53 protein-coding genes and 1 tRNA gene (2 of these 54 only partly in view) are annotated in these 56741 nt (G+C 67.8%); 16 read left to right on the plus strand and 38 right to left on the minus strand.

Translation table 11 applies throughout. The features are described from left to right. The 3 genes from ACIRRA_RS01660 to ACIRRA_RS01670 form a co-directional block, all read left to right on the plus strand. Positions 1-560 carry the 3' portion of an MOSC domain-containing protein gene (locus tag ACIRRA_RS01660; RefSeq protein WP_402761640.1) on the plus strand. 112 nt of this gene lie to the left of the window's left edge, so the window shows 560 of its 672 coding nt (coding positions 113-672); the start codon falls outside the window, past its left edge; it ends in the stop codon at positions 558-560. A 26-nt stretch (positions 561-586) separates the two neighbouring features. After that, positions 587-1549, plus strand: coding sequence for an asparaginase (locus ACIRRA_RS01665; protein WP_402761643.1), 963 nt, complete (start codon positions 587-589; stop codon positions 1547-1549). Between the two features lie 186 nt (positions 1550-1735). Then, a complete protein-coding gene (locus ACIRRA_RS01670; RefSeq protein ID WP_083868555.1) occupies positions 1736-1948 on the plus strand; it encodes a DUF3073 domain-containing protein in 213 nt (70 codons plus the stop codon). Positions 1949-2294: 346 nt separating this feature from the next. Here ACIRRA_RS01670 and purM read toward each other — a convergent pair whose 3' ends face one another. The 6 genes from purM to purF all read right to left on the minus strand — a co-directional run bounded on the left by purM (position 2295) and on the right by purF (position 10881). Beyond that, entirely contained in the window at positions 2295-3374 is a 1080-nt protein-coding gene (purM, locus tag ACIRRA_RS01675) for a phosphoribosylformylglycinamidine cyclo-ligase (RefSeq protein WP_402761646.1), read from the minus strand. A 211-nt stretch (positions 3375-3585) separates the two neighbouring features. Then, a complete protein-coding gene (locus ACIRRA_RS01680) occupies positions 3586-5322 on the minus strand; it encodes an ABC transporter ATP-binding protein (protein ID WP_402761649.1) in 1737 nt (578 codons plus the stop codon). Continuing rightward, positions 5315-6316, minus strand: a complete 1002-nt coding sequence (locus ACIRRA_RS01685; protein WP_402761652.1) for an ABC transporter permease — start codon at positions 6314-6316, stop codon at positions 5315-5317. Before ACIRRA_RS01685 ends, ACIRRA_RS01680 begins: the two co-directional genes overlap by 8 nt. After that, positions 6316-7326, minus strand: a complete 1011-nt coding sequence (locus ACIRRA_RS01690) for an ABC transporter permease (protein ID WP_402762239.1) — start codon at positions 7324-7326, stop codon at positions 6316-6318. Before ACIRRA_RS01690 ends, ACIRRA_RS01685 begins: the two co-directional genes overlap by 1 nt. A gap of 118 nt (positions 7327-7444) precedes the next feature. Continuing rightward, complete coding sequence (locus ACIRRA_RS01695; protein WP_402761655.1) at positions 7445-9034, minus strand: ABC transporter substrate-binding protein; 1590 nt, start codon at positions 9032-9034, stop codon at positions 7445-7447. A 281-nt stretch (positions 9035-9315) separates the two neighbouring features. Continuing rightward, the gene (gene purF / locus ACIRRA_RS01700) at positions 9316-10881 is read right to left on the minus strand and encodes an amidophosphoribosyltransferase (protein ID WP_402761658.1); all 1566 of its coding nucleotides are present in this window, start codon (positions 10879-10881) and stop codon (positions 9316-9318) included. A gap of 167 nt (positions 10882-11048) precedes the next feature. Here purF and ACIRRA_RS01705 point away from each other — a divergent pair, with 167 nt between their 5' ends. After that, positions 11049-12347 carry a YhgE/Pip domain-containing protein gene (locus ACIRRA_RS01705; protein ID WP_402762242.1) on the plus strand — a complete coding sequence of 433 codons (1299 nt, stop codon included), beginning with the start codon at positions 11049-11051 and terminating at the stop codon, positions 12345-12347. Here ACIRRA_RS01705 and ACIRRA_RS01710 read toward each other — a convergent pair. Genes ACIRRA_RS01710 through ACIRRA_RS01720 form a run of 3 tightly spaced genes read right to left on the minus strand, consistent with a single transcriptional unit; the run spans position 12344 to position 15189 of the window. Continuing rightward, a complete protein-coding gene (locus ACIRRA_RS01710; RefSeq protein WP_402761660.1) occupies positions 12344-12730 on the minus strand; it encodes a sterol carrier family protein in 387 nt (128 codons plus the stop codon). The genes ACIRRA_RS01705 and ACIRRA_RS01710 overlap by 4 nt on opposite strands. A gap of 9 nt (positions 12731-12739) precedes the next feature. Continuing rightward, positions 12740-13384 (minus strand): lysostaphin resistance A-like protein, encoded by a 645-nt coding sequence (locus ACIRRA_RS01715; protein ID WP_402761663.1) that lies wholly within the window; start codon positions 13382-13384, stop codon positions 12740-12742. A gap of 2 nt (positions 13385-13386) precedes the next feature. Further along, on the minus strand, positions 13387-15189 hold the full coding sequence (locus ACIRRA_RS01720; RefSeq protein ID WP_402761666.1) for an alpha/beta hydrolase: 1803 nt from the start codon (positions 15187-15189) through the stop codon (positions 13387-13389). 152 nt (positions 15190-15341) lie between these two features. On the opposite strand from ACIRRA_RS01720, the gene ACIRRA_RS01725 reads away from it, so the two are divergent. After that, on the plus strand, positions 15342-15629 hold the full coding sequence (locus tag ACIRRA_RS01725; protein WP_402761668.1) for a YiaA/YiaB family inner membrane protein: 288 nt from the start codon (positions 15342-15344) through the stop codon (positions 15627-15629). A 91-nt stretch (positions 15630-15720) separates the two neighbouring features. On the opposite strand, the gene purL is transcribed toward ACIRRA_RS01725, so the two are convergent. Further along, positions 15721-18015 carry a phosphoribosylformylglycinamidine synthase subunit PurL gene (gene purL / locus ACIRRA_RS01730; RefSeq protein ID WP_356998859.1) on the minus strand — a complete coding sequence of 765 codons (2295 nt, stop codon included), beginning with the start codon at positions 18013-18015 and terminating at the stop codon, positions 15721-15723. A gap of 190 nt (positions 18016-18205) precedes the next feature. Between purL and ACIRRA_RS01735 the strand changes: the two genes are divergently transcribed. Then, a complete protein-coding gene (locus ACIRRA_RS01735; RefSeq protein WP_402761672.1) occupies positions 18206-19465 on the plus strand; it encodes a glycosyltransferase 87 family protein in 1260 nt (419 codons plus the stop codon). A 134-nt stretch (positions 19466-19599) separates the two neighbouring features. Here the strand turns inward: ACIRRA_RS01735 and ACIRRA_RS01740 are convergent, their stop codons facing one another. Together ACIRRA_RS01740 and ACIRRA_RS01745 are read right to left on the minus strand one after the other, a co-directional pair. Then, positions 19600-20919, minus strand: coding sequence for a M18 family aminopeptidase (locus ACIRRA_RS01740; RefSeq protein ID WP_402761675.1), 1320 nt, complete (start codon positions 20917-20919; stop codon positions 19600-19602). A gap of 35 nt (positions 20920-20954) precedes the next feature. Continuing rightward, positions 20955-21392 carry a MarR family transcriptional regulator gene (locus ACIRRA_RS01745; protein ID WP_356998850.1) on the minus strand — a complete coding sequence of 146 codons (438 nt, stop codon included), beginning with the start codon at positions 21390-21392 and terminating at the stop codon, positions 20955-20957. Between the two features lie 47 nt (positions 21393-21439). Between ACIRRA_RS01745 and ACIRRA_RS01750 the strand changes: the two genes are divergently transcribed. Beyond that, positions 21440-22507 (plus strand): substrate-binding domain-containing protein, encoded by a 1068-nt coding sequence (locus ACIRRA_RS01750; RefSeq protein WP_402761678.1) that lies wholly within the window; start codon positions 21440-21442, stop codon positions 22505-22507. A gap of 25 nt (positions 22508-22532) precedes the next feature. Here the strand turns inward: ACIRRA_RS01750 and purQ are convergent, their stop codons facing one another. Further along, positions 22533-23210: a phosphoribosylformylglycinamidine synthase subunit PurQ gene (gene purQ, locus ACIRRA_RS01755; protein ID WP_364606110.1), complete on the minus strand. Its 678-nt coding sequence runs from the start codon at positions 23208-23210 to the stop codon at positions 22533-22535. After that, the gene (gene purS / locus ACIRRA_RS01760; RefSeq protein ID WP_040803258.1) at positions 23207-23440 is read right to left on the minus strand and encodes a phosphoribosylformylglycinamidine synthase subunit PurS; all 234 of its coding nucleotides are present in this window, start codon (positions 23438-23440) and stop codon (positions 23207-23209) included. Before purS ends, purQ begins: the two co-directional genes overlap by 4 nt. 152 nt (positions 23441-23592) lie before the next feature. Between purS and ACIRRA_RS01765 the strand changes: the two genes are divergently transcribed. Further along, the gene (locus ACIRRA_RS01765) at positions 23593-24237 is read left to right on the plus strand and encodes an MBL fold metallo-hydrolase (RefSeq protein ID WP_402761682.1); all 645 of its coding nucleotides are present in this window, start codon (positions 23593-23595) and stop codon (positions 24235-24237) included. Positions 24238-24335: 98 nt separating this feature from the next. Here the strand turns inward: ACIRRA_RS01765 and ACIRRA_RS01770 are convergent, their stop codons facing one another. Continuing rightward, entirely contained in the window at positions 24336-25718 is a 1383-nt protein-coding gene (locus ACIRRA_RS01770) for a dipeptidase (RefSeq protein WP_402762244.1), read from the minus strand. Between the two features lie 37 nt (positions 25719-25755). Further along, a complete protein-coding gene (locus ACIRRA_RS01775; RefSeq protein ID WP_402761685.1) occupies positions 25756-26112 on the minus strand; it encodes a hypothetical protein in 357 nt (118 codons plus the stop codon). 131 nt (positions 26113-26243) lie between these two features. Here ACIRRA_RS01775 and ACIRRA_RS01780 point away from each other — a divergent pair, with 131 nt between their 5' ends. After that, on the plus strand, positions 26244-27728 hold the full coding sequence (locus ACIRRA_RS01780; protein ID WP_402761688.1) for a glutamate decarboxylase: 1485 nt from the start codon (positions 26244-26246) through the stop codon (positions 27726-27728). A gap of 224 nt (positions 27729-27952) precedes the next feature. Here the strand turns inward: ACIRRA_RS01780 and ACIRRA_RS01785 are convergent, their stop codons facing one another. Continuing rightward, complete coding sequence (locus ACIRRA_RS01785; RefSeq protein ID WP_402761691.1) at positions 27953-30130, minus strand: S9 family peptidase; 2178 nt, start codon at positions 30128-30130, stop codon at positions 27953-27955. Positions 30131-30514: 384 nt separating this feature from the next. Here ACIRRA_RS01785 and ACIRRA_RS01790 point away from each other — a divergent pair, with 384 nt between their 5' ends. Next, entirely contained in the window at positions 30515-30787 is a 273-nt protein-coding gene (locus tag ACIRRA_RS01790) for a DUF397 domain-containing protein (RefSeq protein ID WP_083868551.1), read from the plus strand. 42 nt (positions 30788-30829) lie between these two features. On the opposite strand, the gene ACIRRA_RS01795 is transcribed toward ACIRRA_RS01790, so the two are convergent. The 5 genes from ACIRRA_RS01795 to ACIRRA_RS01815 all read right to left on the minus strand — a co-directional run bounded on the left by ACIRRA_RS01795 (position 30830) and on the right by ACIRRA_RS01815 (position 35803). Continuing rightward, entirely contained in the window at positions 30830-31789 is a 960-nt protein-coding gene (locus tag ACIRRA_RS01795) for an alpha/beta hydrolase (RefSeq protein ID WP_402761694.1), read from the minus strand. A 131-nt stretch (positions 31790-31920) separates the two neighbouring features. Continuing rightward, the gene (locus tag ACIRRA_RS01800; RefSeq protein ID WP_402761697.1) at positions 31921-32355 is read right to left on the minus strand and encodes an HIT family protein; all 435 of its coding nucleotides are present in this window, start codon (positions 32353-32355) and stop codon (positions 31921-31923) included. A gap of 87 nt (positions 32356-32442) precedes the next feature. Continuing rightward, a complete protein-coding gene (purB, locus tag ACIRRA_RS01805; protein WP_402761700.1) occupies positions 32443-33864 on the minus strand; it encodes an adenylosuccinate lyase in 1422 nt (473 codons plus the stop codon). A gap of 106 nt (positions 33865-33970) precedes the next feature. Next, a complete protein-coding gene (locus tag ACIRRA_RS01810) occupies positions 33971-34576 on the minus strand; it encodes a TetR family transcriptional regulator (protein WP_356998822.1) in 606 nt (201 codons plus the stop codon). A gap of 69 nt (positions 34577-34645) precedes the next feature. After that, a complete protein-coding gene (locus ACIRRA_RS01815; protein ID WP_402761703.1) occupies positions 34646-35803 on the minus strand; it encodes a pyridoxal phosphate-dependent aminotransferase in 1158 nt (385 codons plus the stop codon). A gap of 215 nt (positions 35804-36018) precedes the next feature. Between ACIRRA_RS01815 and tnpB the strand changes: the two genes are divergently transcribed. Continuing rightward, on the plus strand, positions 36019-37449 hold the full coding sequence (gene tnpB / locus ACIRRA_RS01820; protein ID WP_402761706.1) for an IS607 family element RNA-guided endonuclease TnpB: 1431 nt from the start codon (positions 36019-36021) through the stop codon (positions 37447-37449). Next, entirely contained in the window at positions 37446-38510 is a 1065-nt protein-coding gene (locus ACIRRA_RS01825) for a M23 family metallopeptidase (RefSeq protein ID WP_402761709.1), read from the plus strand. The genes tnpB and ACIRRA_RS01825 overlap by 4 nt, the downstream gene beginning before the upstream one ends. A 60-nt stretch (positions 38511-38570) precedes the next feature. Here ACIRRA_RS01825 and ACIRRA_RS01830 read toward each other — a convergent pair whose 3' ends face one another. From ACIRRA_RS01830 to purD, 5 genes are all read right to left on the minus strand, one after another. Next, positions 38571-39059 (minus strand): hypothetical protein, encoded by a 489-nt coding sequence (locus tag ACIRRA_RS01830; RefSeq protein WP_402761712.1) that lies wholly within the window; start codon positions 39057-39059, stop codon positions 38571-38573. Then, complete coding sequence (locus tag ACIRRA_RS01835; protein ID WP_402761715.1) at positions 39047-39316, minus strand: hypothetical protein; 270 nt, start codon at positions 39314-39316, stop codon at positions 39047-39049. The genes ACIRRA_RS01830 and ACIRRA_RS01835 overlap by 13 nt, the downstream gene beginning before the upstream one ends. Before the next feature lie 60 nt (positions 39317-39376). Then, positions 39377-40303, minus strand: a complete 927-nt coding sequence (locus ACIRRA_RS01840) for a hypothetical protein (protein WP_402761717.1) — start codon at positions 40301-40303, stop codon at positions 39377-39379. Between the two features lie 690 nt (positions 40304-40993). After that, on the minus strand, positions 40994-41623 hold the full coding sequence (locus ACIRRA_RS01845; RefSeq protein WP_402761720.1) for a hypothetical protein: 630 nt from the start codon (positions 41621-41623) through the stop codon (positions 40994-40996). 526 nt (positions 41624-42149) lie between these two features. Further along, positions 42150-43433, minus strand: coding sequence for a phosphoribosylamine--glycine ligase (gene purD, locus ACIRRA_RS01850; RefSeq protein WP_402761723.1), 1284 nt, complete (start codon positions 43431-43433; stop codon positions 42150-42152). Positions 43434-43525: 92 nt separating this feature from the next. On the opposite strand from purD, the gene ACIRRA_RS01855 reads away from it, so the two are divergent. Beyond that, a complete protein-coding gene (locus tag ACIRRA_RS01855; protein WP_402761726.1) occupies positions 43526-43951 on the plus strand; it encodes an HIT family protein in 426 nt (141 codons plus the stop codon). Between the two features lie 170 nt (positions 43952-44121). On the opposite strand, the gene ACIRRA_RS01860 is transcribed toward ACIRRA_RS01855, so the two are convergent. The 5 genes from ACIRRA_RS01860 to ACIRRA_RS01880 form a co-directional block, all read right to left on the minus strand. Continuing rightward, positions 44122-45603 carry a sensor histidine kinase gene (locus ACIRRA_RS01860; RefSeq protein WP_402761729.1) on the minus strand — a complete coding sequence of 494 codons (1482 nt, stop codon included), beginning with the start codon at positions 45601-45603 and terminating at the stop codon, positions 44122-44124. Further along, a complete protein-coding gene (locus tag ACIRRA_RS01865) occupies positions 45600-46337 on the minus strand; it encodes a response regulator transcription factor (RefSeq protein ID WP_354831085.1) in 738 nt (245 codons plus the stop codon). Before ACIRRA_RS01865 ends, ACIRRA_RS01860 begins: the two co-directional genes overlap by 4 nt. Before the next feature lie 160 nt (positions 46338-46497). Then, positions 46498-46569, minus strand: a tRNA-Thr gene (locus tag ACIRRA_RS01870). A 165-nt stretch (positions 46570-46734) separates the two neighbouring features. Next, positions 46735-46977: an MbtH family protein gene (locus ACIRRA_RS01875; protein WP_019931522.1), complete on the minus strand. Its 243-nt coding sequence runs from the start codon at positions 46975-46977 to the stop codon at positions 46735-46737. Between the two features lie 138 nt (positions 46978-47115). Then, the gene (locus ACIRRA_RS01880; protein ID WP_402761732.1) at positions 47116-47949 is read right to left on the minus strand and encodes an alpha/beta fold hydrolase; all 834 of its coding nucleotides are present in this window, start codon (positions 47947-47949) and stop codon (positions 47116-47118) included. 240 nt (positions 47950-48189) lie between these two features. Here ACIRRA_RS01880 and ACIRRA_RS01885 point away from each other — a divergent pair, with 240 nt between their 5' ends. Together ACIRRA_RS01885 and ACIRRA_RS01890 are read left to right on the plus strand one after the other, a co-directional pair. Next, positions 48190-48357, plus strand: a complete 168-nt coding sequence (locus ACIRRA_RS01885) for a hypothetical protein (protein WP_162958162.1) — start codon at positions 48190-48192, stop codon at positions 48355-48357. Between the two features lie 3 nt (positions 48358-48360). After that, on the plus strand, positions 48361-49842 hold the full coding sequence (locus ACIRRA_RS01890) for a trehalose-6-phosphate synthase (RefSeq protein ID WP_402761735.1): 1482 nt from the start codon (positions 48361-48363) through the stop codon (positions 49840-49842). A 57-nt stretch (positions 49843-49899) separates the two neighbouring features. Here ACIRRA_RS01890 and ACIRRA_RS01895 read toward each other — a convergent pair whose 3' ends face one another. The 6 genes from ACIRRA_RS01895 to ACIRRA_RS01920 all read right to left on the minus strand — a co-directional run bounded on the left by ACIRRA_RS01895 (position 49900) and on the right by ACIRRA_RS01920 (position 54694). Next, positions 49900-50340, minus strand: a complete 441-nt coding sequence (locus tag ACIRRA_RS01895; RefSeq protein WP_402761738.1) for a hypothetical protein — start codon at positions 50338-50340, stop codon at positions 49900-49902. A gap of 180 nt (positions 50341-50520) precedes the next feature. Next, complete coding sequence (locus tag ACIRRA_RS01900; protein WP_402761741.1) at positions 50521-51333, minus strand: class I SAM-dependent methyltransferase; 813 nt, start codon at positions 51331-51333, stop codon at positions 50521-50523. Continuing rightward, complete coding sequence (locus ACIRRA_RS01905) at positions 51330-51800, minus strand: nitroreductase/quinone reductase family protein (protein ID WP_402761744.1); 471 nt, start codon at positions 51798-51800, stop codon at positions 51330-51332. The genes ACIRRA_RS01900 and ACIRRA_RS01905 overlap by 4 nt, the downstream gene beginning before the upstream one ends. Beyond that, positions 51791-52528 (minus strand): SDR family NAD(P)-dependent oxidoreductase, encoded by a 738-nt coding sequence (locus ACIRRA_RS01910; RefSeq protein WP_402761747.1) that lies wholly within the window; start codon positions 52526-52528, stop codon positions 51791-51793. Before ACIRRA_RS01910 ends, ACIRRA_RS01905 begins: the two co-directional genes overlap by 10 nt. A gap of 25 nt (positions 52529-52553) precedes the next feature. After that, positions 52554-53495, minus strand: a complete 942-nt coding sequence (locus ACIRRA_RS01915; protein WP_402761750.1) for a 3-oxoacyl-ACP synthase III family protein — start codon at positions 53493-53495, stop codon at positions 52554-52556. Further along, positions 53495-54694, minus strand: coding sequence for a cytochrome P450 (locus tag ACIRRA_RS01920; protein ID WP_402761753.1), 1200 nt, complete (start codon positions 54692-54694; stop codon positions 53495-53497). Before ACIRRA_RS01920 ends, ACIRRA_RS01915 begins: the two co-directional genes overlap by 1 nt. Before the next feature lie 270 nt (positions 54695-54964). On the opposite strand from ACIRRA_RS01920, the gene ACIRRA_RS01925 reads away from it, so the two are divergent. After that, a protein-coding gene (locus ACIRRA_RS01925; protein WP_402761756.1) for an alpha/beta fold hydrolase crosses the window boundary here: on the plus strand, positions 54965-56741 show its 5' portion. It continues 125 nt past the right edge of the window; only the first 1777 of its 1902 coding nucleotides appear in the window; it begins with the start codon at positions 54965-54967; the stop codon falls past the right edge of the window.

The raw sequence follows: 56741 nt of genomic DNA on the forward strand, positions 1-56741 counted from the left end.
CGCTGCCGCACCGGGTTCCGGTCCGGGCGCTCGGGCTGGACGGCGATCACGTCTGCGACACCAAACATCACGGCGGCGTGGACCAGGCCGTCTACGCCTACGCGGAGGAGGACGCGCGGCGCTGGGCCACCGAGCTCGGCCGGGACCTGGACGCGGGCTGGTTCGGTGAGAACCTGCGCCTGACCGGCCTGCCCGTGAGCGACGCGGTCATCGGCGAACGCTGGGCCATCGGCGACACTCTGCTCGAGGTGTCCGCCCCGCGCGTCCCGTGCTCCACCTTCCAGTGGCACTCCGGCGAACCGCAGTGGGTGAAACGCTTCACCGCACAGGCGAATACGGGCGCCTATCTGCGCGTGCTCACCGAGGGCGCGATCGGTGCGGGCGACGAGGTGCGGGTGGTGTACGTGCCCGAGCACGGGATCACCGTCCGCGACCTGTTCACCGGTGCCGACCCGGCCCGTCTGGAGCTGCTGGCCGAAGCCGAACCCACCATCTCCGACGACGTCCGCATGCAGATCGATCGCCACCGCCGCCGTCACGCCGGAGCGGCCGCCCGATGACAAAGACTTCCGAGGGGAGCCCCACCATGAGCGTCGATCTGGTCGAGGTGGTGCGGTCCGGGTTCCGGGAGTGCGTGCACCGCGGATCGGCGGTGGTGCTGCGCCCGGACGGCGAGCCGTTGGTCGCGGTGGGCTCGGTGCACGGCCCGATCTTCCCGCGCTCCACCAACAAGCCGATGCAGGCACTCACCCTGCTGCGCAACGGTTTCGAGCCGGTGGACGATGCCGAGCTGGCCATCGCCACCGCCTCGCATTTCGGCGAGGCCGATCACGTGAAGCTGGTGCAGCGTTTGCTGGAGCGCTTCGGATTCACCGAGGACGATCTCGAGTGCCCGCCCGATCTGCCGTTCGAGGAGCACGCCCGGGCGCAGGCACTGGCCGGGCGTGACCGTGCGAAGGCGTCCCGCCGCGTCTACATGAACTGCTCCGGCAAGCATGCCGCCATGCTCGCGACCTGCCGGATCAACGACTGGCCCACCCGCGGCTATCTCGAGGTCGGGCACCCGCTGCAGCGGGCCGTGCTGGAAACGGTCGGCGAGGTGACCGGTGAACCGGAGAGCGATCTGGGCATCGACGGCTGCGGCCTGCCGATCGTGCCGGTGTCGCTGGTGAATCTGGCGCGCGCCTACGCGACCTTCGCCACCGCGCCCGAGGGCAGCCCGGAACGCCGTCTCGCGGACGCGATTCGCGCGCATCCGCGAGTGATTTCCGGCACGGATGGTCCCGATTTCCGGGTGATGACCGCGACCCCCGGCCTGGTGTGCAAGATCGGCGCGGACGGGGTGCACGCCGGCGCGCTACCGGACGGTTCGGCCTTCGCCTACAAGATCGATGACGGCGCCGATCGCGCGCGACTTCCCCTGACGCTGGCCATTCTCCAGCGTATGGGGGTGCCGTGGACCGACGAGCACGCCGAGCTGGCGGCCCCCGCCGTGCTCGGCGGCGGAGCCCGGGTGGGCATCGTCCGAGCGATTCCCGGGGTGCTGTAGCCCCCGGTCGGCAACCTTTCGCGCGGGCCCGGATACCACCGGGCCCGGCCCCGGGACGTTTATCCCCCACTCCTGGAAGCGCGACCGCCGGACACACGCTAAAGTGTTCGTCAGGAAGAGTATTAATTCGAACGGGGCCGCCAAACCCACCCCAGGCCGCCCCGCAGTGACGCGAGGGGGTCAGCCATGGGCCGTGGCCGGGCTAAGGCAAAGCAGACCAAGGTTGCACGGGAGCTCAAGTACAGCTCGCCGTCGACCGACTTCACGAGCCTTCAGCGCGAGCTGTCGGGGAGTGCCTCCGACACACAGCGGAGTGGTGTGCTTTCCGAAGAGCATGACGCGAGCGAATCGCGGTCGAGCTGGGAAGAAGAAGACAGCTACGACGACTGGCGTCGCTGACTCGGATATTTCGACGTACTGCAGGGGGAGGCCGATGGGCTTCCCCCTTTAGCACGTCGTTTTGAGCCGAGAAGCACGCAGCGCTGACGATTTGCCAGCAGCACCAGCGGCTCCCCCGCCTCTCCGCGCCTTTGGCGCACGGCTGGGGAGCCGTAGCTGATTCGGCACGTGTGCCGCCGGTTGAGTGCCGATCCGACTCTGGACGTACCCGACGAGTTGCCCTCGCCGGAACCGAAATCAGTTGTCGTGTTGGGAGACGGGCGATTTGGCTAGCCGCCGGATATAGCGAAGGCCCTGGCCACTCTCCCGAGTGGCCGGGGCCTTCGTTTGTGTTGCAGTCCGGCGCTCAGAAGCGCGGGTGGTCTCCCACCAGGACGGCGCGGGCGGCGTCGGCGTCCTTGGCCTTCTTCACCGTGCCGAGGGTCCAGCAGTCGATGTGGCGGGCGGTGAGGACAGCGAGGGCGCGGTCGGCGTCCTCGGGGGCGACGACGGCGACCATGCCCACGCCCATGTTGAAGGTCTTCTCCATCTCGGCCCGCTCGACGCGGCCGCGCTGGGCGATCATCTTGAAGACCGGGGCCGGGTTCCAGGTGCCGCGATCCAGCTCGGCGACCAGGCCGGCGGGGAGCACGCGGGCCAGGTTGGCAGCCAGGCCGCCACCCGTCACGTGGCAGAAGGTGCGGACGTCGGTCTCGGCGATCAGGGCCAGGCAGTCCTTGGCGTAGATCTTGGTCGGCTCGAGCAGTTCCTCGCCGAGGGTGCGGCCGAATTCCTCTACGTGCCCGGTGAGGGACATACGGTCGATGTCGAGCAGCACCTTGCGGGCCAGCGAGTAGCCGTTGGAGTGCAGCCCGGAGGCGCCCATGCCGATCACCACGTCGCCGGGGCGGACGCGGTCCGGACCGAGCACGGCGTCGGCCTCGACCACGCCGACGCCGGTGGCGGACAGGTCGTAGTCGTCGACGCCCATCAGGCCCGGGTGCTCGGCGGTCTCGCCGCCCAGCAGGGCGCAGCCGGCGATGATGCAGCCCTCGGCGATGCCGGAGACGATCTGCGCGACGCGCTCCGGGACCACCTTGCCGACGGCGATGTAGTCCTGCAGGAACAGCGGTTCGGCGCCGCAGACCACCAGGTCGTCGACGACCATGGCGACCAGGTCGAGGCCGACGGTGTCGTGCTTGTCGAGGGCCTGGGCGACCGCGATCTTGGTGCCGACGCCGTCGGTGGAGGCGGCGAGCAGGGGCTCCTTGTAGCCGCTCTTCAGTGCGAACAGTCCTGCGAAGCCGCCGAGTCCGCCCTGTACTTCGGGGCGGCTGGCCTTCTTGGCCAGGGGAGCGAACAGCTCGACTGCACGGTCACCGGCTTCGATATCGACGCCGGCCGCCGCGTACGAGGCACCGGCACCGCTGGGGATCTGTTCAGTCATTGTCGGAGAGAGCTCCAAGCCGAATCGATGGAATGATGCCTGCTCACGCTAGCTCACCCGCCTCCCCGAGAACTCAGCGGGATCACCCGCCTCCCCGAGAATTCACGGGAGGCAAAGAGCCGTCGGACTCCAGCACCCGTGCCTGCGGCTGGGTGCCAAATCTATTTTGGACGTACCCGGTGAGTTACCCATAGCGCTACGAGATCCGTTGTCACGTTTCGTAACGATGCCGACGCCGTTGCTCCACCGGGTCGGGAACCGGGACGGCAGCGACCAGTCGGCGGGTGTAGTCCTCGCGCGGGTTGCGGAGGATGTCGTCGTTGGTGCCCTGTTCGATAACGGTTCCGTTGCGCAGCACCATGATCCGATCGGCCAGCTGATCCACCACGGCGAGGTCGTGGCTGATGAACAGGCAGGCCCAGCCGAACTCGCGCTGGAGACCGGCGAACAGCTCGAGCACCCGGGCCTGCACCGAGACGTCCAGGGCGCTGGTGGGTTCGTCGGCGACCAGCAGGTCGGGATTGAGCACCAGGGCCCGGGCCAGGCTGACGCGCTGGCGCTGGCCTCCGGAAAGCTCGTGCGGGTAGCGCTTTTCCACCCCGGCCGGGAGCTGCACGTCGTCGAGGAGGCGGCGGACGCGGTCGCGGGCGGCCGCGCCCTTGGCCTGTTTGTGCACCAGCAGCGGTTCGGCCACACAGTCGCCGATGGTGAGGCGCGGGTTGAGGGAGGTGGCCGGGTCCTGGAAGACGAAGCCGAAGCGGCGGCGGATGGGCCGCAGCCGACGTTCGGAGAGGCCCGCGATATCGGTGCCGAGCACCCGGACACTGCCCGCGGTGGGCCGCTGCAGACCGGCCACGCAGCGGCCGATGGTGGACTTGCCGGAGCCGGATTCGCCCACCAGGCCGAGGGTTTCGCCGCGGCGCAGGGTGAGGCCGACCTCGTTCACGGCCCGGAAGGGCGGGCGGCCGAGCGGGGCCGGGAACTCCACCACCAGGCCGGAGACCTCGAGCACGGTGGCGGCGTCGGCCGGGATGGGTTCGCGGACAATCGTTCTCGCCAGCGCCGCCCCGGCTACGGGTGTGGAGTCGGCTCGGGCCTCGACCCCAGCGGCCGATGCGCTGCCATCGGGATACTCCGCGGCTTCCCAGTTGTCCGGCAGCACATGCAGTTTCGGTACCGCCGCCAGCAGGGCACGGGTGTATTCGTGTTCGGGTTCGGCGAACAGCTTTTCCACCGGGGCCTCTTCGACGATGCGCCCCTCGCGCATCACCACCACGCGGTCGGCGAGGTCGGCGACGACGCCCATATTGTGGGTGATGAGCACGATGGCCGCGCCGATGCGGTCGCGCAGATCCCGGAGTAGTTCCAGGATTTCGGCTTGGACGGTGACGTCGAGGGCGGTGGTGGGTTCATCGGCGATGATCACCCGGGGCTCGCAGGCGATGGCGATGGCGATCACCACACGCTGTTTCTGGCCGCCGGAGAGCTGGTGCGGATAGTAGTCCACCCGCGCCTCGGGGTCGGGCAGCCCGACGGCGCGCAGCAGTTCGATCGCCTTGGCGCGGGCGGGTTTCCGCTTCATGCCGGAGTGCGCCCGCAGCGCCTCGCCGATCTGGAAGCCGACGGTGAACAGCGGGTCCAGTGCCGCGCCGGGCTCCTGGAAGATCATGGAGACGGCTCCGCCGCGCACCGCGGTGAGTTCCTTCTCGCTCATCCTGGTGATCGCTTTGGCGCCCAGCAGGACGTGCCCGCGGACGTCGGCGGTGGGCGGCAGCAATCCCATGGCGGTGCGCGAGCTGACCGATTTGCCGGAGCCGGATTCGCCGACCACGGCCAGTACCTCACCCGGATACACCTGGTAGGACACGTTTTTCACGGCAGTGACGGCACCCGCGTCGGTGGTGAAGGTGACGGTGAGGGAGTCGAAGGACAGGACGGGTTCAGGCATCGGCCGCCTCCTGTGCGGGCTCGGTCTCGGTGGCGGCCACGGTGGCGGCGCGGCGGGTGCGCAGCAGCGGGTTGAGCACCTCGTTGAGGCTCTCGCCGACCAGGGTCATGCCGAGCACCACGATCACGATGGCGGCGCCGGGGAACACGCCGGTCCACCAGATGCCGTTGGAGACATCGGCCAGCGCCTTGTTGAGGTCGTAACCCCATTCGGCGGCCTGGGTGGGTTCGATGCCGAAGCCGAGGAAGCCCAGCCCGGCCAGCGTGAGGATGGCCTCCGCGCCATTGAGGGTGATGAGCACCGGCAGCGACTGGGTGACATTGGCGAGGATGTGCCGGAACAGGATTCGCAGCGTGGACGCACCGGTGACGCGCGCGGCGTCCACGTACGGTTCCTGTTTCACCGAGATGGTGGCGTTGCGCACCACCCGGAAGTACTGCGGCACGAAGATGACGGTGATGGCGATGGCCGCCGACAGGATGCCGCCGAAGCTGCTGGACTGCCCGCCGGACACCACGATCGACACCACGATGGCCAGCAGCAGCGACGGGAACGCGTACATGGCGTCCATGAACAGCACCAGCACGCGGTCCACCCAGCGCCCGAGGTAGCCGGACACCAGGCCCAGCGGCACGCCGACGATGAGCGACAGCACCAGCGACACCGCGATCACCGACAGCGCGGTGCGCGCCCCGAAGATGACCCGGGAGAGCACGTCCTCGCCGCGTACCGAGGTGCCGAACCAGTGCGCGGCCGACGGCGCCTGCTGCCGCGCGAAATCGACGCCGCCGGAGGCGTTCTGCGCGAATCCGTAGGGCGCCAGCAGGGGCGCGAAGACGGCCACCAGGATGAACCCCGCGACCAGAGCCAGCCCCAGCAACAGCGTGGCCCGCTGCAGCCCGGAGGTCATGCGGACCAGGGCCGTTCCGGGGATCCGCAGCCGGGAGCGGGTCGGCGGGACCGGCGCCCGCACGCCGGTTTCGATGACGGTCATCAGAACCTCACCCTCGGGTCGATCAGCGCCACGATCAGGTCCACCAGGAAGCTCATGACGGCCACCACGATGGCGATGAACGCGACGATGCCCTGTACCGCCACGAAGTCGCGCGCCTGCAGGTAGGTGGCGAGCTGGTAGCCCAATCCCTTCCATTCGAAGGTGGTTTCGGTGAGCACCGCACCGCCCAGCATCATGGCGATCTGCATGCCCATGACGGTGACCACCGGGATGAGGGCATTGCGGAAGGCGTGCCGTCCGGTGACGACGCGGTCGGACAGGCCGCGGGCACGCGCGGCCTCCACGTAGCCCGAGCGCAGGGTCTGGATCAGGTTGATCCGCACCAGCCGCAGGAACACTCCCGCGGTGAGCAGGCCCAGCGCGATCGCCGGCAGCACAGCGTGTTTCAGCACGTCGACGATGTTTCCGGTGTCGCCGTAGAGGATCGCGTCGACGATCATGATGTTGGTCCTGGGCGACACGTGCTGCAGCTGCAGCTCAACGGTCGTACTCGCCCGCCCGGCCACGGGCAACCAGCCCAGCTTGACCGCGAAGATCAGCTTCAACAGCAGGCCCACGAAGAACACCGGGGCCGCGTATACCAGGATCGCGAACAACCGCAGACTCACGTCGGCGGCCGAATCCCGTTTGGTGGCAGCGTATCTGCCCAGCGGCACACCCACCGCGAAGGCCACCAGGAGCGCCCAGAACACCAGTTCCAGCGTGGCCGCACCATAGGTGACGATGACGTCGCTGATCGCCCGATTGTCCTGGGAGCGGCCGAAATCCCCGCGCAGCAGGCCGGACAGGTAGTCCCGGTACTGGGTGAGGATGGGCCGGGTGAGTCCGGCGGCCTCCTTGCGCCGCTGCAATTCCTCGGGCGTGAGCCGCCCGCCCTGCGCGGCGGTGATGGGATCGCCGATCACCCGCATCAGGAAGAAGACCAGGGTCACCAGGATCCAGGTGGTGGGGATGATGAGCAGGGCTCGCACCCCGAGGTACCGCGCCAGCGCGCCGTAGCGGGTGTCGCCGCGGCGGGCCGGGAAGAACCTGCGGTGCGTTCGTGTACCCGCCGGGCGGGCCGGGATCGCCGGCCCGCCCTCGGGTTCGGTGGTCGTCACCATCCGGCTACTTGCTCAGCACGCCGAAGCGGAACTTGGAGGAGGGGTCCAGGGTGTTGTCCACGCCCTGGATGTTCTTGCCCGCCACCGCGATCTGGTTGCCGGTGAGCAGCGGCACGATGGGCAGGAAGTCGGCCATCAGGTCGTGCTGCACGGTGGCGAGCGCGGCGGTCCGCTTGGCCGGATCCGGTTCGGTCAGTTCGGCGTTCAGCTCGGCGGTGATCTTCGGATCGCCGAAGTGGTTGCGCAGGAAGTTGTCCTCGGTGAAGAAGGGGCGCAGGTAGTCGTCGGCGTCCGGGTAGTCCGGGAACCAGCCGAACTGGAACACCGGGTAGCCGTCGGTGGAGCGGGCCTTCTGGTAGGCGACCCATTCGGTGGACTGCAGATTCACCTTGAACAGCCCGGTGGCCTCGAGCTGGCTCTTGACGGCGGCGTACTCCTCGGAACTGACGGTCCCGTAGTGCTCGGTGGTGTACTGCAGGTTCAGTTCGACCGGCGTGGCCACGCCGGCGTCGGCGAGGAACTTGGCGGCCGCGTCCTTGTTCGGCAACGCGCCGTAGATGTCCTTCAGGGCCTCGGTGCCGCCCGGAACGCCCTTGGGCACCGGCGAATACAGCGGGGCCCAGGTGCCCTTGAACACACTGGTGGCCAGCGCCTCGCGGTCGACGGAGACGGCGACGGCCTTGCGCACGGCCAGCTTCTGAGCCGGAGTGCCGCCGGGCTGGGTATTGAGGTTGAACACGATGTAGCGGGTGTCACCGCCGGGCGACTGGTGCACGGTCACCTTGTCGCTGGTCTTCAGCGAGTCCAGGTCGGTCGGGGTGAGGGTGTGCCAGGCGACGTCGATATTGCCCTGCTGCACATCGAGTTTCAGGTTCGCGGCCTCGGCGTAGTACTTCACCGTGACCGCGTCGGTCTTGGGTTTGCCGAACAGCCCGTTGTAGTCCGGGTTGGACTTGAACTCGACCAGCTTGTTCTTGTCGTAGCTGGTGATGGTGTACGGACCGGAGAACGGCTTCGCCTTCACGATGTCCTCGTCGGCGAGCACCTTGTCGGCGGGGAAGACCTTCTCGTCCACGATGGCCGCCGCCTGGGTGGGCAGGATGGCCGGGAAGGTCTGGTCGTTGCCCTTCTTGAGGGTGAAGGCGACGGTCTTGTCGTCGGGGGCGTCGGTGTGATCGAGGTTGTCCAGCAGCGCCTTCGGGCCCTGCGGGTCGTCGATCTTCACCATGCGGTCGAAGGAGAACTTCACGCTCTGCGCGGTGAGCGGATCACCGTTGGCGAATTTCAATCCGGGTTTGAGCGTGCAGGTGTAGACGGTCGGCGAGGTGAACTCGCACTTGTCGGCGGCATCGGGTTTCGGCACCGCCTCGCCCGCCGGGAAGTTCATCAGGAATTGGTAGACCTGGGTTTCCGCCAGCAGTGAGCCGTTGTCGTAGGCCCGGGCCGGATCCAGTGAGGTGACCTTGTCGGTGGTGCCGACCAGGATTCCCGCTCCCCCACCGCTATCCGATGTCTTTCCCGAACCGCAGCCGGCGACCGCCAGCACCGCTAGCCCCGCAAACCCTACTGCCGCAACTCTTCTTCTCGCGCGCATACTGCCCTGCTCTCGAAGCGCAGCGCAGCGGCCGGGTCACGGTCCCGCCGCGCCGCGGTGGACATCCTTTGGCTGGGCACAGTATCGACCGGTTATAACCGGCATGTTGCGTTTCGGAACAATCAGTACGCAAATCGAGCCATCCGCCCCGAGACGCCCATGTCGCAACTGCGCCACCGGATTTCCCGGTTCGGAGCGGGAAAAAAAATACGGTGCCCGTTCGCGATTACGCGAACGGGCACCGTGAAGGCTTGCGCTTATGGGCGACTCAGCGCTTGTGCTTATGGGCGACTCAGCGCCGAGGCATTGACATTGTCCGCCAGCAGCTCGGTCTCGGTCGCGCCGGACAGCATGCCCTCGAGCACGTTCTTTCCGATGGCGTTCTCCGCCGGCAGCGCGATCGGATAGTCGCCGTCGAAGCAGGCGCAGCACAGCCGCGAGCGCGGCTGCTCGGTGGCGGCGACCATGCCCTCGAGCGAGATGTAGCCGAGGCTGTCCGCGCCGATGGAGCGGCGCACGCCCTCCACCATGTCGTCGAGGCTCTCGCCCTCGATGCCCTCGGGGCCCGCGCCATTGGCGATCAGCTCCGCGCGCGAGGCGAAGTCGATGCCGTAGAAGCAGGGCCACTTGACCGGCGGGGAGGCGATGCGCACGTGGATCTCCAACGCGCCCGCCTCGCGGAGCATGCGGATCAGGGCCCGCTGGGTGTTGCCGCGCACGATGGAGTCGTCCACCACGACGAGCCGCTTACCGCGGATCACCTCGCGTAGTGGATTGAGCTTCAACCGGATGCCGAGCTGGCGGATGGTCTGGCTGGGCTGGATGAAGGTGCGGCCCACGTAGGCGTTCTTCATCAGTCCCTGGCCGTAGGGCACGCCGGAGCCCTGCGCGTAGCCGACGGCGGCCGGGGTGCCGGACTCCGGCACCGGGATGACCAGGTCGGCCTCGATCGGATGCTCGGCGGCCAGGCGGCGGCCGATGTCCACGCGGGTGGCGTGCACCGAACGGCCGGAGATGGTGGAGTCGGGCCGGGCCAGGTACACGAATTCGAAGACGCAGCCCTTGGGCGTCGGATTGGCGAAGCGCAGCGAGCGGACTCCGTCGGCGTCGATGGCGAGCAGCTCGCCCGGTTCGATCTCGCGCACGAAGGACGCGCCGACGATGTCGAGGGCGGCGGTCTCACTGGCAACGACCCAGCCACGGTCCAGCCGGCCCAGGCACAGCGGGCGCACCCCGTGCGGGTCACGGGCGGCATAGAGGGTGTGCTCGTCCATGAAGGTGAGGCAGAAGGCACCCTGCAGCGTCGGCAGCAACTCCATGGCGGCCTGCTCGATGCTCTTGTCGGCGGCCGCGTGCGCCAGTAGCGCGGTCATCACATCGGAGTCGGAGGTGGCGGCCACATTGCCCGCCAGGCGGCCGGTGACCAGTCCGAGTTCCCGTGCCCGCCTACTCAATTCGGCGGTATTGACCAGATTTCCATTGTGGCCCAGCGCGATTCCGGTACCGACCGCGGTGGTGCGGAAGATGGGCTGCGCGTTCTCCCAGGTGGTGGAACCCGTAGTGGAGTAACGACAGTGACCGACGGCCACGTGGCCGGGCATGGCGGCCAGGGTCTGTTCGTCGAAGACCTGGCTGACCAGGCCGAGATCCTTGAAAACCAGCACCTGCGAGCCGTCGGCGACGGCGATTCCCGCCGCCTCCTGACCGCGGTGCTGCAATGCATAGAGTCCGTAATAAGTGAGCTTTGCCACATCTTCGCCCGGTGCCCAGACACCGAAGACACCGCACTCTTCGCGCGGTTCGTTCTCGTCCTGGTCGGAGGTGGTGGCGGCGGAGGGGAGATTCACCGTTTGCTCCCTGTTCGGCGGGCGGGGGGCGTTCGCCATTCTACGGGTAACCGCAAGGCAACCCACCGTTGGGATAACAGGGATGGCAGGCGGATTGCTGTTAGCGTTCGACCGTGGCGAGCACCGAGAACACCGGCAGTACGGAAACCGCTCCACGACGCAGGCATCTGAGCCCGTTCAGGTGGGTGTTTCCCATTGTGGTGGTCACCCTGCTCGCCTCGCTGCTGGGCGTCATGTACCTCGATTACGTGGTCGATCCGGAGAAGAATCTGCACGACTTTCCGATCGCCCTGGTGAATCAGGATGTCGGCGACGATATCGGCGGCAAGCACGTCAACTTCGGCGATCAGGTCTCCGACGGTCTGCAGAAGGCGGTGCCGTCGGACCAGATCGATCTGCGGGTGCTCGGCATCAACGAGGCGCAGCTGCAGATGCAGTCCGCTCGGGTGTACGGCACGATCATCATTCCGTCCGACTTCTCCAAGCGGCTCGGCATTCTGGGTGTCGGCAGCGTGGTGCCCGGCGACATCACCAAGCCGGTGATCACGCTGCAGACCAATCCGCGCACGGGCGCGTTCGCCACCGCGGTGGTGCAGAAATTCGGTGAGCGAGCTCTCACCCAGGTGAACGCTCTGGTCGGGCAGCAGCTGACCGACCAGGTGAAGGCGCAGCTGGCGCCGCCCCCGGGCGCGCCCCCGACCGAGCTCACCGCGGCCACCCGGCTGGTGCTGGCGCAGCCCCTGAACATCGTCGTCGACCAATTCCGGCCGCTGCCCGGCGGTTCCGGCGAAGGCCTGACCGCGTTCTTCTACAGCCTGCTGCTCCTGCTGGTCGGCATGGTCGGGGCGATGATCATCCACCAGCTCATCGATTCGGCCCTCGGATTCCTGCCGACCGAGTGGGGTCCGTGGTACGTGCACTATCCACGCGCATCGATCTCCCGGGTGAAGACGCTGCTCATCAAATGGTCGGCGGTGGTGGTGATGGCGCTGGCGGTCTCGGGTGCGCTGATGGGCATCGCGGCCGCGCTCGGCATGCCCATCGACAGACCGCTGCTGCTGTTCATCTTCGGCACGCTGGTGATCGTCGCGGTCGGCTTCACCTGCACCTCGATGCTGGCCGCGGTCGGCACGGCGGGCCTGATCATCAATCTGATCATCTTCATCATCCTGGGCCTGCCCTCCTCCGGCGGCACCATTCCGATCGAGGCGACACCCAGATACTTCGGCTGGCTGGCCAAGTTCGAGCCCATGCACCAGGTCTTCCTGGGCACCCGGTCGATCCTGTACTTCTACGGCAACGGCCAGGCCGGGCTCACCCGCGGTGTGTGGATGGCGGTGCTCGGCCTGACCATCGGCGTCGTCGGCGGCCTGTTCATCACCCGCTTCTACGACCGGAAGGGCTTGGAGCGCAGGCCGGTGGAGACCGCCGGCAACGGCAAGCACGCCAGGCCCGCGAACGCCTAGACGCCGGTCACCGGTAGCCACCGCGCGACCTCGGCCGCCCGGTTGCCGGAGGCGGACAGCGCACCGGACTCGCGCGCGGCCTCGAACCCCAGCAGCCCCGTGGCCAGCAGAAGCCAAGTGCGCGCGTCGGTTTCGACCACATTCGGCGGCGTCCCCCGGGTGTGCCGCGGCCCCTCGATGCACTGCACGGCTACGAACGGCGGCACCCGCACCTCGACCGAATGCCCCGGCGCATCCGCCGCCAGCGCCCGCGCCGTCCCCCGCACCGCCGCCGCGAGCTCGGCTCGGGCCGGGGCCGCGGTGGATTCATCGCGCAGCCACTCGCCCACCGCCGCTACCGCCGCCCGCACCTCCGCCGGATCCACCGCACCTCGTCGCGCCATGCCGCGAGGCTACCGCCGCCCGAGACGCCGGGCGGCTACCGGGGCGAGGGCTCCTCCGGCGTTGAGCGCCAGGTGCAGCAGGGCCGGGGCGCTGGCACTGCCGGTGCGGCGGCGGAGTCGATCGAAGAGCAGACCGGCGGCGGTGGTGAGGGCAACGGTGGCGGGGACGGGATCGGCTGCGGCACGGGCGGGCTGGATGTGGGAGAGGCCGAAAGTCAATGCGCCGAGGGCGATTCCCGGACGCCCGGACGCCCGCTCCAGGAGCGGTGTGAGGGTGGCCCGGTAGACGAGCTCCTCGGTGAGAACGGTGCCGCCAGGGATGTGCAGGGCGGTCCATTCGACGGTGGAGACCCCCGGGCCGCGGTCGGCGAGTTCGGCGAGGTGGCGGCGGGTCGCGGGCATGGCCAGGGCCGCCGCGTATCCGGAGAGGACCAGCCCGGCCGCGAGGGCGCCGGTGCGCAGGCCGCGCGGGGACAGCCAGTTCGGATCGCCCCGGAAGGCGAGGGCGTACGCGGCGGCGAAGACGGTGTTGGCGACGGTGCGGCCGCGAATGTCCAGGTCGAGCGCGGGCAGTGCACGATTGCTCCACAGCAGCGGGAGCGCCGCCGCGGCAAGGGGTTTCGGGCGCAGCAAGGCGCGGGCCGTGGCGAGCACGGCTATTTCACCGCCCGCTCGTACGCCTCCGCGAGTTCGATCTGGGTGCGGATACGTTCGCCGAGATCCTGGTCCCAGCCGGGTGGGGCGGCGATGGCGGCCCAGCCGTCCAGTACCAGGGAGCCGTAGTTGTGGCCGTGACCGTCGCTGACGCCCTGGGCATTGGTGAGGTCGGCGACGACCTGCCAGAAGGTGACGAAGGGCCACCAGCGCATCTGGGGCGAGACGTCCGCGCCACGCGGCTCCGAGAGCCAATCCGGTTGGGAGAAGATGAGATCCGAGGACCACCAGATGATGGGGTCGGACGGGTGCTGGAGGTAGGCGATGCGCGGTTTGCGCCAGTCGGCCGATGGCTTGCCCAGATCGGCGGCGGTGGCGGCGAATCGGACCACCAGGCCGTCGGCGTAGATGGGATCCACCTCGCGGGTACCCGGATCTCGGCGCTGAACGAACTGCTGCCACAGGCGATTCGAGTTGGGCGGGCCCACCCACAGTGCGCCGTCCACCTTGGAGCGCAGGTCCGCCAGGCCGTCGAAGGCGGATTCGGAGCCCTGCGAGCCGAGGCTCTCCCCGTACACCAGCAGCTTTGGCCGATGCTCGGGCGGCCGCTGCGACCAGCGCTGGTACACCGCGTCGAACATCTTCCGGCCGTTGATCGCGACCTTCTGCCGGTCCGCCAGGAACGACAGCACGCTCGGCAGATACGAGTACTGCGAGGCCACGATGGCGGTGTCCCCGCCCCACATGTATTCGATGGCGGACGCCGCCTCCCCGTTCACCCAGCCGGTGCCGGTGGTGGTGGCCAGCACCAGCACCTTGCGGTCGAAGGCCCCGGTGCGCTCGAGTTCGGCGACCGCCAGCTCTTCCTCGGTGGTGTCCTTGCCCGCCGACTGCAACCCGACGTACACCCGGATCGGTTCGCGCGCGGGCTTTCCCGTGACGGCGCTGATCAGCATGGGATCGGGTCCGTGCGAGACGAACCAACGGCCCTCCGACCCCAGCGTCTCCCACTTGGCCAGCGAGGCCGGACTGCCCGAACGCTCGGGTTCGGCCGGCTGCACCGCGTATTCGGTCACCTTGTCATTGCGAACGCTGAACGCCGAGTTGGCGACCGCGAAGAAGGCGCGGGTGGCGACCCCGTTGAACAGCGTCACGATGAGCACGGTGAGCAGCAGCGCGCCGGTGGCGGGTGCGAGCGTGGGCGGCACCCGCACCCAGCGGCTGAGCAGCCGCGCCAGGAATCGCACGATCTCACGCAGCGTGCGGTAGACCGCCACCACCAGCGCGCCGACCGCGAAACTCAGCCCGCCCGTACGCAGATACGCGGCCCGGGTGGTGCCCTCCATACCCATGAGGGTGGTGATCTCGCGCTGCCAGTCGGCGGACAGCACGAGCATGTAGCCCGCGACCAGAATGCAGACGACCACGACTGCGACCTTGATCACGTAGCGCGCCCACTCGGGTGGGGCGGCGATCTTGATGCGTGGCCGAATCCACTTGCGGAACAACCACTGCAGCACACAGCCCACGCCGTAACCGATGGCGGCATTGAGGCCGGAGATCAAACCCTGGAACAGCCAGTCGCGCGGCACCAGCGACGGCGTCACCGACCACGCGAAGAAGAGGGTCGCCACCACCAGCCCGGTGTGGTTGAGATCGATGATGTCCTCGACCCGGCGCGCGAAGACCGCGACCTTGCGACCCCAGCCGCGCCGGAACAGTTTCCGGTACGCCACCACCCCACGCGCATACAGCACGGTGCCGCGCGTGCGCAACCGCGTGAAGGCGTCGACGGAGTCCGGCACCCGTCAAGTATGGACGCAACCGGCCGGAATCCGGGGACCCCCGGGTGTGAGAGGGACCATCGCACCGGCGTGTCGGGGCACGGCATCTACCCAGCCCCCTCGAGTAGTAGTACTCGGTCGATCCGCCGCGAACCCGGACAGACTCACACACCATGAGCACCCCGAGCGCACACACCAAGAGCACCACCGCGTTTCTGGCTCAGGCCATGATCGCCTTCGGAATCAGCTTCTGCGCCTTGGTCATCGGCATCGCCTACCTTCCCCTCGACATCTGGCAGCGCGGATTCCTGTTGATGGCAACCCTGTTCCTGGTGAGCAGCTGCTTCACCCTCGCAAAGGTGATCCGCGACCAACACGAATCCTCGAAGGTCCACCACCGCATCGACGAGGCCCGGATGGAGAAACTGATGGCCGAGCACGACCCGTTCAAGATCAATTGAGCTGTCCCGCACAGCAGGAACGACGAGAGCCCGCCGGATCGAGGGGAACCGGCGGGCTCTCGGAATGTCCACGGCCCGCGGACCGATCGGCTCAGTGGTCGGAGGTGCCGAACAGGGCCGGGAGGGTGCCCTCGTGGGCGGCGCGCAGATCGTCGAGCTTCACGCTGAACTGGCCCTGGACCTCCACCGAGTCCGAGCCGTCGTCGACCACGCCGATGCGGGCCCACGGCAGGCCGCGGGCGTCGCACATCTTGGTGAAGCGGGTCTCCTCCGAGCGCGGCACGGCCACCAGGACGCGGCCCGCGGACTCGGAGAAGAGGGTGACGAACGGGTCGGCGCCCTCGGGAATAATGATGCGGCAGGCGGTTTCACCGGCCAGCGCGGCCTCCACGACGGTCTGGATCAGGCCGCCCTCGGAGACGTCGTGGGCGGCGGAGACCATGCCATCGCGGGAACCCGAGACGAGGATCTCGGAGATCAGCTGCTCGCGGGCCAGGTCGACCTGGGGCGGCAGACCGCCGAGGTGGTCGTGCTCGACCTGCGCCCAAATGGAGCCGTCCAGCTCGTCGCGGGTCTCGCCGAGCAGGATGAGGGTCTCGCCCGGCTCGGTGCCCAGGCCGGTCGGGATGCGGCGGTGCACGTCGTCGATGACGCCGAGCACACCCACCACCGGGGTCGGCAGGATGGCGGTCTGGCCGGTCTGGTTGTAGAAGGACACATTGCCGCCGGTGACCGGAATACCCAGGGCCGCACAGCCGTCCGCGAGGCCGCGCACGGCCTGCTGGAACTGCCACATGACACCCGGGTCCTCCGGGGAGCCGAAGTTGAGGCAGTTGGTGACGGCCTTCGGGGTGGCGCCGGTGACGGCGACATTGCGGAAGGCCTCGGCCAGTGCCAGCTGTGCGCCGGTGTACGGGTCCAGCTTGGTGTAGCGGCCCGAGGCGTCGGTGGCCAGCGCGATGCCGCGACCGGTCTCCTCGTCGATGCGGATGACACCGGCGTCGGCGTGCTCGGCGAGCACGGTATTGCCGCGCACGTAGCGGTCGTACTGCTCGGTGATCCACTTGCGCGAGCACAGCTGCGGGCTGGCCAGCATCTTCAGCAGGGTGTCACGCAGCTCGTCGCCGGTCTTGGGCCGGTTCAGGCGCGCGGCCGAATCCGCGTTCAGCGCATCCTGATCCGCGGGACGCTCGACCGGGCGCTCGTAGACCGGGCCCTGGTGGGCGACGGTGCGCGGCGGCACGTCCACCACGGTCTCGCCGTGCCAGGTGATGATCAGTCGCTCGCCGTCGGTGACCTCACCGATGACGGTGGCGGTGACGTCCCACTTCTTGCAGACGGCCATGAAGGCGTCCACGTTCTCGGGGGTGACGACCGCGCACATGCGCTCCTGCGACTCGCTCGAAAGGATCTCGGCGGGAGTCATATTGGCGGCGCGCAGCGGCACCTGGTCCAGTTCGATGTGCATGCCGCCGTCGCCGGCCGCCGCGAGTTCCGAGGTGGCACAGGACAGTCCGGCGCCGCCGAGGTCCTGGATGCCGACCACCAGTCCGGCGTGGTACAGCTCGAGACAGCACTCGATGAGGACCTTCTCGGCGAACGGGTCGCCGACCTGGACGCTCGGGAGCTTCTTACGGCCGGAACCGGATTCGTCGCCGGAGAAGGTGTCCGAGGCCAGCACGGACACGCCGCCGATGCCGTCGAGACCGGTCCGCGCGCCGAACAGGATGATCTTGTTGCCCTGGCCGGAGGCGAAGGCCAGGTGCAGGTCCTCGACCCGCATGACGCCCGCGCACAGCGCGTTCACCAGCGGATTGCCCTGGTAGGACGAGTCGAACACGGTCTCGCCGCCCACATTCGGCAGGCCCAGCGAGTTGCCGTAACCGCCTACGCCGCGCACCACACCGTCGACCACGCGCCGGGTGTCCGGGTGATCGGCCGCACCGAAGCGCAGCTGGTCCATCACCGCGATCGGGCGGGCGCCCATGGCCATGATGTCGCGCACGATGCCGCCGACTCCGGTGGCCGCGCCCTGGTAGGGCTCCACATACGAGGGGTGGTTGTGCGACTCGACCTTGAAGGTCACCGCCCAGCCGCCGCCGATGTCCACCACACCCGCGTTCTCGCCGATGCCCGCGAGCATCGACTTCTTCATCTCCTCGGTGGTGGTCTCACCGAAGTAGCGCAGGTGCACCTTGGAAGACTTGTAGGAGCAGTGCTCCGACCACATCACCGAGTACATGGCGAGCTCGGCGTCGGTGGGACGTCGGCCCAGGATCTCCTTGATCCGGGCATACTCGTCGTCCTTGAGGCCGAGTTCCTTGTAGGGCTGCGGGTGGTCCGAGGTGGCCGCGGCGTTGCTGACGGTATCGACGTGGCTGGTCACGGGAATACCAGAGTCCTTTCGGCCGGGCAGGTCGGAAGCGAAAGCCGGCGTTGCTGGATGTCGGCGAGATACAGGCCGAGTCTAATTGCCTGGAAATCTCACACTTGCGCCGCCTGTCGCTGTGTTCGGGAGCACACCCCGGCACGAGCCGAGAACCGAAGTCGCGACCGCTGCCCGCTACTCTGTCCGGGTGAACGATCGATCCGGGGTCGCGGATCCGACCGAGAAGCCCGTGACCGCGCCTGGAGGGCTGACGCGGCGGCAGCGGCAACTGCTGGCGATCGCGGTCGCGCTGTTCGCGATATCCGCGGTGATCAGTTTCGAGATCCGGCTCTGGCACGGGTACATCGACCTACAGGTATATCGGAACGGCGCGCGGGCCTGGCTCGACGGCAAGGATCTGTACGGGCCGATGCCGGCGGTGTACGGGATCGGGTTGCCGTTCACATATCCCCCGCTGGCCGCGCTGTTCTTCGCGCCGCTGGCCATCATGCCGCTGGCCGTCGCGGAGTGGGCGGTGCTCGCGGTCTCCATCGCCTCGCTGGGCGCGACACTGTGGGTGGTGCTGGACCGGATCCGGCCGAGCCTGGCGCGGCAGACCCGGCTGGCCGTCGTCATCGGCGCGGTCGGATTGCTGCAGCTGCTGGAGCCGATCCGCGAGACCTACGGGTTCGGGCAGATCAACCTGGTGCTGATGGCCGCGGTGGCGCTGGATTGCCTGGTGCGCAAGCCCTTCTGGCCGCGCGGCATGCTGATCGGCATCGCCGTGTCGGTGAAGTTGACCCCGGGCGGCTACCTCCTCTACTTCCTGCTGCGCAAGGATTGGAAGGGCGCGATCACGCTGGTGCTGTCCGCGATCGGCGCGGTGGCGGTGGGATTCGTGCTGTTCCCGAAGGATTCGCCGCAGTACTGGTTCCACACCCTGTCCGATACCGGCCGCATCGGCCCGCCCTGGTATGCGGGCAACCAGTCGATCAAGGGCTTCGTGTTCCGGCTCGGCTACTCGACCTCGATCTCGACGCTGATCTGGCTGGTGCTGTCGGTGGCCGCGGTGGCGCTGGCCGCCCTGTGGATGAAGCGCCTGCTCGATGCCGGTGCGGCGGTCGCGGCCCTGATGGTGAATGCCGCTGCGGTGCTGCTGGTTTCCCCGGTCTCCTGGTCGCACCACTGGGTGTGGATCGCGCCCGCGCTGCTCGCGGCCGCCGACGCCGTCGCCCGCGGCCGCCGCAACCCGTGGTTCCTCGGCGCGGTCGGCCTGGCGGTGGTCATGTTCGCCATCGGGCCGATGTGGCTGCTCCCCCACAACCACGACCGCGAACTCACCTGGAACTGGTGGCAGCAGATCATCGGCAACAGCTACGTCATCGTCACCTTCGCCATCTTCATCGTGGCCGCGCTGAGTTACCACGCGAAGCCCCACCCGGCCAGAGCCGAAGCGCTGAACGCATAGATCCCGTACAGGGATCCCCAAAGCGACAACTGATCTCGCAAGGATCGGGGTAACTCCCCGGGTACGCCCGAAATCGGTTCGGCACCCGACCGCCGGCACGCGTGCGAAAGCAGCGACGGCTCCCAGGCCGCGCGCTAAAGGCCCGGAGAGGCGGTGAGGAACGCCGCGAGAGCAGCGGCGTATGCGGGAACGTCTGCGGCGCCCATCATTTCGCGCGCCGAGTGCATGGCGAGCTGGGCCGCGCCGACATCCACGGTGGACATGCCGGTGCGGGCCGCGGTCATCGGTCCGATGGTGGAGCCACAGGGCAGATCGGCCCGGTGCACGTAGCGCTGCAGCGGGACGTTCGCCTGCGCGCAGGCGAGGGCGAAGGCGCCCGCGCCGGCGGCATCGGTGGCGTAGCGCAGGTTCTGGTTGACCTTGAGCACCGGCCCGCCGTTCACCTCGATGCGGTGCGAGGGCTCGTGCCGGTCCGGGTAGTTGGGGTGTGTCGCGTGCGCCATGTCGCCGGAGGCGCACACCGAATCCGCCAGGGCCGCCAGGTATTCCGCGCGTCCGCCGCCACGGGCCAGCACGATGCGCTCCAGCACCGTGGGCAGCAGCCCGGATTGGGCACCGCGGTCGGACTGGCTGCCGACCTCCTCGTGGTCGAACATGGCCAGCACCGGCGTCGCCGCGCCGGGTGCGGCGACGGCGGCCAGGAAGGCGTGCAGCCCGGCGTAGCAGGTGCCCTGATTGTCCAGCCGGGGCGCGCTGATCAGGTCCAGGTCGCGCCCGATCAGGCTGGAGGGCACCAGATCATGGGTCATCAGCTCCCAGCCCAGCACCGCGCCCGGATCGATGTCGGAGCGTTCGGCGACGAACGCCAGGAACGAGCGCGGCTCGCCGCCGATCCCCCACACCGCATTCACGTGTCGTTGCGGATCCAGCTGCACGCCGCGCCGGTCGTCGGAGAGGTGGATGGCCAGCTGCGGCACCCGCAGAATCGGTTCGTCGATGCGAATCAGTTGCTCCCGCACCGTATTTCCGTCGCGCACCGAAAGTCGCCCGGAGATGCCGAGATCGCGGTCCAGCCACGAGTTCAGCCAGGCGCCGCCGTAAGGCTCCAGCCCGACCATCTGCCAGCCCGCCACGGCGGTGTCCGGATGCTGCTTGACCCGCAGATTGGGGCTGTCGGTGTGGGCGCCGACCACCCGGAAGGGGGCGGCCTGCCCGCCGCCGGAGCCGGTGGGCGCGTCCGCGCCGCCGTCGGCCCAGGCCACCAGGGAACCGGCGCGCACCACGTAGTGGCGGCCCGCGCCGCCCGCGGGCCAGGGCGCCGATTCGGACAGCCGGGTGAAGCCGTGCGCGTCGAGTTCGGCTGCCACAGTTCGGCAGACGTGGAACGGCGAGGGGGATGCATCGATGAATGCGCACAGGCCTGCGGCGGTCGCGGTGGTCTCGGCAACGGGCATGGGCTCGATCCTAGGCAACCATGATCAGCGCCGTGCTAGTCCGGTAGCGGTGCCTCGGCGACGCGGCCCAGCAGCCGCACCAGCTCCAGATAGTCGTCACTTCCGAGACTGCGGCGCATTTCGGCCTCGGCTCGCGCCTCCTCGGCGCGCACCTCCTCGACCAATTCCTCACCGCGGCGGCTCAATCCGATCAGGATGCGCCGGCGATCGTCGGCCGCCGCGACCCGGAAGATGAGCCCGCGCTCGGCGAGATGGTCGGCGTGCCGGGTCGCCGAGGACGGGGGCAGCTGCGCCCGCGACGCCAGCTCACTCATGGTGATGCCGATGTCAGCGGACAGATTGGTGAGCATGCACCACTGGTCAGCGGTGAGCCGCCTGGCACACAATGCGGCGTCCAGGTGACGAAGCCAACTCCGCTCGGCCGCTCGGAGGGCTCCATGCAAGGTGGAAAATCCACCTAGAATTGTCGCCATATTTCCCGCCCGTCAGAAAACCGCTTGAACGAGGGGAAGGGTAGCCCATGTCCCCGTTCGGCGGGAATCCCGAGAACATCATCGAGATCATCAACATAGTTCCGCAGCAGGGGCCCGGCGGTATCTTCGCGCCATCCTGTGAGGCCGCCATTTCTCTGGCATTGGAAGAAATCAACTCCGGTTCCGGAATTCTGGGAAGGGAATTGCGCGTCACCCACATTGACGGCGGGCGCGAACCCCACCTGGTGGCCGGAGAGGTGGCGGCGCTGCTGGCCACCGGCATGGTGCACGCGGTCACCGGCTGGCACACCTCGGCGGTGCGCCGCGCGGTGGAGCGGGTGACGGGCGGGCGGGTGCCGTATCTGTTCGCCACCGACCACGAGGGCGTGGAGTCGGTCCCGGACGGGCTGTTCATGATCGGTGCGGATCCCGAACACCAGATCCTGCCCGCGCTGGACTGGCTGCGGCGGTCCTTCGAGGCCCGGCGCTGGGCGATCATCGGCAACGACTACGTGTGGCCGCGGCGCACCGCGCAGGCCGTGCGCGCGACGCTGCAGGATCCGGAGCTGATTCCGCTGGAGATGTTCGTGCCCATGGGCACCCGGGATTTCGGCCGGTTCCTCGACGATCCGCGGCTCGACCGGGCCGACGGGATCATCGTGCTGCTGGTGGGCGCCGATGTCGCCCGCTTCAACCTGCAGTTCTCCCGGACCGGGCGGTCCGACCAGCAGGTGCGGGTGAGCCCGGCCGTGGACGAGAACGTGCTGCTGGCCGCGGGCGGCGGCGCGAACCACAATCTGTTCGTGCCGTCGGGCTTCTTCGTGAACGGGCCGCACGATCGGGAGCGGCTGGACCGCTATCACCGGCTGCACGGCTGGTTCGCACCCACGCTCACCAATTTCAGCAATACCAGCTACGAGGCCATCCACACCCTGCGCGGCATGGCCGAGCTGGCCGGATCGCTCGAGGTGCGGCGCATCCAGGCCGCGGTGGCGGACCGGCGGGCGGTCGAGACCCCGTGGGGTGAGGTCGGTTTCGAGGGAGTACAAGCAATCCGCCCGACCTGGCTGGCCAGGGCGGGCGGAGTCGACTTCGAAATTCTGGACGGGATCTAGTCCCGCCTGGCGTGGAGCTGTTCGGCTACGCCTTGACGAGGCTGTCCAGCACCGAGAGGAACAGGCCCAGGCCGTCGTCGCTGGGGCCGGTGAGCGGCTCGGTGGCGTGCTCGGGGTGCGGCATCAGGCCGACGACCCGGCGATTGGCCGAGGTGATGCCGGCGATGTCGCGCTGCGAGCCGTTGGGGTTGCCGCCCGCGTAGCGGAACACCACGCGGCCCTCGCCCTCCAGCTGGTCGAGCACGGCGGTGGACGCCTGGTAGCGGCCCTCGGCGTTCTTGACGGGGATGAGGATCTGAGCGCCCGGCTCGTAGCGGGTGGTCCAGGCGGTGTCGGTCTGCTCGACGGTCAGCCACTGGTCGCGACAGACGAAGTGCAGGCCCTCGTTGCGGGTCAGCGCGCCCGGCAGCAGGCCCGCCTCGCAGAGGATCTGGAAACCGTTGCAGATGCCCAGGATCGGCATGCCCTGCTCGGCGGCCTTGATGACCTCGCCCATGACCGGGGCCATGGACGCGATGGCGCCGGCGCGCAGGTAGTCGCCGTAGGAGAAGCCGCCGGGGACGACGACCGCGTCGACCTGCTTGAGGTCGGCATCGGCATGCCACAGCGAAACGGGCTCGGAACCGGCCAGTTTCACCGCCCGGGCGGCGTCGACGTCGTCGAGCGTGCCCGGGAAGGTGATGACACCGATGCGGGCGCTCACAGCCGGACGACCTTCCAGTCCTCGATCACGACATTGGCCAGCAGCGATTCGGCGATCTGCTCCAGGTCGGCGTCGGTGACATTGTCATCGACGTCGAGCTCGAATCGCTTGCCCTGCCGCACATCCGAGATGCCGGGGTGCCCGAGACGCCCCAGCGCGCCGACAATGGCTTGTCCCTGCGGATCCAGGATCTCGGCCTTCGGCATCACCTCGACCACGACACGTGCCACGCGTTGCTCCTCAGCTGGTGGGGCGGCGCCCGGCATACATGCCTGCCGGGCGGGGGTATCGCTGATCAGCGTAGTTGGCGGGGGCGGCGGACATACCGCCGGGTCGTGCCGTCCGTGGTCTACACCACAGCCTCGCGGGCTACCGTTGATTCATGCGCATAGCCCATTTCGGACATTCCTGCATTCTCGTGGAGCTCAACGGCAGCAAGATCCTGTTCGATCCGGGCAATTTCTCGCACGGATTCGAAGGCCTCACCGGCCTGGACGCCATTGCGGTGACGCATCAGCATCCCGATCACATCTGCCCGAATCGGATCGACGCGCTGATCGAGGCAAATCCGCAGGCCAGGCTGCTTTCCGATCCACAGACCGCGCTGCTGCGAGGCGAGCCGTGGGAGCCGGTTCACGCCGGAAATATTCTCGAGGTCGGTGATGTCCAAATTACCGGCGGTGGTGGCCGGCACGCGGTCATCCATCCGGAGATCCCTGTTATCGACAACACTGTCTTCCAACTCGGCACTCCGGACGATCCCGCACAACTCGTCCATCCCGGTGATTCACTCTGGGTTCCGCCGACTCCGGTCGGTGTTCTCGCCATTCCCGCGGTCGCCCCGTGGATGCGCATCAGTGAAGCCGTGGATTACCTGCGTGCGGTAAATCCGCGTGTCGCGTTCCCGATCCACTACGGCATCATCGCCCCCGAAGCACAGGGCATCTATTTCGGTCGGCTGAACGAAATGAGTCCCGCCAATACCGAATTCAAGATCATCGAACCCGAGGATCACGCGGAATTCTGATGCCGCACCGCCGGGCGGGAGTGGCCACCGCCCGGCGGCACGAACTGTGTAACCCACTGCGGCCGAGGCGGATTCGTGGCGAATCCGCCTCACCGACGTCACCGGTAGGAGGCCAGGAACAGCGCCTCGGCCAGGGCCATGTGCTCGATCTCCGTCGGATCGACGCTCTCATTGGGTGCGTGGATCAGACACTTCGGTTCCTCCACGCCCATGAGCATGATCTCCGCCTGCGGATAGGTGTCGGCGAAGACATTGCACAGCGGGATCGACCCGCCCTGCCCCTCGGTGGTGGCGGGACGGCCGTAGGCCGCCTCCATGGCCGCCGACATGGCCCGCCGCGCCGGGCCGTCCGTGCTGCCGACGAACGGCGAACTGGTCGCCTCGGTCTCGACCGTCACCTTCGCATGCCACGGCACGTGCGACTTCAGGTGCGCGGTCAGGGCTTTCAGCGCATCCTCCGGCTTCGTGCCCGGCGGGATGCGCAGGTTGAGTCGAGCCCGGACCCTGGGCTGGATGGCCGCCGACGAGCCGACCACGGGCGGGACGTCCATACCGAGCACCGTGAGCGCCGGACGGGCCCACAGCATGTCGGCGACCTCGCCATCGCCCAGCAGATGGACGCCGTCGAGAACGCCCGCGTCGGAACGGAATTGGTTCACCGGATATTCGTGCCCCTGCCAGACCTGGTCATTGCGCAAGCCGTCGACAGTGGTGTTGCCGTCGACGTCGCGCAGGGTGCCGAGCAGGTGGATCATGGCGGCCAGCGCGTCGGGCGCGGGACCGCCGAACATGCCGGAATGCATGGGGCCGGAGAGGGTTTCGACGGTGACGACCACATTCACATTGCCCCGCAAGGTCTGGGTGAAGGTGGGCACGCCGACCGCGAAATTGCCGCAGTCGCAGATGAGCAGGGTGTCGGCGCGCAGCAGGTCGGCATTACCGGGCACGAACTCCTCCAGGCCGCCGGTGCCCTGCTCCTCGGAGCCCTCGGAGACCAGCACCAGCCCGACCGGATAGTCGTCGCCGTACACCTTGCGCAGCGCCCGCAGCGCGGTCAGGTGCACGACGATATTGCCCTTGCAGTCGGCCGCGCCGCGCCCGTACCAGCGGCCGTCCTGCTCGGTGAGCTGCCAGACCGGCGTCTTCCAGGCGGCGTCGTCCAGCGGCGGCTGCACGTCGTAGTGGCAGTACAGCATGATGGTCTGCGCGCCCTGCGGGCCCCGGCTGCGGGCCACCACGGCATTGCTGCCGTCCGGGGTCTCGTGCAGTCCGACCTCGGTGAGTCCCTCCGCCTCGAACGCGTCGGCCACCCACCGCGCGGCCTTCTCGCACTCCTCGATCGGGAACTGCCGGGGGTCGTACACCGATTTGAACGAAACGAGCTGTGCGAGATCGCTTTTCGCACGCGGCATGAGCTCCTTGACGGCGGCGCGCAGTGCGGCCACCTTCGAATCCTCCTGCGCCCCTGCGGTTGTGGTCATGACATCCTCCTGCTCGGCGGTATCGGGTTTCACGGTCTCACCTTTCTCCAGGTGACCGGTTGTTTCCAGGTAGGACGCCAGCTTGTCGGGCAGTAGGTCTCGATGGCCGGCTCGGTGGGGCCGGGTTGCCGGTTTCCGCTCGTAGCGGAACTCGCAGCGCGTTCACGGCGTCGCCGGTGTCGGTCAGCAGCCGATCGGCAACCACGCTGGCCCCGGCATCGACGAAGAGGTTGCGCGGAATCCCGTGCTCCAGTTGCAGTTCGATCAGATCGCTGAAGGCCGCGTCGGAGCGATCGACCTCGGCCAGGCCGGGAAGGTAATCGGCGACCGCACCCTCCCCGAGGTGCGGGTGCATGGCGGACATCACCTGCGCTATGACATGCTGATAGTCCATAGTGCTGAATAGTAACCGTTCCGCAACTTTCTCTTGATTACGAAACGGTAGCTCGCTGAACCAGTTTCGATCATGACGGGCTGGCTACCATCATCTCGGCAAACCCCTGCCGAATCTCGATCGGAGGCCACATGACCGGCACCACGGAACCCGACGACGTCTTCGCGATGCCCGGCATCAAACGCGCCGCTCCGCACCGCGGCTTCCCGGAGCATGAGATCTTCCCACAGGTCGCCTACCAGATCGTCCACGACGAACTGCTGCTCGACGGCGTCTCCCGGATGAACCTGGCCACCTTCTGCACCACCTGGGTCGACGACCAGGCCCGGCGACTGATGAACGAATGCCTCGACAAGAACATCGTCGACAAGGACGAGTACCCGCAGACCGCTGAACTCGAACAGCGCGGCGTGCACATGCTCGCCGACCTGTGGAACTCCCCAGATCCGCTGGGCACGCTGGGCACCTCCACCACCGGGTCCAGCGAGGCCGCCATGCTGGGCGGCCTGGCCGCCAAATTCCGCTGGCGCACGCGCGGCGGCACCGGCACCCCCAACTTCGTGTGCGGCCCGGTCCAGGTGTGCTGGGAGAAGTTCGCGCGCTACTTCGACGTTGAGATCCGCCAGATCCCGCTGCGCGGCGACGGCTACACCATGCACCCGGACGACGTCGCCGCCTACTGCGACGAGAACACCATCATGGTGGTGCCCACCTTCGGCCAGACCTTCACCGGCCTGTTCGAGGACGTGGAGGGCATCAGCAAGGCGCTCGACGCGCTGCAGGCCAGGACCGGACTCGACATCCCCATCCACGTCGACGCGGCCAGCGGCGGCTTCCTCGCCCCGTTCTGCGCACCCGAAATCTGTTGGGATTTCCGGCTTCCGCGGGTCAAGTCCATCAACGCCTCCGGCCACAAGACCGGTCTCGCACCGCTGGGCGCGGGCTGGGCCATCTGGCGGACCAAGGAGGATCTGCCCGCAGAGCTCATCTTCAACGTCGACTACCTCGGCGGCAATATGCCCACCTTCAACCTGAACTTCTCCCGGCCGGGCGGGCAGGCCGTCACCCAGTACTACGAGTTCATCCGGCTGGGCCGCACCGGCTACCGCAATGTGCAGACCGCCATCTACACCGCAAGCCAGCACCTGGCCAAGGGCATCGCCGAGGCCGGGCCGTTCGAGCTCATCCATGATGCCGATCCGCGCCGCGGCATCACCGCCGTCTCGTGGAAGCTGGCCGACGGCGCCGACTACAACCTCTACGACCTGTCCGATCGGCTGCGCACCCGCGGCTGGCTCATCGCCGCCTACCCGCTGCCCGCCGACCGCGAGAACGAGATCATCATGCGTGCGGTGCTGCGACACGGCTTCACCATCGACATGGCCGACCTGCTGCTCGCCGACCTGCACCGCAGCCTGAAGGTGCTCGACAAGCACCCGATGAAGACCTCGCTCACCCGCGAGGAGGCGGGCGGCTTCCCGCACAACGCGCGCCCGGTCGTCCCCGCCCCCAAGGCGAAACCGGTGCGGGCCAAGGCCGATGACAAGACCGCGGCCAACGGTAGGAAGGACCGCGCGAAGGCCAAGACCACCAAGTCCAAAGCCGACAAGAAGTGAGCGCGACCGAAGGTTCCGCCGCCGCCGGGATCTCCACCGATTCCTACGGCGAAAAGCGCTGTAGGACAGAAGAAGTATCTCGGCACTGGGCCGCACCGGATCACGAGAAGGTGAGATCACACGGGCCGAGCAGCGAACTGCGGGAACCTCTGGAACCGTAAGGTCCGGAACGGCGAGTGGCGGCGGGAGTTCCCCACCGCCACTTCCTGTTTCGGACCCGCAGCCTATGCGCCGGCCAGGTCCACGGCGTCGAGGAGCCAGGCGAGCTCGAAGGCCGCCTCCTTCCACTTCTCGTAGCGGCCGCTCACTCCGCCGTGGCCCGCGCTCATCTCCGTCTTGAGCAGCAGCTGCGCGTCGCCGGTCTTGGTGGCGCGGAGTTTGGCCACCCACTTGGCCGGCTCCACGTACAGCACGCGGGTGTCGTTGAGCCCGGTGATGGCCAGGATCGCCGGATAGTCCTTCGCCTCGACGTTCTCGTAGGGCGCGTAGGACTTCATGTACTCGTAGACTTCCTTGTCCGCCAGGGGATTACCCCACTCGTCCCACTCGGTGACGGTCAGCGGCAGCGACTCGTCCAGGATGGACGTCAGCGGGTCCACGAAAGGCACATTGGTCAGGATGCCCGCGAACAGCTCGGGCGCGAGGTTCGCCACCGCGCCCATCAGCAGCCCGCCCGCGCTGCCGCCCTCGGCGAGCATGCGGTCCGGCGCGGTCACACCGGAATCCACCAGATGCCGGGCGCAGGCCACGAAGTCGGTGAAGGTGTTCTTCTTCTCGAGCTTCTTGCCCTCCTCGTACCAGCGCCGACCCATCTCGCCGCCACCGCGGACATGCGCGACCGCGTAGACCATGCCGCGATCCAGCAGCGACAACCGCCCCACCGAGAAGTACGGATCCATCGGCGCCTCGTAGGAGCCATAGCCGTAGAGCAGCAACGGTTTCGGCGCAGCGCCCTCGCCCCCGGACCCACCCTCGGCGTCCTTGCGCATGACCACCGAGATCGGCACCCGGGTGCCGTCGGCGGCCACCGCCCAATCCCGGTGCTGCACATAGTCGCCGGGGTTGTAGTCGCCGAGCACCACCTGCTCCTTGCGCAGCAGCAGCTCATCGGTGTCGGGCACGTAATCGAAGATCTTCATCGGGGTGATGTAGGAGGTGACCCCGACCCGCAGCATCGGCTGCTCCCACTCCGGGTTGGCGCCGAAGCCGGAGTCGAACAGCTCGAGACCGAAATCGATCTCGTGCAGTTCGCCGTACCCGGTCTCGGTCAGCGGCCAGACCGCGGCCCGCTGCATCGCATCGCGCCGGTAGCTGACCGCCAGCTTGTCGGAGAAGGACTCCAGGCCGTTCAGGCGGACATCGTCGCGGTGCGGAATCAGGATGGTCTGATTCGTGGGATCGTGTAGCGGCGCCTCGGCGAGCACGAAATTCTCGGCCTTGACCCCGTCGACCACATCGTTGTGCAGGATGAGCAGTTTGTCCTCGCCGCCCACCACCGCATGATCGACCGAGTACTCGACGCCCTCGCGCCGGGGCATGACGAGCCGGAATTCGCCCTCGGGGTTGTCGGCCTCCAGGATCCAGTTCTCGGTGGTGATCTTGGATTCGACGTAGAGCAGCAGGTACTTCTCCGAATTGGTCGCCGTCACACCCACCGAGTAGTGGGCATCCGGCTCATGGAGGACCTGGACATCGGCCGACATCGGGGTGCCCAGCTTGTGCCGCCACACGGTGTCGGACCGCCACGCGTCGTCGTAGGTCGAGTAGAAGATGTACGAGCCGTCGAGTGACCAGGTCGCGCCCTGGGTGACACCGGTGATCTCGTCGGGCAGCAGCTCACCGGTGGTCAGGTTCTTGAAGCGCAGGACATAGCGCTCGTCACCCGAGGTGTCCTCCGAGTAGGCCAGCATGTCACCGGCGTGACTGATGGAGAACGCGCCGAGCGCGAAATAGTCGTGGCCCTCGGCCAGCTCGTTGGAATCCAGCAGGACCACCTCGCCGGGCATGGTGGCCGACGCCTCCAGCTTGGGCGGGGTCCAGTCGTCCGGACCGGCGATCGGGCAACGGCAGTGCACGCCGTGCTGTTTGCCCTCAAAGGTGCGCGAGTAATACCAGAACTCGCCCATCCGGGTCGGGAGCGACAGATCGGTCTCCTGGATCCGCGACTTGATCTCCTCGAAGATCTTTTCCCGCAGCGGGCCCAGCTTCGCGGTCTGCGCGTCGGTATAGGCGTTCTCCGCCTCCAGATACGCGATGACCTCGGGATCCGTCTTCTCCCGCAGCCACTCGTACTCGTCGACGAAGACGTCCCCGTGGTGTACGCGTTCCTTCGGCACCCGCTTGGCGATCGGCGCCACCACCGCGCTGTCAACTGAGATCGCGCTACCACTGTCCAAAGCCATGGGCTCCACGTTAGTAGCGATCCGCCACCGCGAACCTCCGACCCGGCGGTATCGGGCGTGATGCGGCTCCTGCGCCGGTCGAGCGCACGAGCCGCACGGTTGCCCTCAACGCATCCGTCGCTGCCGCGTCCCGTTGGCGTGCTGATGCTGCTCGTAGAGGTAGAAGACGGCGGCCTTGCGACGAGCACATTGGTCGGTCGGGCAACTTCGGTGGATCCGAAGAATGCTGTGGGCCAATTCCGCAGTGAAGCGCTCGGGAACCACCGCACAGCTGTCGGACACCGGGGCAGCTCGTTGCGGGGACCATGGCGTGCGCACCACATACCTCCTTCCGCTGACAGAAGATGGAATATCCGATCCGAAGCCCTCACAAACCCTGGCATTATGAGTGCGATCTACATCACCGACCAGTACTGCTGGTGTGCACAGGGGAGGCCGACAGTGGAAGCGAAGAACCGCGTCATCGAGGCCGATGCGGTGTGGCGGCGCGGAGACGACACTGCCGACGGCGTCGAGATCGCCTTTCTGGCCAGTGGAAACATCGGATTACGGGACTCCCGCAATCCGGACGGGCCAGTACTGATCTTCACCCCCGGCGAATGGGAAGCCTTCGTGGCCGGGGCCAAGGACGGCGAATTCAACCGGCCCGGAGCCTGATTCGGGCATGCCCGGCTCGAAATGAGCCGGGCACAACACTGTTCAGGCCCCTATCGCCGCGCCGATGGTCGGCCATGACTCGTGCAGGGTGTCCTGCCAGTACGACCACGAATGCGTGCCCACCGGCGAGTGCTCCACCCGCGCCGGAATGTTCATCGCGCGCAACCGCTGCTCGAACGCGGTGACACAGGCGTCCACCCCGAATTCGATGGGGCCGCCGAAGAAGATGTTCTCCGGCAGCTGCGGCTTGATCTCGAGTTCGTGCGGGCCGGGCAGTCCGGTACCGGTGGACAGGAAAATGGTCTTGCCGCGCAGCGCCTCGGCCAGCACCGCCGGATTGTGCTCCGTCCACGCCGGGCTACCCGGCGCGCCCCACATATTGAGCGGATTGCCACCGCGATTGGCAACCGAGAACATCATGGCGCCCTGCGCGATCGTGGTGTCCGGGCAGGCGCTGAAGCCCGCCACCGCCCGGTACAGCTCCGGATGCCGCACCGCCAGCACGAAGGCCGCGATACCGCCCATCGAGAGACCACCGATGGCGTTCACCCCGTTACCGGCGAAGTATCCGTCGATGATGGGCGGAAGCTCTTGTGTCAGAAAGGTTTCCCACTTGTAGCGGCCGAAGCGCGGGTCGTCGGACGCCCAGTCGGTGTAGTAGCTGGCCTGGCCGCCCATGGGCAGCACCACGTTCACGTCCCTGCCCTGGAAGAAGGGTTCGGCGTCGGTGGCATTGGTCCAGGTGCTCTGTGTCGCACCGGGATCCAGGCCGTCGAGGAGGTAGTAGGTGGGGCGGTCGCCGCCGCCGGCCGGATGCAGCACCTGCACCTGGATGGTGCGGCCCATGGCCGCGGAGTCGATGAAGATCGCCGAGCGGGTGGCGCTCAGCTGGTCGACGCGGACGACCTGGTCCGCGTGCGCGATTGCCGGTGGCGCGGCCACCGGATAGAGCAAACCTGCAGCGATCGCCAAAACAGCTGCGGCAACGACTCTTCGACGCATGTCCCCACCTTCATCAGCCCACCACAATCACCATAAAACGTAACTCGAGTGGCATTGCGACGCGCAGGAATGGGGTTTTAGCGTGTCATTGGCTAACCATGCGGTTCGTATATGGTAATGCGAATCGGCTATCAGTCGGCGGCAATTCGGGACAATGCGCCCCGAATCGATCCCGCCAGGTAATCCAGGTCCGCACGCGCCGGACTGGTCGGCCGCGCCCGCAGCCCGAACCCGTCGCCCGGGGTGCGGGGAATCACGTGCAGATGCACATGGAACACCTCCTGCCCCGCGGTGACCCCGTCGGCCAGGAAGAAATTCACTCCGTCACAGTTCACCTCGGACTCCCGCAGGCCCGCCGCGATGCGCTGCCCGACCTGAAACAGCTTGCCGCCCAACGCCGGATCCAGCTCCGCCAGGCTTCGGGCGGGCGTCTTCGGAATCACCAGCACATGCCCGGGCGTCACCGGCCGAATATCCATGAACGCCAGACAATCCTCGTCCTCGTACACCTTGGACGAGGGTGTTCGCCCGGCAACGATGTCGGAGAAGATCGTGTAAGGGTTCATGCCCGCAGAGCCTAGAGCGGCCCGGCAACGCGATCGCCCCCGGCTCCATTCCGGAGCCGGGGGCGAGATTCGAGAGTCGTTGTATCCCTAGAGGATCGGCGACGGCGTGTAGCGGGCGGCCACCGGGTTCGCGTCGACCAGCTTCTGGACCTGAGCGATCACATCGGCGGCCTGCGCCTCGGCCGCGCCGATGAAGGCGGAGCGGTCGGCCAGGGCCGCGTCCAGCGCGGCCCGATCCAGCGGCATGCGTTCGTCGCCGGCCAGGCGGTCCAGCAGATCGGGTTCGCGGCCCTGCTCACGCATGGCCAGCGCCACCGCCACCGCGTGCTCCTTGATGACCTCGTGGGCGGTCTCGCGGCCCACGCCCGCGCGGACCGCCGCCATCAGGATGCGGGTGGTGGCCAGGAACGGCAGGTAGCGGTTGAGCTCGCGGTCGACCACGGCCGGGTACGCGCCGAATTCGGCCAGGACGGTCAGGAAGGTCTCCATCATCCCGTCGATGGCGAAGAAGGCGTCCGGCAGCGCGACCCGGCGCACCACCGAGCAGAACACGTCGCCCTCGTTCCACTGCGCGCCCGCCAGCTCGGCCGCCATCGAGCCGTAGCCGCGCAGCACCACCTGCAGGCCGTTGACACGCTCACACGAGCGGGTGTTCATCTTGTGCGGCATGGCCGAGGAGCCCACCTGGCCGGGCTGGAAGCCCTCGGTGACCAGCTCGTGGCCCGCCATCAGGCGAATGGTGTGCGCGAACGAGGACGGGCCCGCGCCGACCTGCACCAGCGAGGAGAGCACATCGTGGTCCAGCGAGCGCGGGTAGATCTGGCCCACGCTGGTGAACACCTTCGCGAAACCCAGGTGGCCGGCCACCTTCTGCTCCAGCTGCGCCAGCTTGGCCGCGTCCCCGCCGAGCAGATCCAGCATGTCCTGCGCGGTGCCCATCGGACCCTTGATGCCGCGCAGCGGGTATCGGTCGATCAGCTCCCGCAGCCGGGTCAGCGCGATGAGCAATTCGTCTGCGGCGGAAGCGAATCGCTTGCCGAGGGTGGTGGCCTGCGCCGCCACATTGTGCGAGCGGCCCGCCATCACCAGCGTCTGATACTGGGCGGCCCGCTCCGCCAGCCGGGCCGCGATGGCCACGCCGTGGCCGTACACGTGCTCGAGCGACAGCCGGATCTGCAGCTGCTCCACGTTCTCGGTGAGATCCCGCGAGGTCATGCCCTTGTGCACGTGCTCGTGCCCCGCGAGCGCGTTGAACTCCTCGATCCGGGCCTTCACGTCGTGCCGGGTGACCCGCTCGCGCTCCGCGATCGACTTCAGATCCACCCGATCGATGACCCGCTCGTAGTCCTCGACCACCCCCGCCGGAACATCCACCCCCAATTCGGCCTGGGCCCGCAACACCTCCAGCCACAACCGCCGCTCGAGCACGATCTTGTTCTCGGGCGACCACAGATGAACCAGCTCGGGGCTGGCATAGCGGGTGGCAAGGACGTTCGGCACAAGACTCACGTTGTCCCAGTTTACCGGTGGGTTTCCCACCGGTTTGCCCCGCCATCACCGCGGCGGAAGTTCGCCCGGCCGAGGCCTCCCGAGAGTCCCGAGAGGTGGGGCCGAGTTATGCCGGTGGGGCGACGATGTCGATGATCTCGAGGAGCGCGCCCCGCGCCATGCGCCGGGGCTGCGGGTCGAGTTCACCGAGCGCGGTCACCACCGCCCCATCGACGACCGCCACCAGGCGGCGGGTCTGTTCGGTGCGCACCACGCGGTCGGAGCGGCGCAGCACGTCGGTCAGCAGCTCGTCCAACTGGGCGCGTAGTCGCAGCTGGACCTCTCGTAGTTCCGGGTGCCGGGCGGAGGCGACCGAGCGCTCGTAGCGGGCGATCAGCTGGCCCCGCGCGTCCAGGTCCTGAATCTCCGGACCCACCAACAGGTCCAGCACCAATTCCACGGTGGCCTCCGCGCCGCGCCGACGGTGCGTCACCTCACCAACGCGGCGGCGCATGGCCTCGAGTTCGGCATTGCCGGAGAATTCCACCGCCCGCGCGATCAGATCCTCGAGCGATTCGAAGTAGTAGGTGGTCGACGCGAGCGGCAGATCCGCCCGGGTTGCCACCGAGCGGTGCCGAACCGCTTCGAAGCCGCCTTCGAGCAGGAGCTCGGCGGCGGCACAAACCAGCGCTTGGCGACGCCGTTCGCCTTTCGGAGTCGTCGCAGTGGTCACGGTGCAATCGTGCCAGTCATCACCGGCGCTGTGTTCATTTTGCCCACTGCGCTCAATCTCCTTGGCAGATCAGGCCAAATACCGTTCCAACCGGTCCAGTGCCTCTTCGATGTCGGCGCCGGCTCCGGCGAACGAGAAGCGAACCGTGTGATGGCCGTTGCGAGTATCGAAGTCGATGCCCGGAGCCAGCGCCACACCGGTGGCGTCGAGCACCTCGGTACACCAGCGCATCGAATCATCGGTCAGGTGAGCGATATCGGCGTAGGCATAGAACGCACCGTCGGCGGGGGCGAGGTCGGTGATGCCGAGCTTGGGCAGACCCGACAGCAGCAGCTGGCGATTCACCGCATAGCGCCGGACATGACCGTCCAGTTCGGCTTTGGCCTCCGCGCCGAACGCGTGCACCGCCGCGAACTGAGAAATAGCCGGAGGGCACACGGTCATGTTGGAGGCCAGTCGCTGCAGCGCCGGGCGCAGCGATTCCGGCACCAGCATCCAGCCCAGCCGCCAGCCGGTCATGGAGAAGTATTTGGACACCGAGCCGATGACGACCGACTCGCGTGAGGTCTCCCAGGCCGAGGAAGTCGGCTCGGTGCCGGCGTAGACGATGCCGTGGTAGATCTCATCGGAGATGAGCAACGTCCCGTGCTCGTCGCACCAGCGGGCCAGTGCCGCCAGCTCCTCCGGCGCGATCATGGTCCCGGTCGGATTGGCCGGGCTCGCCACGATCAGGCCCGCGGGCGGCTCCGGCAGCGCCTCCAGCATGGCCACGGTCGGCTGAAACCGGGTCTCCGGCCCGCAGTCCAGTTCGACCACATCGCAGCCCAGCGCGGTCAGCGTGTTCCGGTAGGCCGGATAGCCCGGCCGGGCCACCACCACGGTGTCGCCGGGATCGAAGGCCGCCAGGAAGATGAGGGTGAACGCGCCGGAGGAGCCGGTGGTCACCACGACATCGTCCGCGTCCACGCGCACCCCGTAGGTGCTGCGATGATGCTCCGCGATGGCCTCCCGCAGCGCCAGCATCCCGAATGTCTCGGTATAGCCCAGCAATTCGGAATCCATGGCCGCCTTGGTGGCACGCAAAACCGCCGCCGGAGCGGGCGTGGACGGCTGCCCCGCGGCCAGCACCAGCACATCTCCGCGTGTCCGGGCCCGTTCAGCTGCTGCTTTCCAGACGTCCATCACGTAAAAAGGTGGGATGGTCGACCGGCGAGATTCGATACGCACTCGACAGACGGTAGAGCACCCGCTGCGCCGCCTGTCCGGGAACGGTCGTGCGAATGCGTGGGGAGGCGACTGTGCGGAGACGGATTGAGCAATCTACCCGGTTGCATGCCTTCCGACATTTCGCAATCAGCTCACGCGCAAGCTTCGGTGGCTCTTGTTGGCGTGTCGACCATCCGGGCTGTCGTGTCCCACCTAAGCCCCCTAATCTCGAACACGTGAGCGAATCCAGGTACCGTGCTGCGTCATCCGACAGGGTGGCTGCGACAAGGGTGCAGGCCTACCGATTCGTGCTTGAACCGACGTTCGACCAGGAAATCGCGTTGCGGTCGCACTGTGGAGCAGCGCGTTTCGCCTACAACTGGGGACTCGCCAAGGTGCTCGCCAACTGGGACCAGCGCACCGCCGAAGCTTCCTACGGCGTCCCCTCCGACGAGTTGACCCCGTGGATCAACCTGTCCGCCTACAGCTTACGAAAGGCATGGAACCTCGAGAAGGACGTGATCGCGCCGTGGTGGGCCGAAAACAGCAAGGAAGCCTACGCATCCGGTCTTGCGCAACTGGCTGACGCATTCGCCGCCTACGGCAAGTCCAAGCGGGGCACCCGGTCCGGGCCGAGAATGGGACTGCCGCGCCGAAAGAAAAAGCACTCTCCAAAGTCGTTCACCGTGACTACCGGCTCATACGGTCTTGCCGACGGGTGGCGCCGGGTCAGGATTCCACGCATCGGCTCGGTCCGAACCGGCGAATCTACCCGGAAATTGGCGCGGCGGTTGGCGAACGGGACCGCGCGGGTTGGGTCTATGACGATCTCACAAAGGTGTGGACGCTGGTGGGTATCGTTCACTGTGCACGTCACGCACCTCGACCGTCCATCGATCCACCCCGATGTCCCGATCGGCGTGGACGTCGGCATCAACAGCCTTGCTGTGTTGTCCCGTGTGGTGCCAGGTCTCACCGATGCTGAAACGAGGGTGGCGAATCCACGTCACTATCAACAGGTACAACGGCATCGCCGTCGGTTGGCGCGGGTGCGCGCCCGCCGCCGTGGACCCGACCGCAAGCGCGGGGTGTCGCCGTCAACGCGGTGGCTGAAAGTCAACGCTCGAGCCGTTCGACTCGAGCAGCGAGTGGCGGCGATGCGCCGCGACGGCTTGCACAAGCTCACCACAACGCTGGCCAGCCGCTGTGGCACCATCGTCGTGGAGGATCTCCACGTCGCTGGCATGCTTCGCAACCGGCGGCTGGCCAAGCATATCGCCGACGCCGGGTTCGGCGAGTTGAGTCGACTGCTCACCTACAAGACTCGCCGTCACGGTGGGACGTTAGTGGTGGCGGATCGGTTTTATCCCAGTTCCAAGACCTGTTCGTCGTGTGGGTTGGTGAAAGCCAAACTGGCCCTGTCGGTGCGGGTGTTCGCGTGCGATCAGTGCGGTCTCGTGCTCGATCGCGATCTCAATGCCGCAAGGAATTTGGCGACGTTGACGTCCACGCAGAGTTGCGGCGGGACGATAAACATGCCCGATGGAAACCGTGTCAGACCCGGCTCGCCGGGCAGTGGTATCGCCACGGGAAGACCCGAAACTGCGGTCGCGGGCCAACCCTGCCCGAGTAATCGGGCAGGTCACGGAACAGGATACGTTTCGTGAACGGACCAGCAACCACCGGGACGACGACGCCGGAGGCCAACCCACACCCGGACACATATACGCCGGGCGTGCGGTCGCAGCTCGCCTTCAGACCCCAGCCGTCACGCATCCCCGAGGTTCTGGAACAGATCCGGCAGCTGCTGATCCGGCTCCTGGGACGCACGGCCGCGTGGCTGCGGATGTACGCGCCCATCGTGCGGGAGCGGGCCGCAGACCTGTGGGAGCGGCGCCCGCGGTCCCGCGCCGAGGCCGTCGAGCTGGCGCAGCGAGGACGCGCGGCGGCGGCGCAGCGGCAGTGGCCGGTGGTGCGGGAGTGGAGCATTCGGCATCGGGTGCTGATCGGCGGCGTGACCGCGGTGCTGGTGTTCGCCAGCGCGGACGGCGCGCTCGGGCTGATCCCGACCGACGCCGAGGCGAGTCCCGGTGCTGCGGTGCGCATTCCGGTGCAGTATCCGCTGCAGATTCAGGCCACACAAGAATCCTCGAAACGGTACCTGGACGCCATCAACAATGGTGAACACCTGCGCGAGATGGCGGTAGTCTCCGCAGCTGCGGCGGCCACCCTGGACCGCGCCAAGGCTGAGGCGGCAGCCGCGGTAGCCGGCCAGCCTCAGCCCTGGCTGACACCGTCCCCGGACACCACCTTGCCGCCGGGCTTCGTCATCCCGGGCGCCGGCGGTTTCGCGCTACCCGCGAAGGGCGTCTTCACCTCCGGTTTCGGCGCCCGCTGGGGCACCTTCCACGCGGGCATCGACATCGCCGCCCCACTGGGCTCGCCGATCTACTCGGTCGCTGCGGGCACGGTCATCGACGCCGGCCCGGCCCAGGGATTCGGCCTGTGGGTGCGCATCCACCACGACGACGGCACCATCTCCGTCTACGGTCACATGTACGACTTCTCGGTCTCGGTAGGTGAACGCGTCCCCGCAGGTCTCCAAATCGCCCGCATCGGCAACCGCGGCGACTCCACCGGCCCCCACCTGCATTTCGAGATCATCATCAACGGCCAGCACGTCGACCCCCAGCCCTGGCTCGCCCAACGAGGCATCATCCTCGGCTGACCAGCGTGGAGTCGAAACCACCGGGCGGGGAGCACAATCTCGTCCGGTTGACGCATTAGCCTATTCGAGGATCTGTCGCATCCATGTCGGGATCTGCTCTGTGCCACGCGGAAAGTCGCTGAGCTCCTGCCGGAGATCCTCGACCGTGGGCGCCTGGACCAAACGGGGGATCGAGTCCCACGAAAAGCTCACCTCATACCGGTTCCGTCCTTCGATGGAGATGTGCCCGCTCAACCACGCGCCGGCATCGCGGCGGTAGGTGATCCGCTTGTACTCCATCAGCAGGCCACGCAGGACCTCGGACAGCTCCACCGCGATCACCGAGCCGTCCGATCGCCAGACCAGCACACCCCCGTTACCGGCATCGCCGACCAACGATACCCATAGCACCGCGTTAGTCCAGCCCGGCTCCAGCAGCGCGATGGTCTCATCGACTATCGTCCGCTCGTACAGGTCCGGACCGATGTCGTTGGGAGCCAATGACTCCCAACGCGCAGTGATCTTCTCGCCAGCGAGTTCCAGGTTCACCGTCTTCATCATCTCGTACACGACCGCAGCCGGTTCAGTCGCGCTGAACAACACGATCTCGACCCCTGCCCCTCCTCGGCACCGGTGCCGGCCGCGATGCGATGCGCTTGCCCGGATCGCGCGATATCGAGGTAGGCATTCAGCTTCCGCCGGAAGTCTTCTGTCAGCACGGCATCCGAACCCTCGCCATAAGCCCGGTCCTCGGTCATCGCCAACAGCAGACGACCATCCGGGCCGACTGCGACCTGATCGATCCGGTCATGCTCGCGCACACTCAATGTCGCTCTACCCATCTCATCCATGAAGCCGAACCGGGTTGCAGACCCGTGATGGTACGGTCAGCCACCGATACGAGCGCGGGCGTACGACGGATACCGTTGTGCCAGCGCGGTCTCGAACCTGGTGATCTCGTCCAGGGAATCGGTGTCGTAGAACTCTGTGCGTTCCCGATACCAGGCCAGCAACTCCGCGACCGCCGCCGATCGATCGTTCAACACACCCAACACCGCGATACCACGCAGGCGCCGGGGATCGGGATTGACTGTATCCAGTATGTGCCGCGGATTGCCGGTACGAGCGATGTCGAACAACTTGTCCAATGAATCCCGGTCGGTCAGCCACCACGCGGCCGGCCCCCGCAGACACGCCAAGAACTCGTTCATGGCGTCGCCGATACTGGCCTCGGCCCGGATGTCGATGTCGCGACTGAGGTCGTTGGGGGTGGTGAAGAAGCTGAATGGAACCGACTCGATCAACGCACCGTTCGTGTAGTACCAGCTGGGATCGGTGGCACGTTGCGGCGTCTCCTGCACCAGCTCATCCAGGGCGGTCGCCCCCGTCCACACGTTCCCGGCGAGCCCGAGAAGACCCCGACCTCGGGACAGTTCTGCTGTGATCGCGGTCGTCATCCCCGGAATGAGGGAGTCGTCAACGGTGAACCACAGGGTGCGCAGCTTCAGTTTGCCGTCGACGAACGCTTCAGCGGCCGAGTCGTCCAGTGGTGGTACGGCGCGATAGCCAGCCTCTGTCATGTCCGTTGTCACTCGGGCCGTGACCAGCCGCATCAACCGCATCGAGTAAGCCTCACCCACGACGCCCCGCCTTTCTTCAATATCACGTTTGGCGGCGGCGAGGACTTCGTCGCGGTTCGCTCCACTCGCGGCCTTGGTGGCGGCGGCCTTGGTGGCGGCGGCGATGACGGCGGCGCGTTCGGCGATGTCGGTGATGCCCAGGGCCAGGCTGGCGATATCGACTGTGGCCAGCATGGTCTCCGCCGGGGAAGGTTGGGGGGCGGGCTGGGAGACCATGGGTCGGCCGTCTGGACCGACGCCGAGGCTGCCGAACGCGTGCAGCGGGTCGAGGATGGGGGCGGTGATGACGGTGAGGTCGTGGCCGATGCCGTTGATCTGGTCGCCGAGGAAGTCGCTGATGTAGTCGCCGGGGTGGTCGGCGAAGTTTCTGGCCCAGACATTGGCGTCGTCGGTGGGGCGAGCGGCGTTGGGGTCGCGGGGAATGCCGGCGTTGGTGAGGCGCTGGGCGGCGGTTGCGGATTGGTTCTGCAGCCACTGGTTGGCTTGGTCGTAGGTGGGGTGGCGGGGACCGCCGGGGATTCCGTAGTTGAGTACGTCCCATAGGGCCTGGTCGCGTTTGGCTTGGGACTCTGGTGAGGGTGTGGGGGCCAGTGGTGCCCATTGGGCGTAGATCTGGTCGTCGTGTTGTTTGTCGGGGGTATAGGCAGCTTTTTCGACGCGATCCTGGGCGGCGGAGCGAATGGTTTCGCTGTTGGTGTTCAGGGGTCCGGTGGTGGTGGCCAGGCCCAGGTCTTTGATGAATTGGACTGGATCGGTGTCGTAGTCGGGTGTGTAGGTGCGGCCGTCGGGGGCATGGATGAGAGGGCTGGCGTGGGCGTTGAGGCGGGCGTGGGCGGCGGCGATCTCGTCGGCGGTATAAGGGCCTTACAGGCGGCCGTTGACGAGTGCGTAATCGCGGTCGCGTTGTTCGACGGTGTAGTCGGGGCCGGTGGTGAAGAATCCCGCAAGCCGAGCATCGGACAGTGTGGGGGTATTGGCGCTGGAGGTTCCGTCGGGGTATCCGAGCACTATTCCAGGGCCTTGCAGGCCGTTCGGCAAGGTGACGTCACCGGTGTTGGTGACGGTCGTATCGCTGGGCAAGGTCTGGGTTTGGCCGGGCGCGGGAGTGCCGGCATGGATGCCGGCGATGATGTCTTGGGCCGACCCGACCGGGGGCCGCCGATTGGCCTGATTTGTCTGTTCGGCAACGGTATTCGGATCGTCTGGGAGTGGGATCCCATTGGCGATCATGTTCTCCACCCGGTTCTTGTCCGCTCGCTGCTGAGGCGACAGACTTTGGTCGGGGGAAGGTAGCGGCTTGTCGCGGTCCGCGGGATTCCGGAATGCGGCCACGAGCGCGGGATCGAATTGGGTGGTGACGGTGGTGGTGGGTCCGTTGGGTCCGTTGGTCGTGGTGACGACCATGTCGGTGCCGTCGGTGAGCGGCGTGGTGGTGACGGTTTGACCCTGGGCGTTGACAGTGGTTGTTGAGGGGCCGGCGGGCTGGACGGTCATGACGAGACTCCACTTCGCTTGAGAAGACACGCGAGTGCGCTCGAACTACCTGCATCGGCATGGATTCCGGGAGAGCTGACGCGACCGGCGTGGTCGGTGGACCCTGCCGCCCGTGGGGCGGGCAGGGGCGGCAGACCGCGGTCGGCGACGTCTACGCTCGCGGCTGTTCAACCAATTGCGTCGGATATCATCTGCAGTGCAACCGGTTTCAGTGAAGTCAGCATAGAGCGCACAGCGCGCCGTCCGGCTCTGCACGACCAACAGACAGTGCGGCAGTGGATACCAAGTCAGCCCGCCTCCGCTCCCGAGGCCCGGACTGCCGCAGCGTGCGCGGTCGACAAGTCTCGGGCGATCGCCGATTTCACGCAGGATTGCGGAGATTCGGACCAGTCGTCGAAACTGAGGTCAAGCGGTTCTAGGCGGCATCATCCTGGGCTGAGCACACGGTCGAATATGGCTGTGCCGAGCCGGAATACGACAACGCCCGCCCGAACTGGATTCGGGCGGGCGTTGTTTCGCCGATGGTTCAGACCGCGGTCGGGATCGTGATGCGGCCCTCGGTGGCGGCCAGGGCAATGTCGGTGCGGAAGTGGCCGCCCGGCAGCTTGATTCCGGCGAGGCGGTCGTAGGCGTTCTTGCGGGCCTCGACGAGATCCGCGCCCTGGCCGACGATGGCGAGCACGCGGCCGCCCGCGGACACCAGCGCGCCGTCCTCACGCTGTGCGGTGCCGGCGTGCAGCACCTCGGATTCGGTTCCGGTGCCGGAGGATTCGGCCCCGGTGATGATATCGCCGCTGCGCGGACGGGCCGGGTAGTTCTCGGCGGCCAGCACCACGGTGACGGCGGCGCCGGCCTTCCAGCGCGGCGCGGGCACCTGGTCCAGGGTGCCGGTCGCGGTGGCGTACAGCAGCTCGCCCAGCGGGCTGTCCAGCATGGCCAGCACGGCCTGGGTCTCGGGATCACCGAAGCGGCAGTTGAATTCGACCACGGCCGGCCCGGCCTGCCCGACGGCGAGACCGGCGTACAGCAGGCCGCTGAACGGCACGTCGCGGCGAACCATCTCGGCCGCAACGGGTTTCACCACATCATCGACGATGGCCTGCAGCGTCTCCGCCGGCAGCCACGGCAGCGGCGTGTACGCGCCCATGCCGCCGGTGTTCGGCCCGGTGTCGCCGTCACCGACCCGCTTGTGGTCCTGGGCGGGCAGCAGCGGCACCACGGTCTCGCCGTCGACCAGGCAGAACAGCGACACCTCCGGGCCGTCGAGGAACGACTCCAGCAGCACCGGGTGACCCTGCTCGAGCAGTTCGGCGCCGTGCTCGCGGGCCACCGACCGGTCCGGGGTCACCACGACGCCCTTGCCGGCGGCCAGGCCGTCGTCCTTGACCACCCAGGTCGGACCGAAACGATCCAGCGCCGCATCCAATTCGCCCGGATGATCGACGATCTCGCTGTGCGCGGTGCGCACCCCGGCCGCGTTCATGACGTCCTTGGCGAAGGCCTTCGAGCCCTCGATCCGCGCGGCGGCGGCGGACGGGCCGAACGCCGGGATCCCGGCGGCCCGCACCGCGTCGGCCACGCCGAGCACCAGCGGCACCTCGGGTCCGACCACCACCAGATCGACGCCGAGGTCCTGGGCGAGCGCGGTCACCTCCACCCCGGAGGTGGCGTCCACCGCACGCACCTCGGCGTGCTGGGCGATACCGGCATTGCCGGGCGCCGCATACACCGCGGACACCGCCGGGTCCTTGCGCAGTGCCAGGACGAGGGCATGTTCACGGGCTCCGGAACCAATGACGAGTACGCGCACGGCAGACAGCTTAAAGGGCTGGGCAGACGCAACCGGTAGCGGTCTGTCGTGCGTTCGCGCGGGGGTGTCCTTCCCCGCGTAAGGTCCGGGGCATGGCTTCTGTTTTCTCCGCAATCATCGACGGTCAGCTGCCGGGCCGGTTCGTCTGGGAGGACGACGAATTCGTCGGCTTCCTCACGATCGCCCCGGTGACCCAGGGGCACACGCTTGTGGTGCCGCGCAAGGAGATCGACCAGTGGCAGGACGTCGATCCGGGCACCTTCGCGCGCCTGACCGCGGTCGCCCAGAAGATCGGTCAGGCCGTGCGGGCCGCCTGGGACGCCCCGCGGGCGGGCCTGCTCATCGCGGGTCTCGAGGTGCCGCACCTGCACATGCACGTCTTCCCGGCCTTCCACCTGGGTGACTTCGACATCAGCGGGGCGGACCCGGAACCCAGCAAGGAATCCCTCGACGAGGCGCAGGCCATGATCAAGCAGGCCCTGCGCGACCTCGGCTACGGCGCGAACGTCCCCGTATAGCGCTCCCCCGCCTCCCCGGAACTCGAGCGCACAGCTCGGGAGCCGTTGACGGACGAGCACGCGTGCCGGCGGGCGGGAACCGAAACAATTTTGGGCGTACCCGCTGAGTTACCCGGATCCCGGCCAAATCGGTTTGTCCCGTTCGGAGCCGGGGGCGAAACCCCCCGGCGTCAGCGCGCCTCGCGCGGCAGCTGCACGGTGAAGGTGGTGCCTTCCCCCGGCGCGCTGGTCACCGATACCTTGCCGCCGTGCGCGTCGACCAGCGCATGCACGATGGAAAGCCCCAGTCCCGTACCACCACTGTCCCGGCTGCGGGACGTATCGGTGCGATAGAAGCGTTCGAAGACCCGCTCGGCCTGTTCGGCCTCCAGTCCCGGCCCGGTGTCGGCGACCTCGATGAGCACCTCGTCCGCGGCCGGGGTGAGCCGCACCGTCACCTCCGCCTCGGGCGGGGTGTGCACCAGCGCGTTGTTGATCAGGTTGGCCAGCACCTGGCGCAGCCGCGTCTCGTCACCGAGCATCTCCAGAGTGCCGGGCCCAGGCCGGATTTCGAGGTCGATCTTGCGTTCGGGCCCCTCCGGGTGCTGGGCCGCCGCCAGGGCGCGCGCACTGTGCACGGCATCGCTGGCCATCATGAGCAGGTCCAGCGGCCGCCGTTCGATCGGTCGCTGTGCGTCCAGCCGGGCCAGCATGAGCAGGTCCTCGACCAGCAGCCCCATCCGTTTGGACTCGCGCTCGATGCGGTCCATCAGCATGTTCGGATCGGTGATCGCGCCCTGCCGGTACAGCTCGGAGAAGCCCTTGATGGTGGTGAGCGGGGTGCGGAGTTCGTGGCTGGCGTCGGCGACGAAGCGCCGCATCTTGGCCTCGGAGCGCCGCGCCGCCTCCTCGGAGGCCTCGGTGGCGGCGAAGGCCTGCTGGATCTGGGTCAACATCGTGTTCAGCGACTGTGAGAGGTGATCGACCTCGGTGTCGGTGCCGCGCACCGGAACTCGCTGATGCAGGTCACCGCCCGCGATGGCGGCCGCGGTGCGCTCGACCTCCCGCAGTGGCCGCAGACTGCGCCGGATCACGATGCGTGCCACCGCCGCCAGCGCCGCCAGTACCAGCGCGCCGATCACCAGTTGCAGCACGATCAGCTTGTCCAGCAGCGAGTTCGTCTCGTCCATGCGCAGGGCGATGGTGCTGGTGCCGTACTCGTTGACGGTCCGCAGCACCCGCCACTCCTCGGTGGAGGCGCCGACCGAGCCGACGGTCTCCGGCCGATTGCCCAGGTCCGCGGGCACCTCGGGCTGCTGCGCGCCCGCCGACAGGCTCAGCGTGACCTGGCCCGTCGAATCCCGCACCTGCACCCAGTACAGGTGCGGCGGCCGTTCCCGCCCGCGCACGGTGGGCAGTGGTTCGGGGCGTTGCGCGCCGGGCGCGGCCCAGCTGTGGGCGGCGTCGTAGAGCTGCCGGTCGATCCGTTCGACCAGCACATTGCGCATCAGCGAGGTGACCGCGATACCCGAGACCAGCAGCCCGAATCCGACCAGGGATACCAGCGCGAGTACCAGGGTGGTGCGCAGCGGCACCGCGGCGAGCTTGTCGGCGACCTTGCGTCGAAGACTGCGAGTCGTGCCTTTGCCATCGACCACGGTGGCAGCGCTCACGCGTTGGCCGTCTTACCGCGCGGCTCCCGCATGACGTAGCCGACCCCGCGCAGGGTGTGGATGAGCCGATCCGGTCCGGTGTCGACCTTCTTGCGCAGGTAGGACACATAGGTTTCGACCACGCCGACCTCGCCGCCGAAGTCGTAGCGCCACACGTGGTCCAGGATCCGCGGCTTGCTCAGCACCGTGCCGGCATTGACCAGGAAGTACCGCAGCAGCGTGAACTCGGTGGGCGACAGGGCAACCGGTTCGCCCGCCTTCCACACCTCGTGGGTGTCATCGTCGAGTTCGATATCGGCGAACCGCAGCCGCGACGTCTTGGTCTCCGGCGCCGAACGCCCGGATCGTCGCAGAATCACCCGCAGCCGCGCGACCACCTCTTCGAGGCTGAACGGCTTGGTGACGTAGTCGTCGGCCCCGAGCGTCAGCCCGGTGATCTTGTCGTCCACGTCGTCGCGCGCGGTCAGGAACAGCACCGGTGCGTCGATCCCGTCGGCCCGGAGCCGCCGCAGCAGTCCGAAGCCGTCCATCCCGGGCATCATCACATCGATGATCAGCGCATCCGGCCGGAAGGTCTTCGCCTTGTCCAGCCCCTCGGTGCCGCTCGCGGCACTCGCGACCTCGAACCCCTGATACCGCAGGCTCACCGACAGTAGCTCGACGATCATCGGCTCGTCGTCAACGACGAGCACCCTCGCCTCCGGTTCGCGCGGCTGAACGGGCACACCTGTCATGAGGTCATATTCTGCGCTTCCCCCGCGAAGAACCTGACCCTTCCCTGAGAGTTTCCTGCGAGGAGTGCGCCAAATCCGGGTGGCGCTGCGGGGCTGCGCCCCGGACCTCCAACGACAGCAGGGTGAGGACCCTGAGGTCCTCACCCTGATTTGCCTGCTGAGCCCCCTGTCAGGATTGAACTGACGACCTTTCGCTTACAAGGCGAGTGCTCTACCACTGAGCTAAGGAGGCGGAAAGCGGTGCCATCATAACCGGGGTGGCCGGCTGCGCGGAAAAGCCGGCGTCCCAGTCGGAACGATGCTGCGTGGAAGACCGGAGCGCGACCGGGCGACGCTCGTGGCATCGGCCGGCCGCGTTCGGAAGCCGTTCGCGCAGTATCGGACTAACCGCAGGGTGTCAGGACTGGGCCGCCTGACGAGCCGCGTCGTCCGCCGCCATGGCGTCACGCAGGCTCTTCGGACGCATATCGGTCCAGTTCTTCTCGACGTACTCGACGCACGCGGCGCGGCTGTCCTCGCCGAAAACGACTCGCCAACCCGCCGGAACCTCGGCGAAGGCGGGCCACAGGGAGTGCTGTTCCTCATCGTTGACCAGGACGAAGAACCGGCCGTCTTCGTCATCGAAGGGGTTGGTGCTCATTTCACCTCACTGGATACTGGCGCTGTGTACGGGAACGTAGATGGATCGTCCAGTCACCGCAGTGATGGAACGAGCCCCCGACGTTGATTCGACCCTAGCAAGGCAGGCGTTACCGCTGGGCGGTTACCTGCACTTCGTTCAGGCCGCGAAGAATTCGAGCAGGATCTTGTTGACGGCCTCCGGTTGTTCCAGATAGCCGAAGTGTCCGGCGTCGGGAACCTCCTGGTAACGGGCTCCCGGAATGATATCGGCGACCTCGCGGGAAAGGTAGGGCGGGATCATCCGGTCGTCCGCGAAGCCGATGGACAGGCAGGGCACGGTGATGGCCCGGTATGCCTGGGTGCGGTCGAAATCGTGGTCCATCCGCCGCTGGGCCCGCACACCGGGCGAGGCCGGGCCGCCGGTGAATTCGAACAGGTCGAGCCAGTCGCGGGCGGCGTGCGGGTCGGCCATGGTGGCCGGCGAGAGGTTCATGAGTGCGGTCATGGCGGCCTCGTATTTGGCGGGCAGCCGCATGCCGGAGGCGTCGAGTTCGTGCTCGCCGAACGAGAGCGTCTTCTGGAACTGGTCGAGGCGAGCGTGCCCGGCCATGAAGATGGCCTTGCGGACCAGGTCCGGCCGGGCCAGCGCGAGTTCCTGCGCGACCCGCGCGCCCATGGACTGGCCGACCACCAGGGCCGGTCCCTCGTCGAGGAATTCGATGAGAGCGGCGGTGTCGCGCACCAGGTCGTCGATGGTGATCCCGGCGGGCGACTCGAAGGACGGTGCGATGCCACGGTTGTCGAAGGTGCAGACCCGGAATCCCGCGGCGACCAGCGCGGGCACCTGGTGCAGTTCCCACACCCGGCCGCCGCTGCCGGTGCCCATGATCATGACGACCAGCGGCGCGGACCCCTTGACGTCGGTGCCCTTGGACCGGTCTCCCTTGACCTGGTAGTTCAGCGAGATTCCGTTCACCGTCGCCAACGGCATGCTTTCGACCCCTTCTCCACGTTCTCGATTTCTATGGTTCCTAGACCGTATAGGCATCGGGGCCCGGAACGTTTCGCCCGGTGTCGCCGACCGTACGGTCTGGTGCGAGCCTGCCCGTGCGGTCTCGTGAGCACGACCATTGCGGTTAGGGCTCGCAATGCACGCAGCGCGGGGTCCCGACTTTCCTGGCAGATACGATGGACTCCTCGCACCGAGCAGACTTCCCCGAGAGGACATGAGATGGCCGCGAAGACCGGCGCAAACGACATCGCGGACGACGATCTGGAACCGCTCGCCGACGAAACCGCTCGACAGGCCCAGCGCGTCGTGGCCGCCTATGCCACCGATGCCGACGAGTGCCGCATGCTGCTGTCCATGCTGGGCATCGGTCCGACGCGAGGCGAATGACCCGTGCACCCGGATAGCTCCGGCTCCGGTTTCGTCGTCGTCGCCAACCGGCTTCCGGTCGACCTGGAGCGACTACCCGATGGAACCACTCGCTGGAAGCGCAGCCCCGGCGGCCTGGTGACCGCGCTGGAACCGGTACTGCGCAACAACAAGGGCGCCTGGGTCGGCTGGGCCGGCGTCCCGGATGTGGATCTGGATCCGATCGTCGAGGACGGTCTGGAACTGCACCCGGTGCCGCTGTCCAGCGACGAGGTCGCCGACTACTACGAGGGCTTCTCCAACGCGACGCTGTGGCCGCTGTATCACGACGTGATCGTGCGGCCGGTCTACGACCGCCGGTGGTGGCAGGCGTACGTCCAGGTGAACCGCCGGTTCGCCGAGTACACCGCCAAGGTGGCCGCCGAGGGCGCGACGGTGTGGGTGCAGGACTACCAGCTGCAGCTGGTGCCGAAGATGCTGCGCATGCTGCGCCCGGATCTGACCATCGGCTTCTTCCTGCACATTCCGTTCCCGCCGGTGGAACTGTTCATGCAGATGCCGTGGCGCACCGAGATCGTCGAGGGTCTGCTGGGCGCCGACCTGATCGGCTTCCATCTGCCGGGCGGCGCACAGAACTTCCTGTATCTGGCCAGAAGACTGGCCGGGCAGCCGACGTCGCGCGGCAATGTGGGTGTGCGCTCGAAACTCGGTGTGGTGCAGGTGGGTTTCCGCACCGTGCGGGTGGGCGCGTTCCCGATCTCCATCACCTCCACCGAGCTGGACGAGTATTCGCGCCGCCGCGGGGTGCGGGAGCGGGCCGCGAAAATCCGTGCGGAGCTGGGCAATCCGAAGACGATCCTGCTGGGTGTGGACCGCCTGGACTACACCAAGGGCATCGACATCCGGCTGGCCGCACTGGAGGAGCTGCTGCACGACGGCCGGATCGATCCGGCGGACACGGTGATGGTGCAGCTGGCCACGCCGAGCCGGGAACGGGTCGAGTCCTACAAGCAGATGCGTGGCGATATCGAACGCCAGGTGGGACGGATCAACGGCGAGTTCGCCCGGGTGGGTTATCCGGTGGTGCACTACCTGCACCGGCCCATCCCGCGCGAGGAGCTGATCGCGTTCTTCGTGGCCGCCGACGTCATGGTGGTGACGCCGCTGCGTGACGGCATGAACCTGGTCGCCAAGGAGTACGTGGCGTGTCAGGGCAGCCTCAACGGTGCGCTGGTACTGAGCGAATTCACCGGTGCGGCAGCGGAATTGCGGCAGGCCTACCTGTGCAATCCGCACGATCTCGACAGCGTCAAGGACGCCCTGATCGGCGCGATCGACGACGATCGCGACACCCGACGCCGCCGGATGCGTTCGCTGCGGCGTCAGGTCCTCACCCATGACGTCGACCGGTGGGCGCGTGCCTTCCTCGACGCCCTGGCCACCGATCGCGTCGCGGGCAGCGCGCTGCTCACCGATGACGACGTGGATCCGGATCCGAGTCGCTGACCCGTCGTACATTGAACGCCCCCTGAGGATTTCAGGGGGCGCCCAATGGTTTGGGGGCTAGTCCGCGCCGTGCCGTCGAGTTGGTCGAACCGGTAGGTGACTCCGGTGAGTCGCTCGGATTCGGCCCGCAGCTGGGGCCGCCAGCTCGGGATCGCGGGTGCGTTCCCCGGCCGCGTTCGGCACCGGGTAGCCCTTGGTCGAGCCGGTGGGGCCGTAGAAGTCACCGCCGCGCACGCCGGGGTCGCTGGCGGCGCGCAGGCTCGGCAGCGCACCCATCTCGACCGTCTGCATGACGATCCGGAACACGAAGTCGTCGTGCAGCCGGCCGGCGGCCCGGTGGACCGATTTCAGTGACGTCAGATCCAGTTCCACGAACGGCAATTCGGCGTCCGGCGCGGTCTGGCGGATGGTGTCCGCTGCCGCCGCTGCCTTGTCGGCATTGCGGCAGGCAAGGACCACCCGGGCGCCGTGTTCGGCGAGCCGCCGCGCGGTTTCCAACCCCAGCCCGGCACTGGCCCCGCCACAATGGCGGTGCGCCCCTGCAGATTCGGAATTTCGGCGCCGGTCCACGGTGCCTTCTTGTTCTCCACGTGCTGCATCCTGACCGGTCGGGTTTCACTCAACTCTGTGACCTTGACCCGGCGGCTTGCGAGCCGCGGCCGCGCTGAACGGCGGCCCCTACGCGAAGGTGAGCCGCGCGATCAGATGGCGGTGGTTCCGGACCAGCGGCAACCTGCGCTGCAGGCCGAGCATCATCGGTGAACACCAGCCGCGTCCCGGCAGCATCGGAAGCTCGTGGTAGCCGGAGACTCCCGGGATCTGCTGCGGCAATGCCCTGGTCTGAGCGACGGTCAGGCCGAAGGGCATGGGCGGCAACACATAGTCCGATCCGCGGGCCAGCTTGGTCCCGTTCAGCGTGCGCTCGGTCAGGCCCGGCGGCAGGACGTCGAAGATGACGCTCGCACCCGGAAACCGCTGTGCCATATCGCCGATCAGCGCGTAGACCTCGTCCGGTTGCAGGTACATGAACAGGCCCTCGGCCGTGATCAGCACGTCCCCAGCGCCGACCAGGTCGAACCAGGATCTGTCCAGCGCCGACGCGGCGACCGTGCGGACCCGCGCCTCCTCCGGCAGCAGTTGCTCGCGCAGGGCGATCATCTCCGGCAGGTCCACCGAGATCCAGTTCAGGTCCGGTGTGCCGAGCCGCCAGTAGGTCGTCTGCAGTCCCTCACCGAGGGCGACCACGGTGCCGCCAGGTGAGTTCCGGTGGAAGCGTTCGATTTCCACGTCGATGGTGCGGGCGCGTAGCACCTGCGTCTGGGCGGGCCTGCCGAAGGTCCGGTAGTCGAAGTAGATTGACCGGCACAGTTCCTCGGCGCGGAAATCGCAGAATTCCGAATCGGTCCGGGCGGATTCCGAGGCCCGGCTCCACAGTGTCCACAGCGCGGTCACCGGAACACCCTGCAGCGCCGCCGCATTCGCCTCGCTCACAGTTCGCGCAATCGGACGAGCGGTATCCGGCGTTCGGTCCGGGACTGATAGTCGCGGTAGAACTCGCGGTCGGTCGTCAAGGCGTCCCAAACCTCCTGATACTCGGGACCTTCGATGATCTGGGGACGCGCCCGGAGCTCGGCCGCGCGCAGCTTGACCCGCACCTCTGCATTGACGGCGGTGTCAGTGAGGTTCCAGTACCAGGCCGGATGCTGCGGCGCGCCGACGAAGGAGGCGACGACGATGCGGTGCCCCGCCGCGTCGACCCAGAACGGCAGCGCCACCTTGTGGGTCTTCCCGCTCCGCCGTCCGACGGTCTGCAGCAGCAAATGCTCCATGCCCGAGCTGATCCAGACCTCCTCGGCGTCGGTGTATTCCATGCCCATCACGTGCTTGCGCCCGAGTTCGACCAGTTTGGCCTGCTCGGGTTCGGTGAACGGATTGTTGCGCTGGTCGGTCAGGCCCACATCAAACCTCCGTTGACATCGAGAATCGCCCCGTTGACGTAGGACGCGTCGTCGGAGGCGAGGAACACGGCCGCCTGCGCGGCCTCCTCGACCCGCCCGGCCCGGCCCAGAGCGAACCGCTTGCGGTAGGCGGCCCAGACCCGGTCGTTGTCGGCGAGCCGGCCGCCCATGCCGGCGTCTAGTATGCCGGGCGAGAGGGCGTTGACCCGGATTCCGTACTGTCCCAGTTCGATTGCGCTGGTCCGGGTGAACATTTCGATGGCGGCCTTGGTGGCGCTGTAGCCGGCCGCGCCGACCGCTATCCGGCTCGCCATGGACGAGGACATATTGATGATCACGCCGCCGCGCTCCCGCAGGTGCGGCACGGCCGCGCGGGTGCACAGGAAGGTGCCGGTCAGGTTGGTGGCGACCATGGCGTCCCAGTCGTGCGGCGCGAGCTGTTCGATCCGCCCGTCCCGGCTCACCCCGGCATTGGCGACCACCACGTCCAGTCCGGACAGCGATTCCGCGGCCGCGGCCATCAGCTGCTCGACCGCCGCCGGATCGGCGACATCGGCCGGATGGAACAGGCAGCGGTCCGGATATTCCTCCTTCAGGAGCTGGTAGTCCCCGGCCGTGCGCGCCGAGCACATGACCGACGCGCCTTCCGCGAGAAACGCTTTCGCGATCGCGAAACCGAGCCCCCGGGTGCCGCCGGTGACGACGGCGGCCTTTCCTTCGAACCGCATCAGGAGTCCTCCGATTTCGTTCGGGTCAGTACCACGTCAGAACCGCCGCCCCGGCGCTCATGCCGCCGCCGACGCCGGCCAGCAGAATGCGTTCACCGCGCTGCAGTGGACGTTCGAGATGGGTGCTGTGCAGGGTGATGGGAATGGAGGCCGCACCGGTGTTTCCGTAGCGGGGAGCGGTCAGCGGCACCCGCGCGGGATCCAAGCCGAGTTCGCGGATGCAGGTCTCCAGCAGCCGGGTGTTGGCCTGGTGCAGGATGATCCGGTCCATCTCGGCGACCGTGAAGCCGGATTCCGCCAGCGCCTCCGCGATGAGTTTGGGCAGCGTGGTCAGCACGTAGTCGCGGACCGCGCGGCCGTCCATCCGGAATAATCGCTCGCCCGCGGGAACCTCTACGAGAGAGCGTAATTCGCCGTTGGTGACCAGGCGGCTCGCGTGCAGCCCGTAGCCCGGCGGCACCGGTCCGACCAGGGTCGCGCCCGCGCCGTCACCGAACAGGCTGACGGTCTTGCGGTCGGCGCGGTTCATGATCCGCGAGTAGATGTCCGCCCCGACGACCAGCGCCGGGTCCGCCCGTTCCCCCTCGCGTTCCAGTAGTCCCGCGGCGACGGTCAGGGCGAAGAGGTAGCCGATGCAGACTGAGTTCAGATCGAAGGCGGGTATGCCGGTGAGCCCCAATTTGTGTTGCAGCGCAGCGGCTGTCGCGGGCTGCGGCTGATCTCCGGTCGAGGTGGCGACAATGACACTGCCGATCCGCGGCCAGGCCTCCCGCGGCCCGAGCAGATCGAGGGCGGCCCCGTGCGCCAGATCGGAGGTAGCTGTCTGCGGGCCGGCGTAGCGGCGGGTGTCGATGCCGGTGCGTTCGCCCACCCACTCCGGGGTGGTGCCCGCCCACTCCGAGATGGCGGCATTGCCGATCTCGGCGGGCGGCAGGTAGGCGCCGGTACGCAGGATGCCGACCGCCATCACAGAAACACCGGTAGTTCGGCCAGCTGCCAGACCGCCGATCCGCTGTGCCAGCGCACCTGCTCGGGTGCGACCGCGAGCCGCGCGTCGGGGAAGTCCCGCAGCAGCGCGCCGATGCCGACCTCGAGTTCCATCCGGGCGATCTGGGAGCCCAGACAGTAGCGGGTGCCGTAACCGAAGGCCATGTGGGGCTTGGCCGATCGCGCTGGGTCGATGCGCTCGGGGTCGGTGTAGACGGTCGGGTCCAGATTGGCGGCGCCGATGGCCGGGACGACGTAGTCGCCGGGCACCAGGTCCACCTCGCCGAGCCGGATGGGCTCGCGGACCCGCCAGGGCAGTCCTTCACCACCGGCCAGGGCGATCGTGCGCAGCAGCTCGTCGACCGCGCCCGGGATCCGGTCCGGATGCGCCCGCAGCTCCGTCGACAGGTCTGGGCTGAGCAGCAGGCGCAGCACGAGTTTGCTCAGCATGTGGGCCGAGGATTCGTAGCCGCCCACGATGAGGGCGAAGACCACGGTCACCAGCTCCCATTTCGCCAGATCGTCACCGTGGCGAACCAGATCGGAGACGAAATCCCCGGTGGGTACGGCCTTCCGGTCGGCGATGAGCCGCAGTACGTACTTGCCGAGGTCCTGCAGCGCGGCGTCGGCGCCGCGCGCACCGGCGTCGGCCACGGAGGCGTCGGTGAGCAGTGCGCTCACCCAGTCGCCCACCTCGGGTTGCTCGGCTTCTGGTATGCCGACCAGTGCACCGAGCACATTCAGCGAAAACGGTTTGGCGACAGCGGATACGTAGTCGGTGGCCGCCGACCGGTCGAGCTCGGCCAGCCGGCGGGTCATGAGGGCCTCGGCGGTGGCGCGCAGCGCGGCCATCCGCGCACCGGTCAGTTCTCGCCCGATGACGCGGCGCAGTTTGGTGTGGATGCTGTCGTCGAGGCTGCCGATGCCGCCCTGCAGCAGCAGGCCGGCGGTAAGGCGCGGCGCGGTGTCCTGGGACATTCCGGTGCGGCTGAACGCCTTCTGTGAATAGACGGTTCGCACATCCTCGTAGCCGGTGACCAGCCAGGCCGCATCGCCGTACGGGTACTGCACCCGCGCGATGCCGCCGGATCCGCGGACCTCGTCCATGACCGGATCCAGGCCCAGCGATCTCGTTGTCTCCGACGGGTATCGGTGTACGGGACACCGCAGCATATCCATGGAACCCCTCCCATCGGCGGAGCATACGACTGTGCCACTCCGCCACTCTGTTTTACGGCAGACTTGTTTCCGATTGCCGCGCGACCATGCGCAGATCTATTGCGTCTCAGCGTCTTTCAACGCCCATGAACCCACCCCATCGACTCCTTCGCACTGTAACTTGTTCTATAACTGGATGCAGAGCTTCGGTCGGCAAATCCGCTGTGACCAAACACATATGGACTCACGGCGATTTTTTGACTAGGACACGTTTCATTTCTGGGGAGTGCAATGGAATTCGTCGGGAGTGCGCCCGATCCCGTCACCAGCCCGTTCGCCGTGGTCGAAGGCCGGCCCATGTACCGGTTGCGGCGCTACTTTCCGGAGCATCCGGCGGCGGGTCCGGCCGCTCTGCTGGTTCCGCCGCTCATGATGACCGCCGAGGTCTTCGACCTGGATACCGAGGCCGGGGCGGTGGCGCTGCTGCACCGGGCTGGAATCGATCCGTGGGTCATCGACTTCGGTTCTCCGGCAACGGAAGAGAACGGCTGGGAACGGACCCTGGACGATCACGTCCTGGCGGTGGCGGCCGCCGTCGACACCATGCGTGACCACATCGGCGGCGACGCGGTGCACCTGGTCGGCTACTGCCAGGGCGGCATGTTCGGCTACCTGGCCGCGGCACACCGGCGCGGCGAGGGGATCGCGAGCATGGTCGGGATCGGCAGCATGGTGGACTGGACGGCCGCCGGGCTCCCGTTCGGCCCGCGCGTCGCGAACTTCCTCGCCGAGACGGTGCGTGAGGGCAGCAATATCACCGACTCCATTCTGAAGACCTGGTGGGATCTGGTCGATCCGGTCAACGCGGTGCGCAATCGCGCGCACACCTTGCGCCACCGCTCCGCACCGCGCCCGTCCCCCGCCGACGAACGCCGCCGCCGATTCATGGCAGGTGAGGGCCGCATCGGCTACCCGGGTCCGGCTGCCTCGGATCTGCTGCGGCAGTTCGCGATCGGGAACCGCCTGCACTCCGGCGGTTTCGTGGTCGGCGACCGGGTGCACAGCATGGGCGAGCTGACCTGCCCAATTCTGGGGATCGTCGGGTCGAAGGATCAGCTCGCGCCCGCCGCCTCGGTGCGCGGCATCCGGCGCGCGGCGCGCAGCGCGCCCGTGTACGAGGTCGGCGTCGACGCCGGGCACTACAAGATGGTCGCGGGCGGTGTCGCGGTGCGGACGACCTGGCCCGCCATCGCGGGCTGGCTGCACTGGCACGGCGGCGACGGGCCGCGCCCCGAGCAGATCGTCGACATGCCCGAGGCGACACCGCGGCCGCCTCGGCCACAGAGCCGCGCCCAGCGGGCGCTGTTCGCCCCGCCCCGGCCCGCGCGCCCCGGAAAGCTGCAGCCGGGCAGCAGGATTTCACCGGGACTGGCCTGGAGCGCGCGTACCTCCTCGCGCGACTGCCTGCTCTATGCGGGCCGGATGCGCACCGAGGCCGCGGTGAACGCCCGCATCGACGCGGTGGTGCGCACCCTGATCGCGGTGGGCGTGGAGCCGGCCGATCAGGTGGGCGTGGTGATGGGGATGCGACCGGGTGCCCTGATCGCGACGGCGGCCCTGTCGCGGCTGGGCGCGGTGGCGGTGCTGCTGCCCGCGGACGAGCACCTGGCCGCAGCCGTGGCGGCCACCGGTATCGGCACCATCCTCGTCAGCCCGGCGGACATCGACCGCGTCGGGGAGCCCGACCATCGGCTGCTGGTGCTCGGCGAAGACGGCATGCGCGGCAGCCGGAAAGCCCTGGCGGACAGGGCAACCGATCTGGATGCCATCGACCTCCGGACCGTGCGCCTACCCGACTGGTACACCCCGAATCCGGGGACCGCCGACGATCTCGCCTTCCTCGCGGTCCACGTCGCGACGCCCGCGCCGACGATCGAGCGGATCACGAATCGGCAGTGGGCCCTCAGCGCGTACGGCGTGGTGCCCGCCATCGGCATCGACTACCGGGACACGCTGTATTGCGCTGGTGCACTGTCGGATCCGCAGGTGTTCGCCGCGGCGGGCGCGG

Origin of the sequence: Nocardia sp. NPDC101769 (genome assembly GCF_044766925.1) — a bacterium.
Lineage (GTDB): Bacteria > Actinomycetota > Actinomycetes > Mycobacteriales > Mycobacteriaceae > Nocardia.

What these genes read in the sequence shown, in the direction of transcription:
- ACIRRA_RS01665 (WP_402761643.1), top strand. Translation starts at nt 587, where the DNA reads ATGAGCGTCGATCTGGTCGAGGTGGTGCGGTCCGGGTTCCGGGAGTGC.
- ACIRRA_RS01670 (WP_083868555.1), top strand. Translation starts at nt 1,736, where the DNA reads ATGGGCCGTGGCCGGGCTAAGGCAAAGCAGACCAAGGTTGCACGGGAG.
- purM (WP_402761646.1), bottom strand. Translation starts at nt 3,374, where the DNA reads ATGACTGAACAGATCCCCAGCGGTGCCGGTGCCTCGTACGCGGCGGCC.
- ACIRRA_RS01680 (WP_402761649.1), bottom strand. Translation starts at nt 5,322, where the DNA reads ATGCCTGAACCCGTCCTGTCCTTCGACTCCCTCACCGTCACCTTCACC.
- ACIRRA_RS01685 (WP_402761652.1), bottom strand. Translation starts at nt 6,316, where the DNA reads ATGACCGTCATCGAAACCGGCGTGCGGGCGCCGGTCCCGCCGACCCGC.
- ACIRRA_RS01695 (WP_402761655.1), bottom strand. Translation starts at nt 9,034, where the DNA reads ATGCGCGCGAGAAGAAGAGTTGCGGCAGTAGGGTTTGCGGGGCTAGCG.
- ACIRRA_RS01710 (WP_402761660.1), bottom strand. Translation starts at nt 12,730, where the DNA reads ATGGCGCGACGAGGTGCGGTGGATCCGGCGGAGGTGCGGGCGGCGGTA.
- ACIRRA_RS01725 (WP_402761668.1), top strand. Translation starts at nt 15,342, where the DNA reads ATGAGCACCCCGAGCGCACACACCAAGAGCACCACCGCGTTTCTGGCT.
- ACIRRA_RS01740 (WP_402761675.1), bottom strand. Translation starts at nt 20,919, where the DNA reads ATGCCCGTTGCCGAGACCACCGCGACCGCCGCAGGCCTGTGCGCATTC.
- ACIRRA_RS01745 (WP_356998850.1), bottom strand. Translation starts at nt 21,392, where the DNA reads ATGGCGACAATTCTAGGTGGATTTTCCACCTTGCATGGAGCCCTCCGA.
- ACIRRA_RS01750 (WP_402761678.1), top strand. Translation starts at nt 21,440, where the DNA reads ATGTCCCCGTTCGGCGGGAATCCCGAGAACATCATCGAGATCATCAAC.
- ACIRRA_RS01765 (WP_402761682.1), top strand. Translation starts at nt 23,593, where the DNA reads ATGCGCATAGCCCATTTCGGACATTCCTGCATTCTCGTGGAGCTCAAC.
- ACIRRA_RS01770 (WP_402762244.1), bottom strand. Translation starts at nt 25,718, where the DNA reads ATGACCACAACCGCAGGGGCGCAGGAGGATTCGAAGGTGGCCGCACTG.
- ACIRRA_RS01775 (WP_402761685.1), bottom strand. Translation starts at nt 26,112, where the DNA reads ATGGACTATCAGCATGTCATAGCGCAGGTGATGTCCGCCATGCACCCG.
- ACIRRA_RS01780 (WP_402761688.1), top strand. Translation starts at nt 26,244, where the DNA reads ATGACCGGCACCACGGAACCCGACGACGTCTTCGCGATGCCCGGCATC.
- ACIRRA_RS01785 (WP_402761691.1), bottom strand. Translation starts at nt 30,130, where the DNA reads ATGGCTTTGGACAGTGGTAGCGCGATCTCAGTTGACAGCGCGGTGGTG.
- ACIRRA_RS01790 (WP_083868551.1), top strand. Translation starts at nt 30,515, where the DNA reads ATGAGTGCGATCTACATCACCGACCAGTACTGCTGGTGTGCACAGGGG.
- ACIRRA_RS01795 (WP_402761694.1), bottom strand. Translation starts at nt 31,789, where the DNA reads ATGCGTCGAAGAGTCGTTGCCGCAGCTGTTTTGGCGATCGCTGCAGGT.
- ACIRRA_RS01800 (WP_402761697.1), bottom strand. Translation starts at nt 32,355, where the DNA reads ATGAACCCTTACACGATCTTCTCCGACATCGTTGCCGGGCGAACACCC.
- ACIRRA_RS01840 (WP_402761717.1), bottom strand. Translation starts at nt 40,303, where the DNA reads ATGCTGGCCACAGTCGATATCGCCAGCCTGGCCCTGGGCATCACCGAC.
- ACIRRA_RS01845 (WP_402761720.1), bottom strand. Translation starts at nt 41,623, where the DNA reads ATGACCGTCCAGCCCGCCGGCCCCTCAACAACCACTGTCAACGCCCAG.
- ACIRRA_RS01855 (WP_402761726.1), top strand. Translation starts at nt 43,526, where the DNA reads ATGGCTTCTGTTTTCTCCGCAATCATCGACGGTCAGCTGCCGGGCCGG.
- ACIRRA_RS01865 (WP_354831085.1), bottom strand. Translation starts at nt 46,337, where the DNA reads ATGACAGGTGTGCCCGTTCAGCCGCGCGAACCGGAGGCGAGGGTGCTC.
- ACIRRA_RS01875 (WP_019931522.1), bottom strand. Translation starts at nt 46,977, where the DNA reads ATGAGCACCAACCCCTTCGATGACGAAGACGGCCGGTTCTTCGTCCTG.
- ACIRRA_RS01880 (WP_402761732.1), bottom strand. Translation starts at nt 47,949, where the DNA reads ATGCCGTTGGCGACGGTGAACGGAATCTCGCTGAACTACCAGGTCAAG.
- ACIRRA_RS01885 (WP_162958162.1), top strand. Translation starts at nt 48,190, where the DNA reads ATGGCCGCGAAGACCGGCGCAAACGACATCGCGGACGACGATCTGGAA.
- ACIRRA_RS01910 (WP_402761747.1), bottom strand. Translation starts at nt 52,528, where the DNA reads ATGCGGTTCGAAGGAAAGGCCGCCGTCGTCACCGGCGGCACCCGGGGG.
- ACIRRA_RS01915 (WP_402761750.1), bottom strand. Translation starts at nt 53,495, where the DNA reads ATGGCGGTCGGCATCCTGCGTACCGGCGCCTACCTGCCGCCCGCCGAG.
- ACIRRA_RS01920 (WP_402761753.1), bottom strand. Translation starts at nt 54,694, where the DNA reads ATGGATATGCTGCGGTGTCCCGTACACCGATACCCGTCGGAGACAACG.